This window comes from Pseudomonas oryzihabitans (assembly GCF_014522265.1).
Lineage (GTDB): Bacteria > Pseudomonadota > Gammaproteobacteria > Pseudomonadales > Pseudomonadaceae > Chryseomonas > Chryseomonas aestiva.
On the sequence record NZ_CP017024.1, the window covers coordinates 283,728 to 340,287 of the forward strand.

Consider the following 56,560-nt stretch of genomic DNA (forward strand, 5'->3'; position numbering starts at 1 on the left):
GCACCGACCCCAGCCAACAAGCTGATCCTCAACCTCCCGGCCACCATCGAGTGCGCCACGCCCAACAACTACGCCGACCAGATCGAGTGGTTCGGGCGCCACATCGACCGCCGCGACAGCGTGCTGATCAGCGTCCACACCCATAACGATCGCGGCACCGGCGTGGCCGCCTCGGAACTGGCGGTGATGGCCGGCGCCGATCGCGTCGAAGGCTGCCTGTTCGGCAACGGCGAGCGCACCGGCAACGTCTGCCTGGTGACCCTGGCGCTCAACCTCTACACCCAGGGCGTCGATCCCGAGCTGGACTTCTCCGACATCGACGCCGTGCGCAAGACCGTCGAGGAGTGCAACCAGCTGCCGGTGCACCCGCGTCACCCCTATGTCGGCGACCTGGTCCATACCGCCTTCTCCGGCTCCCACCAGGACGCCATCCGCAAGGGCTTCGCCCAGCAGAAGCCGGACGCCTTCTGGGAGGTCCCCTACCTGCCCATCGACCCGGCCGACATCGGCCGCGACTACGAGGCGGTCATCCGCGTCAACAGCCAGTCGGGCAAGGGCGGCATCGCCTTCCTGCTGGAGCAGGAATACGGCATCAGCCTGCCGCGTCGCATGCAGATCGAATTCAGCCAGGTGGTGCAGCGCGAGACCGATCGCCTGGGCCTGGAGATGAGCGCGGCGCAGATCCATGCCCTGCTCGAACAGGAATACCTGCAGGCCAAGAGCCCCTATGCCCTGGTCAGCCACAAGCTGCGCGAGGAAGATGGTACCTCCACCGTCGACATCAAGGTCGCCGTCGAGGGTCGTACCGAGCATTGGCACGGCACCGCCAAAGGCCCGCTGGAAGCCCTGGTCGCCAGCCTGCCCCAGGCGGTGGAGATCATGGACTACCACGAGCACTCCATCGGCGCCGGCGCCAACGCCAAGGCCGCCTCCTACATCGAGGTCCGCCTGGAAGGCCAGCGTCCGCTGCATGGCATCGGCATCGACGAGAACATCACCACCGCCAGCTTCCGCGCCCTGCTCAGCGCCCTGAACCGCGCGGTCACCCAGGCCCAGGCCAAGGCCGCCTGACGCTGACGTTGGTCAAGCCCAAGGGAATACCGACCGGTATTCCCTTTTTTTATGGCCAACCAGCGGAGATACTCCCCGCTTCCTCGGGATCGTCTCGTCTGCCCGGCACCTGCCGGCCGAGCAGTGTGTCTGGATAGGCAATGACTTCCACTCTGTCGCGAAATACCTCTCCGCTGCGTGACGCCACCGCGCTGGCACTGCTGTTCCTGCTCAGCTCGGTCCTGTGCATCCTCTTCACCCGCCAGGCGTCCACCACCGTGGCCACCCTCTGGCTGCCCAATGGCCTGGCGATCGCCTGGCTGCTGCGCTCGGCGCCCCGCCGCTGGCCGCTGCAACTGCTGGCGATCTGGCTGGCCGGCACCCTGGCCGAGCTGCCCTTCAGTGGCCAGCCGGCCATCGGCGCGCTCTATTCCCTACCCAATCTGGCCGAGATCCTGTTCGGCACCTGGCTGCTGCACGATCGCATCCTCCATCCCGAACGCAATGTCGCGGCCATGGGCCGCCTGCTGTTCTACGGGGTACTGGTGACACCCCTGGCCGGCACCGCCCTGGGAACGCTGATCGCCGCCCAGCAGGGCAATCCCGAGCTGCTGCGGGTCGCCTTGCACTGGTACCTCGGCGACGCCCTCGGCCTGCTGGTGGTGATGCCCCTGGCCTTTCTCCGCCGTCCGCTGCAGTGGCAGCAGTTCAGCCGCCAGGGCGCCCGCGAATTCGTCGTCCTGCTGCTGATCAGCCCCGGGCTGGTGCTCGCCCTGCTGGCCTACGTGCCCTATCCCTTCGTCTACGTCTCCACCCTGCTGCTGCTGATGACCCTGAGGCTCAGCGCCGCGGGTACCGCGGTGGTGGGCGGCCTGAACATCCTGATCTTCACCTACCTGGTGGCCCACGGTTATCTGCTCGGTGTCCACGGCGCCTCCCTGGTACAGGAAGCCCTGACCTACATTCCCGTGGCCCTGATGCAGATTCCACCGCTGCTGCTGGCCGCCGCAGTGCAGCAGAGCCGTCATCACAACCAGCGCCTGGCGCGCAACGAGGCGCGCTTTCGCCATGCCCTGAGCGCCGCGCCCTATGGCATGGCGCTGCTGTCGGTGGAGGGCCGCCTGAGCCAGGTGAACCTGGCCCTGGAGGCCATGCTCGGCTATCCGCGCCACAGTCTCGACGGCCGCTGGCTCAAGGAGTTGATCGCCGACGCCGAAGAGTCCCTGACGATCGAGGAAGGCGAACAGACCCGCCGTCTGCTGCACCGCGACGGCCAGGGGCTGTGGATGCAACTGGCACTGTCGCCCGACCATGACGACGGCGACCTGCTCACCGGCTATCTGCTGCAGGCCCGCGACATCGACGCCCAGCGCCGCGCAGAGGCGACCAACGCCAGGCTGCGCGAGCGGCTGCAACTGGCCATCCGTGCCAGCAACGTGGGGATCTGGGAATGGGACACCCGCAGTCCGGGCTTCAATGCCGACGCCCGGCTGCGCGATCTCTATGGCATCGCCCCCGACAATCTCAGCCGGGACATGGACTTCTGGCTCACCTTCATCCACCCGGACGACAAGGCGCGCTCGCTGGAGGTGTTCGAGAAGGTCGTCAGCGAGTCGATGTTCTACACCTTCAACTTCCGCATCAACCGTGGCGGTCCCGGCGGCGAGGTCCGCCATATCCGTTCCGAGTTGATCTCGGTGGTCGAGGCCGACGGTCATGTACGCCTGGTCGGCAGCAACCGCGACGTCACCGAGCACCACCAGCTGACCACGGCGCTCTACGAGGAAAAGGAACGGCTGCAGGTCACCCTGGCCTCCATCGCCGACGCCGTGCTGACCACCGACATGGACGGCCGCATCCTCTTTCTCAATCCGGTCGCCGAACAGCTGACCGGCTGGTCGCTGGCGGATGCCCAGGGTCGACCCCACGAAGAGGTCTTCCGTATCCACGACAGCCAGAGCGACGAGGTGCTGCCCAGTCCGGTGACCCGCTGCCTGCGCGAGCAGACCATCACCTCCCTGGACGAAGGCGCGGTGCTGCTCAGCCGCCAGGGCGAAAGACACGAGGTGCAGGACTCCGCCGCACCGGTACGCACGGTGGATGGCCACATCATCGGCGCGGTGCTGGTGTTCCAGAACGTCACCCATGCCCGCAACCTGCAGCGCGAGCTGAGCTACAACGCCTCCCACGACGCCCTTACCGGTCTCTACAACCGCCTGAAGTTCGAGCAGGAGCTGGACGCCGCCTGGCAGCAGGCCCAGGCCGGCACCACCCAGCATGCCCTGTGCTTCATCGACCTGGACCGCTTCAAGGTGGTCAATGACTCCGCCGGCCATGCCGCCGGCGACCTGCTGCTGCGCGAACTGGGCACCCTGCTGCGCGATTCCCTGCGTGGCTCGGACGCGGTGGCGCGCATCGGTGGCGACGAATTCGCGCTGCTGCTGCGCGACTGCGACCTGGTACAGGCCGAGGCCGTCGCCGAAAAACTCATCGCCAGCATAGGTGCCGTGCGCTTCAACTGGCAGAACCGGATCTACGACGTCGGCGCCAGTGCCGGCATCGTCGCCATCACCGCCGAGACCCGCAGCCCGGCCGAATTGATGAGCCAGGCCGACGTGGCCTGCTACACCGCCAAGCACGCCGGGCGCAATCGCGCGGCGCTCTATCGCGCCGGCAGCGAGGACGTGGAGCGCCAGCACCGCGAGATCCTCATGGCCAGCGGCCTGCGCGAGGCCCTGGAGCAGCACCGCTTCGAGCTCCACGCCCAGACCATCGTCCCCACTCGCGCCACCGGCAGCACCGCGCAGCACGTCGAGCTGCTGCTGCGCCTGCGCGATGTCCAGGGTCAGCTGATCTCGCCGGCCACCTTCATCCCGGCCGCCGAGCGCTTCGGCCTGATGAGCAGCATCGACCGCTGGGTGGTGCGTCAGGTGCTGGTCGAGCTGGTGCCCTGGCTGCAGGAACGACCCGAGCTGCACGTGGGCATCAACCTCTCGGGCAACAGCCTGAGCGATCCCGACTTTCTGCCCGAATTGCTGGAGCTGATCGCCGCCTCGCCGCTGGATCCGCAGCGCCTGCTCTTCGAGCTGACCGAGACCGCGGTGATCAACAAGCTCTCGGTGGCCTCCGCGCTCATCAGCCAGGTCCGCGAACGCGGCTGCCGCATCGCCCTGGACGACTTCGGCGCCGGCCTCAGCTCCTTCGCCTACCTCAAGCACTTCCGCGTCGACTACGTGAAGATCGACGGCAGCTTCATCCGCACCCTCGATCAGGATCCGCTGGATCGCGCCATCGTCGAGTCCATCAACCAGGTCGCCCATCACCTGGGCGCCGAGACCATCGCCGAATTCGTCGAATCCCAGGCCACCTTCGAATTGCTCGGCACCATCGGCGTCGACTACGCCCAGGGCTACGCCCTCGGCAAACCCCTCCCCTGCGGGAGTGGCCGGGGTCATCACGCCTCGAACCTTGAGCCGCGGCCATCGGTCGTAACCTGCATGACGCCCCCAACCGGATGAGGATTCCATGCACACACGTACCCTTGGCCACTCAGACCTCCAGGTGCCGCCACTCTGCTTCGGTGGCAACGTCTTCGGCTGGACGCTGGACGAAGCCCAGTCCTTTCGCATGCTGGACGCCCTGCTCGAGGCAGGCCTGACCTTCATCGACACCGCCGACGTCTATTCGCGCTGGGCACCGGGCAACAGCGGTGGCGAATCCGAGACCCTGCTGGGCAAATGGTTCGCCCGCAGCGGCAAGCGCGACCAGGTGATCCTGGCCACCAAGTTGGGCATGGACATGGGCGAAGGCCGCAAGGGCCTCAAGGCCAGCTATGTGCAGCAGGCGGTGGAGGCTTCGCTCAAGCGCCTGCAGACCGATCGCATCGATCTCTATCAGGCGCATTGCGATGACGAGGATACCCCGCTGGAGGAAACCCTGGGCGCCTTCGCCCGGCTGGTGGAGCAAGGCAAGGTACGGGTGATCGGCGCCTCCAACTACAGCAGCCAGCGCCTGCGCGAAGCGACCAGGATCGCCGAACGCCTGGGCGTGCCGGCGTACCAGAGCCTGCAGCCCCACTACAACCTGCATGCGCGCCAGGATTACGAGACCGACCTGGAACCGGTAGTCGAGGAACTCGGTCTGGGCGTGATCAGCTACTTCTCCCTGGCCAGCGGCTTCCTGACCGGCAAGTACCGCACCAAGGACGATCTGCAGGGTTCACGCGCGGAGATGGTCAAGCGCTACCTGGACGAACGCGGCATGGCCATCCTGGCCGGCCTCGACGAAATCGCCGAAAAGCACGACGCCACCCCGGCCCAGGTCGCCCTGGCCTGGCTGATCGCCCGCCCCAGCATCACCGCGCCCATCGCCAGCGCCACCTCCCAGGCCCAACTCGACGACCTGGTGGCCGCCACCCGGCTGCAGCTACCGGCCGATGACATCACCCTGCTGAATCAGGTCAGCGCCTATCGCTGAGGTGTCGCGACCACGGACGTGCACCGAGCAGCCCCCTCTCCCTTTGGGAGAGGGTTGGGGTGAGGGAGATCCCACGCAGCCGATATCAAGAGTGGAAAAGGCTGCGCCGTTTTCCACGCTACGCATCAGCCACCTCTGCAGCTGCTTGATTATCTACCTGGCCGCCAAAACCCAGTGCCCGCTCGGACAACCCCCTCTCTCTCCGGGAGAGGGCTGGGATGAGGGTGATCCCACGCAGCCGATATCAAGAGTGGAAAAGGCTGCGCCGTTTTCCACTCTACGCATCAGTCACCTCTGCAGCCGCTGATGATCTACCTGGCCGCCAAAGCCCAGCGCCCGCTCGGACAACCCCCTCTCCCTCCGGGAGAGGGCTGGGGTGAGGGTGATCCCACGCAGCCGATATCAAGAGTGGAAAAGGCTGCGCCGTTTTCCACGCTACGCATCAGCCACCTCTGCAGCTGCTTGATTATCTACCTGGCCGCCAAAACCCAGTGCCCGCTCGGACAACCCCCTCTCTCTCCGGGAGAGGGCTGGGATGAGGGTGATCCCACGCAGCCGATATCAAGAGTGGAAAAGGCTGCGCCGTTTTCCACGCTACGCATCAGTCACCTCTGCAGCCGCTGATGATCTACCTGGCCGCCAAAGCCCAGCGCCCGCTCGGACAACCCCCTCTCCCTCCGGGAGAGGGCTGGGGTGAGGGTGATCCCACGCAGCCGATATCAAGAGTGGAAAAGGCTGGGCCATTTTCCACGCTACGCATCAGTCACTTCTGCAGCTGCTTGATCATCTACCTGCCCGCCAAAACCCAGCGCCCGCTCGGACAACCCCCTCTCCCTCCGGGAGAGGGCTGGGGTGAGGGTGATCCCACGCAGCCAATGTCCCTGTGGAAAAGGCTGCGCGGTTTTCCACGCTACGGCCCTGCCCTACCGCACATAATCCAGTGGCAAGGCCGTGCTGTACTTGATCTGCTCCATGGCGAAGCTGGAGCTGACGTCCAGTAATCCCGGCACCTGGATCAGGCGCTTGTAGACGCCATCGTAGGCAGCGATGTCCGGGACCACGATACGCATCAGGTAGTCGGTGTCGCCGGCCATGCGATAGAGCTCGACCACCTCCGGAATGGCCGCCACCGCCTCGTGGAAGCGCTGCAGCCAGTCCATGGCGTGCTGGTTGGTGCGCACCGAGACGAACACCGTCACCCCCACGTTGAGCTGCCGGGGATCGAGCAGCGCCACCCGGGCGCGGATGACCCCCTGCTCCTCCAGCTTCTGGATCCGCCGCCAACAGGCGGTGGTGCCCAGGCCGATGCGCTCGGCGATATCGGCCACCGGTCGGGTGCTGTCCTGCTGCAAGATCTCGAGGATGGCGCGATCGAAGCGATCCATGAAATGGCTTTCTCCAGAAAAGCTATTTAAGAGAATTCTATTCTCCTGAAAAGGCCAATAAGAGATAAAAAAGCAAATTTCTTCACGAGCGTGAGCGTTAGCCTAGTTTCACTCAAACGCGCGAGGCCGCCATGGACGCTTATCCCCTGTATTTCGATTACGCCGCCACCACCCCTGTCGACGATGTCGTCATCGAAGCCATGCTGGGTTGCCTGGGTCGGCAGGGCGTCTTCGGCAATCCCGCCTCTCGCGGCCATGCCTTCGGCAACGACGCCCAGCGCGCCGTTGACACCGCTCGCCAGCAGGTGGCCGATCTGGTCGGCGCCCGGCCCGAGCAGCTGGTCTGGACCTCCGGTGCCACCGAGTCCAACAACCTCGCGCTGCTCGGCGTGGCTCGCCGTCGCGGGCGCGGCCATCTGATCACCAGTTGCCTGGAACACCGGGCGGTGCTCGATACCGCGGCCCAACTGGAAGCCGAGGGCTTCACCGTCACCTACCTGACGCCTGATGCGGCAGGTCTGATCACCCCCGCCGCCGTCGAGCAGGCCTGGCGGGCGGACACCTGCCTGGTCTCGCTGATGGTGGTGAACAACGAACTGGGCACCCTGACCGACATCGACGCCATCGGCCGGCTGGTCCGCGCCCGTGGCGCCCTCTTCCACGTGGACGCCGCCCAGGCCACCGGCAAGGTCGCCCTCGACCTGACCGGCCTGGAAGTCGATCTGATGTCCTTTTCCGCGCACAAGACCTATGGGCCCAAGGGCATCGGCGCCCTCTATGTGGGTCCGCGTGCCGAGGGTGCCCTGCAGGCGCAGATCCATGGCGGCGGCCACGAGCGCGGGCTGCGTTCCGGCACCCTGGCCACCCATCAGATCGTCGGCATGGGTACCGCCTTCGCCCTCGCCGGCCAGGCCATGGCGCGGGAGAACGAGCGACTCGGCCAGCTGCGCGAGCGGTTCCTGACCGGGGTGCAGACGCTGCCCGGCATGCAGCTCAATGGCTGTGCCCGTCAGCGCATTCCCCATACCCTGAATCTGACCTTCGCCACGCCGCTGGACACCGCGTCATTGCAGCGCCAGCTGGCCTTCTCGACCACCTCGGCCTGCAGTTCGGCCAAGGCGGCGCCCTCCCATGTACTGCTGGGTCTGGGGCTCACCCCTGAACAGGCCGCACGCAGTTACAGATTCAGCCTGGGCCGCTACACCACCGCGGCGGACGTGGACCGGGCCGTCACCCTGATCCACCAGCACGCCGCCCAGCCAGCGCCCTTCTGGGCCTGATCAGTCCAGGCGGAAGGCATCGGCATCGCGCTGCGCCGGAAAGCGCTCGCGATAGGCTGTGAGGGCGGCAGCCGAGAGCGTCGTGTGGAAGATGCCGGCTTCCGCGCCGGCCTCGATCAGGGGTTCACCCTGGAAGTCCAGCACCTGGCTGTCGCCCGCATAGGGATGGCCATTGCCGTCGCTGCCGAGGCGATTCACCGCGGCGACATAGCAGAGGTTCTCGATGGCCCGCGCCGGCAGCAGGCGATTCCAGTGCCCGCGCCGCGGCGCCGGCCAGTTGGCGACATAGAGCAGCAGGTCGGTATCGTCCTGGGCGCGACTCCACACCGGGAATCTCAGGTCGTAGCAGATCAGCGGGCGGATTCGCCAACCCTTGAGGGTCACCCGCAGCCGCTGCTCGCCCGGGGCATAGTGCTCGTGCTCGCCGGCCATGCGAAACAGATGGCGCTTGTCATAGTGCTGCAACTCGCCATCCGGCGTCGCCCACAGCAGGCGATTGCGGTGCTGCCCATCCGCGTCCCGCACGATCAGGCTGCCGGTGACCACCGCGCCGAGACGCTGCGCCTGTTCTCGCATCCAGACCGCTGTCGGCCCATCCGCGGGCTCGGCAAGGGCTGCCGATCCCATGGAAAAGCCGGTGGTGAACATCTCCGGCAGGATGATCAGATCGGTCTCGCCGACTTCCGTCAGCAGCGCCTCGAAATGGGCACGGTTGGCGGCCGGGTCGTGCCAGGCCAGTTCGCTCTGCACCAGCGCCAGGCGCAGGTCCCGGGTGGGTGTCAGATCGCGCATAGCCGCTCCGCTGCCTGCCGCAGGGTGTCTTCGCGCTTGGCGAAGCAGAAGCGCACCAGACGCAGGTCCGCAGGCGCCGTCTGATAGAACACCGACAGCGGAATGGCGGCGACGCCATGCTCGCGGGTCAACCACTCGGCCATGGCCACGTCGTCCAGATCCGGGCGAATGGCGGAATAGTCGACCACCTGGAAATAGGTGCCGGCGGCGCGCTGGAAGCTGAAGCGCGAGTTACCCAGCAGATCGCAGAAGAGATCGCGCTTGGCCTGATAGAAGGCCGGCAGCTCGCTGAGGTGTTCGGGATGGGCGGCCATGAAATCAGCCAGGGCGCCCTGGATCGGCGTCACCCCGCAAAAGCTCACGTACTGGTGCACCTTGCGCAACTCGGCCGACAGCGCCGGCGGCGCCACCACGTAGCCGGTCTTCCAGCCGGTGACGTGATAGGTCTTGCCGAAGGAGCTGACCACGAAGGCGCGGGCATAGAGTTCGTCGTGGGCGATGACGCTGGCATGGCGCTCGCCGTCATAGACCAGGTGCTCGTAGACCTCATCACTGACCAGGTAGAGATCGCGCCCGCGGATCAGCGCGGCCAGGCGGTCCAGGTCGGCGGCGCTGACCAGGGCCCCGCTGGGATTGTGCGGAGTATTGAGCACGATGGCGCGGGTGCGCGGACTCAGGGCGGCTTCCAGTGCCGTCCAGTCGATACCGAAGCCTGGCAGCGCCAGGGGCACGTGCACGCAGCGCCCGCCCGCCAGTTGCACCGAGGGTTCGTAGCTGTCGTAGCAGGGATCGAAGACGATCACCTCGTCGCCTGGTCGCACCAGGGTCTGGAGAGCGCAGAACAGGCCCTGGGTAGCCCCGGGCACGATGGTGACCTCGGCCTCGGCATCCACCGCTCGACCATAGAAGCGGGCGACCTTCGCCGCCACCTGCTGGCGCAGCGCCGGCAGTCCGGTCATGGGTGCGTACTGGTTGTGACCAGCCGCGACATGGCGACCGACCGCCGCGAGCAGCTCGGCCGGGCCGTCGAAATCGGGAAAGCCCTGGGACAGATTCAGCGCACCGGTCTGGGCGGCGAGCTGGGACATGCGGGTAAAGATGGTGACGGCGAGGTCGGGAAGCTTGCTCTGGATCATCGCGCGGGCATGGGTCTGGCTGGAAGGAGATCGGCAGACTGCGATTTTTTGCGCGAGAGGGCAAGTCTTGCCGGGCCAACGCCTGGGCGCAGCGGTCAATTCAGGCATCCCCTCGCCCTTGGGGAGAGCGCCAGGGTGAGGGCAAGCGCGTGGCCTTTTCCTTGAAGCGCCGGCGCGGGGCAGGCCCTCACCCCAACCCTCTCCCAGAGGGAGAGGGGGTCGGCCAGTGCCCAAGGAGGCCGCCGCGCCAAGCCGGGAGGCTACCCCGTAGCGTGGAAAACGGCGCAGCCTTTTCCACTGATGAATCCGCGGGGACGCCCTCACCCCAACCCTCTCCCAGAGGGAGAGGGGGCAGTTCGGTGCGCGAGGGGCACCTTCACCCCAACCCTCTACCAAAGAAAAAAGGGGGCTCCCCTGAGCCCCCTTTCCCTGCGCAACGTCCTGCCGGTCTACCGGCGCTTGTCCTTGCGCTTCTTCTCGGCCTTCTTGTGGTGGCTCATCAACCGGCGCTTCTTGTTGACCTGGCGCTCGGTCAGGGTGTTCTTCTTGCCCTCGAAGGGGTTCTCGCCACCGCGGTACTCGATACGGATCGGCGTACCCACCAGCTTGAGCACCCGGCGATAGGTCTTTTCCAGATAGCGGGTATAGGACTTGGGCACCGCATCGGTCTGGTTGCCGTGGATGACGATCAGCGGCGGGTTGGCACCGCCCAGGTGGGCATAGCGCAACTTGATGCGCCGGCCACTGACCATTGGCGGCTGGTGCTCCTGCACCGCGTCCTCGAGGATCTGGGTCAGGCGGCTGGTCGGCCAGCGGGTGGTGGCCGAGGCGAAGGACTGCTGCACCGACTTGTACAGATGGCCCACGCCGGTGCCATGCAGCGCCGAGATGAAGTGGATGTCGGCGAAGTCGACGAACAGCAGCCGGCGTTCCAGTTCGGTCTTGACGTAGTCGCGCTCGCCGGACTCCATGCCGTCCCATTTGTTGAGGGCGATCACCAGGGCACGCCCGGTCTCCAGCACGAAGCCGAGCAGGTTGAGGTCGTGCTCGACCACGCCTTCGCGGGCGTCCATGACGAAGATCACCACATTGGCGTCCTGGATCGCCTGCAGCGTCTTGACCACCGAGAACTTCTCGACCGCTTCGAAGACCTTGCCGCGGCGGCGCACGCCGGCGGTGTCGATCAGGGTGTAGCGTTCTTCGTTGCGCTCGAAGGGGATATAGATGCTGTCGCGCGTGGTGCCGGCCTGGTCATAGACGATCACCCGCTCTTCGCCGAGCATGCGGTTGACCAGCGTCGACTTGCCGACGTTGGGCCGGCCGATCACGGCGATCTTGATGCCGGTGGTCTCGTCGATGCCCTGCACGCGACGGAAGACGTCACCGCCCTCCTCCGCGGCCGCGCGCACCTGCTCCTCGGTGAGCTCCTCGACCTCGACCTCATCCTTGGGAAAGACGCCCAGGGCGTCTTCCAGCAGGTTGTTCACGCCGCGCCCGTGGGCCGCCGCGATGGGATAGGCGTCACCGATGGCCAGCGGGCTGAATTCCGCCCGGGCGATATCCGGGTCGACGGTATCGACCTTGTTGGCCACCAGGAAGGTGCGCTTGTTTCGCTTGCGCAGGTGCTCGGCGATCATCTGATCGGCGACGGTCATGCCTTCGCGGGAGTCCACCAGGAACAGCACCGCATCGGATTCTTCGATGGCCTGCAGCGACTGCTCGGCCATCTTCAGGTCGATACCTTCCTCGTCACCGGAGATACCGCCGGTGTCGACCACGATGTAGGTGCGTCCCTGCCACTTGGCTTCGCCGTACTTGCGATCGCGGGTCAGGCCGGCAAAGTCGGCGACGATGGCGTCCCGGGTCTTGGTCAGGCGGTTGAAAAGCGTGGATTTGCCGACGTTCGGCCGCCCCACCAGGGCAATTACGGGAACCATGCGGCTCTCCCAGAGCAGAAAACACGATGGCCGCTACCGAACTTCACGGTAGCGGCCATCGGTTGAGGATAATAGTTTCTAGCGCAGACGATAGGCGACGAGTTTACCGCCATTGCCGTAAACATAGAGCATGTCGCCGACGACCAGTGGCCGTACCCGGACGCCGTCACCGTCGACCTTGGTGCGACCGACGAAACGCCCATCGACCTGGCTCAGCAGGTGGATGTAGCCGGCGTAGTCGCCCACCACCACGTTGCTCGACCAGACCACCGGGCCGGTGAGCTGGCGACGGGCCAGATCGGCATTGGTCCAGAGCGAAGAAGTCGAGGATTCCTCGACGGCTTCCACGGTGCCGTTGTCCAGGCTCAGGTAGACGTTGCCGAAGCCTTCGGCCACGCCGTCGTAGCTGGAGGCGTCCCGCTGCCAGAGGATCTGGCCGTTGGCCGGATTGAGCGCGGCCACGCGGCCGTTGTAGCTGACCACATAGAGGGTGTCGCCCGACAGCGACAGACCACCGTCCACGTCAACGATCCGCTCCAGTTCGGAACGGCCCTTGGGCACGGCGATCTGCTGTTCCCACAGCGGCAGGCCGCGCTGCACGTCCAAGGCGACCACCTTGCCGCTGGCGAAACCGGCCATGACCACCTGGTTGGTGACCAGGGGCGCACCGGTACCGCGCAGACTCAGCACCGGCTGGGTGTCTTCGTAGATCCAGCGACGGGTACCACTGCCCAGCTCGAAGGCCTGCAGCTTGTCATCCTGGGACTGCACCACCACCACGTCGTTGTTGACCACCGGGGCGGACAGCACTTCGCTGGACGCCTGGGCGCGCCACTTCTCGTCGCCACTGGCACTGTCGAGGGCGATCACCTGGCCACGCAGGGTGCCGACCAGCACCAGGCCGGAGCCGACCCCCACCCCACCGGACACCGGCAGGTCCAGGTCCTTCTTCCACAGCACCTGGCCGGTCTCGCGATTCATCGCCATGACCCGGCCATCGGCATCGGCGGCGAAGATCGTCTGGCCGTCCACAGCCGGCACCAGGCGGTTGTATTCCTTGCCCTGGCCGTCGCCCACCGAGCGACTCCAGACTTCATCCAGCCGGACTTCGGCCTTGATGTCCTTCAGCTCGGCCGGCGGCAATTCCTTCTTGCCGGTGCTGCTGCACCCGACGACCGCAAGGGCGAGACCCAGTACCGCGATAGGCTTCCAGCGCAACATCAGGCGTCTCCTTTGGCGAGATCATCGAGTTTCATCTGCAGCACGCCTTCGGCTGCATCGTTGGGCAGCGCGGCGCGGGCTTTTTCATAGGCGGCGCGGGCCTCGGTCGGCTTCTTCAGCGCCACCAGCAGGTCGCCACGCAATTCTTCACGATTGGCGACATAGGCCTTGGGTGCCTCGCCATCCAGCAGCTTGAGGCCTTCTTCGGCCTTGCCCTGGGCCGCCAGCACCCGGGCCAGACGCTGACGCGCCAGCTCGCCGAGTTCGGCGTCGTGGGGCTTGTCCACCACGGCCTTGAGCTCGGCGGCGGCGTCGTCCAGGCGATTGTTCTCCACCGCCACCTTGGCGACGAAGAGACTGCCGTACTGGGCGTAGGCGGTACCGGAATAATCCTGCTTGAGCTTGCCGTAGGTATCGGTCACCCGTGCGGTGTCGACCTTGCCGCCGGGCGCCAGAGCGGCTTCCACCAGCTGCTGATAGAGCACCGAGGCGCCTTGCGCCTGGTTGTTCTGATAGCGCTGCCAGCCCTGCCAGCCCAGTACCGCCACCAGGGCGATGACGCCACCGGCCAGCAGCGGCTTGCCATTACGCTGCCACCAGGCCTTGGCGACCACCAGATTGTCGTCGTCGATGGAACTCAAATCCGTTCTCCTCAATTCCCGCGACCGGAACCGGCCGGGGGCAAAATCTCGTCCAGACGGGCGGCCAGGGCCGCGAAGTCGACCTTTTCCTGGGGCGCGTCGCCACGCAGCGGCTTGAGTGCCACCTGTTGCGTAGCCAATTCGTCGTCGCCCAGGATCATCGCCCAGAGCGCGCCGCTCTTGTCGGCCTTCTTGAACTGGCTCTTGAAACTGCCGGCGCCGGCGTTGACCAGCAGCCGCAGGTCGGGACGGGCGTCGCGCAGCTGCTCGGCCAGCTTGAGGCCGGCCAGTTCGGCCGCCTCGCCAAAGGCGCAGAGATAGAGATCGGCCGGGCGCTGCAGATCACCGGGCAGCCGCTCCAGGGTTTCCAGCAGCAGCACCAGGCGCTCGACGCCCATGGCGAAGCCGACCCCCGGGGTGGGCTTGCCACCGAACTGGGTGATCAGGCCGTCGTAGCGGCCACCGGCGCAGACGGTGCCTTGGGCACCCAGCTTGTCGGTGACCCACTCGAAGACGGTACGGCCGTAGTAGTCCAGGCCACGTACCAGCTTGGGATTGATCTGGTAGCGGATGCCGGCGGCGTCCAGGCGGGCTTTCAGGCCGTCGAAGTGGGCGCGGGATTCGTCGTTCAGATAATCCGCCAGGGTCGGGGCGTCCTGCAGCAGCGCCTGGGTCTGGGCGTTCTTGCTGTCGAGGATGCGCAGCGGATTGGTGGTCAGGCGGCGCTGGCTGTCTTCGTCGAGCTGCTCGTAGCGGTCCTGCAGATAGGCCACCAGGGCTTCGCGATAGCGCACGCGATCGGCACTGGAACCCAGGCTGTTGAGCTGCAGGGTGACGGCGTCGGTCAGACCCAGGCGCTGCCAGAGGCGCGCAGTGAGCACGATCAGCTCGGCGTCGATGTCCGGACCGGGCAGGTTGAAGACCTCGACGCCGATCTGGTGGAACTGGCGATAGCGGCCCTTCTGCGGCTTCTCGTAGCGGAACATCGGCCCGGCGTACCAGAGCTTCTGCACCTGGCCACCGCCGGTCATGCCGTGTTCGAGCACGGCCCGCACGCAACCCGCGGTGCCTTCCGGCCTCAGGGTCAGGGACTCCTCGTTGCGGTCGAGGAAGGTGTACATCTCCTTGTCGACCACGTCGGTGCCCTCGCCAATGCCGCGGGCGAAGAGTTCGGTGAACTCCATGATGGGCAGACGAATCTCGTGGTAGCCATAGCCGTCGAGCAGCGTCGCGAAGGTACGTTCCAGGTAGCGCCAGGCCGGAGTCTGCTCCGGCAGGATATCGTTCATGCCACGGATGGCTTGCAGGGACTTGCTCACGAAAGGGCCTTATTCCTTGATCTTTCAGCTGCGCGCGATGAGTGCGGCATCCGCTTCGGCCTTTTCGGCCGCCTTGCGGCGGATGAGCCCTTCCAGCTCGTCCACCAGATTGTCGTTGTTCAGCTTGGAAGCCGGCTTGCCGTCGATGTACACCAGGTTGTTCGGCGACCCCCCGGTCAGGCCGACATGCGCCTCCTTGGCTTCGCCGGGGCCGTTGACCACGCAGCCAATCACCGCGACGTCCAGGGGGACCAGCAGGTCCTCCAGGCGCCCTTCCAGCTCGTTCATGGTCTTGACCACATCGAAGTTCTGCCGCGAGCAGCTCGGGCAGGCGATGAAGTTGATGCCCCGCGAACGCAGGCGGAGGGATTTCAGGATGTCGAAACCGACCTTGATCTCCTCGACCGGATCGGCCGCGAGCGAGATGCGGATGGTGTCGCCGATGCCTTCGGCCAAGAGCATGCCCAGACCCACGGCGGACTTCACCGTACCCGAGCGCAGGCCACCGGCTTCGGTGATGCCCAGGTGCAGCGGCTGCTCGATGCGGGTGGCCAGCTGGCGATAGGCGGCCACGGCCATGAAGACGTCACTGGCCTTCACGCTCACCTTGAAGTCCGGATAGTCCAGCTTCTCCAGGTGGTCGACGTGGCGCATGGCCGACTCCACCAGGGCTTCCGGGGTGGGCTCGCCGTACTTCTTCTGCAGGTCCTTTTCCAGCGAACCGGCGTTGACGCCGATGCGGATCGGGATGCCGCGCTCGCGGGCCGCGTCGACCACCGCCCTGACCCGGTCTTCGCGACCGATGTTGCCCGGGTTGATGCGCAGGCAGTCCACACCCAGCTCGGCGACGCGCAGGGCGATCTTGTAGTCGAAGTGGATGTCGGCCACCAGCGGCAGGCTGACCCGCTGCTTGATGCGACCGAAGGCTTCGGCGGCGTCCATGTCGGGCACCGAGATGCGCACGATGTCGGCACCGGCGTCCTGCAGGCGCTGGACCTGGGCCACGGTGGCATCGACGTCGCAGGTTTCGGTGTTGGTCATGCTCTGCACGGCGATGGGGGCATCGCCGCCGACCGGCACCGAGCCGACCCAGATCTTGCGGGACAACCGACGTTTGATGGGCGATTCGCTATGCATGCTGGTTTCCCATGGGGTCGCCGGACGTCATTGTCCGGCCTGACCGAGTTTGATGCGGGCGGTCTCGCCCTTGGTGTAGGGCGCGAGGTCGACGACCTGGCCGTTGTAGGAGATCTGGGCACCGCGGGCGAAACCGAGACGGATGTTCACCGGTGCCTTGATCGAGGCGTAATCCAGGCTCTCGCCGCCCTTCTTCACGCCACTGAAGAGGATCTTGCCGGTACCGTCGCTGACCTGCGTCCAGCAACTGGCGGTGAACCGGATGTTCAGGCTGTCGCTGCCGGCGACGGGCGCCGCGGCAGGCGCGCTGGCCGGCGCGGCAGGGGCCGCAGCGGTGGGCGCCGTGGGAGCAGGCGTGGTCGAACCCGTTACCGGGGCCGGGGTGGGCGCTGCGGTAGGTGCCGTCATGGCGGCGACGGCATTGGCATCCGGCATCGGCGTGCCCACCGGGGAAGGCACGGTGGTCGCCGGCTGCTGGGCGGCGACCGGGGGCTGTTCTTCCGGCTCGTCGATGGGATGGATCTCGGTCTTGCCGTCGGCGCCCTCGACCTCGACATGCTCCATGCTCACGGCACTGGCGCTGGAGGCCTGGCGACTGCGCTCCTGCCACCAGAACAGGCCCATGGCGATGATCAGCACCACCAGGATGAAACTGACGAACCTCAGGACATTGCGCGACAGCCGCACCGGCTCGTCGAGACGCCCCAGGCTGTGCACGGTGCTGCCCTTGGCATCGGTGCCGGTATAGCCGTCGAAGGTACGCACCAGCTCGATCTGGTCCAGGCCGAGCAGCTTGCCATAGGCCTTGGTGTAGCCGCGGGCAAAGGTGTGCCCCGGCATCTGCTGATAGTTGCCGGACTCGAGCTGCTCGATGATGCGCTCGCTGAGATTGAGATTCTGAGCGACCTGGGCCTGGCTCCAGCCAAGCTCCAGCCGCTTCTGACGCAAGATCTCACCGGGATTGCCCCGTCCGGCGTGTACCGCTTCGGATTGCACTGCGGTCATTTCTGCTCCGACTGAAGTTGACGATATTCAGGTGAGTTCGGGTAGAGGCGCTTCAGCTGCAGGGCGTAACTCGCGGCGGTGTTGCGATCATTGAACACCTCGGCAAGACGGATCCCGAGCAGCAGGCTGCGGGCATCCTGGGGGCTTAGCTGGCTGAAGGCCTGGTAATAGCTCCGGGACGGCACGTAATCGCGCGTCTGGTAGGCCAATTGAGCCAATTCGAACAGGGCCCTGGGCTGATTGCGATCCAGCCGCAGGGATTTTTCCAGATTTTCCTTGCCCAAGTCGACCTGATTGAGTCGCAGGGCGGTCAGGCCGAGATTCTCGAACACCCGGGCGCGCTCCGGATAGAGGCTGTCCTCGGCGGCCTGGGTAAAGCGTTCGTAGGCATCCTTGTAGCGCCCCTGCTCATAGAGGAAGCTGCCGTAGTTGTTGAGGATGCGGGCATCGTGGGGCCGCTCGCGCAGGGCCAGGCGGTATTCCTGATCGGCCAGGTCGGTTTCGCCCTGGGCCTGGAACACCAGTCCGAGCGCGGCATGGGCGTCGGCGCTGGACGAATCCAGCTCCAGGGCCTTCTTCAGCGGCACCTTGGCCTGTTCGGTATTGCCCTGCTGGACATAGCCGAGGCCGAGCTGGATATAGGCATCACGGGCCTGCATCCGTCCCTGGCGGGTATCCATGGGGTTGCGATCACCCTCGGTCACGCAGCCGGCGAGGCCACCGACCAGCAGGGCGAGCGCGACAGCCGCAAAGCGCGTGATCGCCATGGTCGCGCCCTCAGCCCTGGAGCGGCGTTACGGTTTCGGCACCGTCGAGCTGGCGAACGGCGATATAGCGCTGGCTGCGGCGGGTGCGGTCCATGACCTGCCCCACCAGCTGGCCGCAGGCGGCATCGATGTCGTCACCGCGGGTGGTCCGCACCGTGACGTTGAAACCGGCCTGCACCAGCAGCTCCTGGAACCGGCGGGTGGCGTTCTTGCTCGGCCGCTCGTACCCGGAGTGCGGGAAGGGATTGAAGGGAATCAGGTTGATCTTGCAGGGCACGTTGCGCAGCAGCTCGATCATCTGCAGCGCGTGCTCGGGCAGGTCGTTGACGTCCTTGAGCAGGGTGTACTCGATGGTCAGGACGCGCTTCTCGCCCAGTTGCCGGATGTATCTCTGGCAGGCGTCGAGCAGCATGGCCAGCGGATACTTGCGGTTGATCGGCACCAGCTCGTTGCGCAACTCGTCGTTGGGCGCGTGCAGCGACAGCGCCAGGGAGACGTCGATGTGCTTGGCCAGCTCTTCGATCATCGGCACCACGCCCGAGGTCGACAGGGTGACCTTGCGCTTGGAGATGCCGTAGCCGAGGTCGTCCATCATGATGCGCATGGCGGCGACGACATTGTCGAAGTTCAGCAGCGGCTCGCCCATGCCCATCATCACCACGTTGGTGATGGCGCGGTCGATCTTGGCCGGTACGCTGCCAAAGGACTTGTTGGCGATCCACACCTGACCGATCACCTCGGCGGCGGTGAGGTTGCTGTTGAACCCCTGCTTGCCGGTGGAGCAGAAGCTGCAGTCCAGCGCGCAACCGGCCTGGGACGACACGCACAGGGTGCCGCGGCCATTCTGCGGGATGTAGACGGTCTCGACGCAGCTGCCGGAGGCGACGCGGATCACCCACTTGCGGGTGCCGTCGCGGGAGATGTCCTCGCTGACGATCTCGGGGCCACGGATTTCCGCGGCAGCCTTGAGCTTTTCCTTGAGCGCCTTGCCCAGGTTGCTCATGGCGTCGAAATCGTCGATGCCGAAGTGATGGATCCACTTCATGACCTGGCCGGCGCGAAAGCGCTTCTCCCGATGGACTCGAAGAACGACTCGAGTTGCGGCTGGGTCAGGCCCAGCAGATTGACCTTATCGGTGGCTGTGGTCATGGGATCACCTCGACGAAATCTGTTTGAAACCCGCGCAAGGCGCGGGCGGTGCCAGGAAGGCGGGCTGGCCGCTTCCCTGGCCGGCGCTCATCCTTAGCGGACGCGCTCGCAGACTTCGGTGGCTGCGAAGAAGTAGGAGATCTCGCGAGCGGCGGACGCTTCGGAGTCCGAACCGTGGACGGCGTTCTCGTCGATGGAGACGGCGAAGTCGGCGCGGATGGTACCGGCGTCGGCCTTCTTGGGATCGGTGGCGCCCATCAGCTCACGGTTCTTGACGATGGCGTTGTCGCCTTCCAGCACCTGGACCACGACCGGACCGGAGGTCATGAAGGAGACCAGATCCTTGAAGAAGGGACGCTCTTTGTGTTCGGCGTAGAAGCCACCGGCTTCGCGCTCGGACAGCTGGACCATCTTGGCAGCGACGACGCGCAGGCCAGCCTTCTCGAAGCGGGTGACGATCTCACCGACGACATTCTTGGCTACGGCATCGGGCTTGATGATCGACAGGGTACGTTGAACAGACATGTGAACTCCGAATGTGGGAATAGAGCAAAAACGAAACCCGCGGATTATACGCGGGTCCCGGTGAAAAGCGTAGCGCGGTACGGGCGATGCGTCAGGCGGACTCTTCGATCCAGGCGGCCTGGATGGCCTCCAGCACCTTCTCGCCACCCCGCTGGGGATCGTCGTCGAACTCCGGCAGCTCCACGACCCAGTTGCGCAACTTGACGAAATTCACGTAGCGCGGATCCACGTCGGGATGGGTGTCGTTGAGTTCGATGGCGATATCCAGCACATCGGTCCATTTCAGTGCCATGACAGCTGTCCTCAGTGACCTTCGGAAACCTGGTTGATGGTGTAGCGTGGAATCTCCACCACCAGGTCTTCGCTGCCTACTACCGCCTGGCAGGACAGGCGCGAACGCATCTCCAGACCCCAGGCCTTGTCCAGCATGTCGTCTTCGAGCTCATCGGAGGGCGCGAGGGAATCGAAGCCTTCCTGGACGACCACGTGGCAGGTGGTGCAGGCACAGGACATCTCGCAGGCGTGCTCGATGTCGATGCCGTTGCGCATGGCCGCGGCGATGATGGTTTCGCCTTCGCTGGCTTCGAAGACCGCCCCCTCGGGGCAGTGCTCGGCGTGGGGCAGCAGGGTGATCTGCGGCATGATGGAACTACTCCTCGATATCGTTGAGACGACGACCCGCCAGGGCCGCCTTGACCGAGGCGTTCATCCGCCGGGCGGCGAAGGCATCGGTTACGTGAGAAAGACGCTTGGTCTGGTCTTCGAGCGCCTGGAGGTCGGTGGCGTCCAGCAGCTCGGCCAACTGACCGATTTCCAGCTCGATCACCTGACGCTCCTCGGCGTCCAGCAGACGCTCGCCGTCGGCGGCCAGCGCGGCGGTGACCGCCTCGATCAGCCGCCGGGCCTCGACCTGCTGCTCGCGCAGCGCGCGGGCCTGCATGTCGTCACCGGCATGACGGAAGGAGTCCTGCAGCATGTTGGCGATCTCGCCATCGGTCAGGCCGTAGGACGGCTTGACCTGGACACTGGCTTCCACGCCACTGGACAGCTCGCGGGCGCTGACGCCGAGCAGGCCGTCGGCATCGACCTGGAAGGTGACGCGGATCTTGGCGGCACCGGCGACCATGGGCGGGAAACCGCGCAATTCGAAACGGGCCAGGGAGCGGGCGTCCTTGACCAGTTCGCGCTCGCCCTGCAGCACATGCACCAGCATGGCGGTCTGGCCGTCGCGATAGGTGGTGAAGTCCTGGCCCCGCGCCACCGGAATGGTGGTGTTGCGCGGAATGATCTTCTCCATCAGGCCGCCCATGGTCTCGAGTCCCAGGGACAGCGGGATGACGTCCAGCAGCAGCAATTCTTCGCCAGCGCGGTTGCCGGCCAGGGAATCGGCCTGCAGGGCGGCCCCGATGGCGACCACGCGATCCGGATCGATGTCGGTGAGCGGGGTGCAGTCGAACAGCTCGCCCACGGCTTCACGGACATAGGGCACGCGGGTGGAACCGCCGACCATGACCACGGCGGCGATGTCCGCCGGTTCCACTTCCGCATCGCGCAGGGCGCGGCGACAGGCCTTGAGGCTGCGCGCGACCAGCGGCGCGATGAGTTCCTGGAAGGTGCTGCGTTCCAGCACGCCCGACCAGTCGCCATGACCGACCTCGACGCGCTCGGCAGCGGACAGGGCTTCCTTGGCGGCGCAGGCACTCTGCAGCAGGCGCCGCTGGGTGCCCGGATCCAGATCGCTGGACAGCCCGGCCTGCTGGACGATCCAGCTGGCGATGGCGTGATCGAAGTCGTCACCGCCCAGGGCGCTGTCGCCACCGGTGGCCATGACCTCGAAGACACCGCGGGTCAGGCGCAGGATGGAGATATCGAAGGTACCGCCGCCCAGGTCGTAGATGGCGACCACGCCCTCCTCGCCCCGGTCCAGACCATAGGCCACGGCGGCCGCGGTAGGCTCGTTGAGCAGGCGCAGGACATTCAGGCCGGCAAAGCGGGCGGCGTCCTTGGTGGCCTGGCGCTGGGCATCGTCGAAATAGGCCGGCACGGTGATGACCGCACCGACCAGTTCGCCACCCAGGGTCGCCTCGGCCCGCTCGCGCAGCACCCGCAGGATGTCGGCGGAGACCTCCACCGGACTCTTGCGCCCGGCAGCGGTATCGATGAAGGGCATTTCCGATTCACCGGCGACGAAGCGATAGGGCAACTGCTCGCCCAGTTGCTTGACGTCGGCGATGCCACGCCCCATGAGGCGCTTGACGGAAAGGATAGTGTTGAAGGGATCCTGGGCGGCAGCGGCCTTGGCGCCCGCCCCCACTTCCACGCCAGCGGCGGTGTAGCGCACGGCGGACGGCAGGATCACCTCGCCCTGCAGATCGGGCAGGGTCTCGGCCACGCCACTGCGGACGGCGGCCACGAGGGAATTGGTGGTGCCCAGATCGATACCCACCGCCAGCTTGCGCTGGTGCGGCTTGGGCGCCATTCCGGGTTCGGCTATCTGCAATAGAGCCATTGGCTAGTCGGCTTATGGTTGTCGGTGCCTGAGCGACACCTGTGATTAATCGTCCAGACGCTCTTCGAGCTGGCGGATTTCGCTGGCCAGCTTGTCGAGAAACTGCATGCGACGGACCAGGCGCTCGGCAGGCTCACGCTGGGCGGGGTCCTGCCAGATCGCGGCGAAGGCCTGTTCGATGTCGCGCTGCGCATCCTTGAGCCGCTGGCGAAAGGCGGGGATGCCCGCGCTGTCGCCCGCGTCCTGCAGGTCCTCCAGTTCCTCGCGCCACTGCAATTGCTGCATGAGGAAGTCGGTGTCCTGGATGGTCGCTTCGAGCGGCATCTCGTGCCCTTCGAGCTCCAGCAGATAGCGCGCGCGGCGCGACGGGGCGCGCAGCACATGATAGGCCTCGTTGAGCTCGGCCGAGCGCTCCAGCGCCTGGCGACGCTCACGCTCCGGCGCATCGGCGAACCGATCCGGATGGACCGTGCGCGCCAGATCGCGGTAACGCGAGGCCAGGCCCGCCTGGTCGATCTCGAAGGCGGGCCTGATCTCGAACAGCGCGAAGTGACAGGGCTTACCCATGGCCGGCCTCAGATGTTGAAGCTTTCGCCGCAGCCACACTCGCCACGCACGTTGGGATTGTTGAACTTGAAGCCCTCGTTGAGGCCTTCACGCACGAAATCCAGCTCGGTGCCGTCCAGGTAGACCAGGCTCTTGGGGTCGATGATGACCTTGACGCCATGGCTCTCGAACACCTGGTCCTCGTGCGCGAATTCATCGACGAATTCGAGCACGTAGGCCAGTCCCGAGCAGCCCGTGGTACGAACGCCCAGGCGGATGCCCTCCCCCTTGCCGCGCCCCTCGAGGGAACGCTGCACGTGGCGGGCGGCGGACTCGGTCATGCTGATCGCCATGGTTCCTCCTTAGAGCAGGCCTTTCTTCTGCTTGTAGTCGCTGACCGCCGCCTTGATGGCGTCTTCGGCGAGTACCGAGCAGTGGATCTTCACCGGCGGCAGAGCCAGTTCTTCGGCGATCATGCTGTTCTTGATCGACGCCGCTTCCTCGATGCTCTTGCCCTTCATCCACTCGGTGGCCAGGGAGCTGGACGCGATGGCGGAGCCACAGCCATAGGTCTTGAACTTGGCGTCTTCGATGATGCCCTGCTCGTTGACCTTGATCTGCAAGCGCATCACGTCGCCGCAGGCCGGGGCGCCGACCATGCCGGTGCCGACATCGGGATCGGCCGCGTCGAACTTGCCGACGTTGCGCGGATTTTCGTAGTGGTCGATGACCTTTTCACTGTATGCCATGGTTCAATCCTCGCTTATCAGGGTGGGTCAGTGGGCTTGCCACTCGACCTGACTCAGGTCTACGCCTTCTTTGAACATGTCCCACAGCGGAGACAATTCGCGCAACTTGTTGACGGCTTCGGTGACCTTGCTAGCGGCGTAGTCAACGTCTTCTTCGGTGGTGAAGCGACCGAAGGTGAAGCGAATGGAGCTGTGCGCCAGCTCGTCGTTGCGGCCCAGGGCGCGCAGGACGTAGGACGGCTCCAGGGACGCCGAGGTACAGGCCGAACCGGACGAGACCGCCAGATCCTTGAGCGCCATGATCAGCGACTCGCCTTCGACGTAGTTGAAGCTCAGGTTCAGGTTGTGCGGCACACGATGGATCAGGCTGCCGTTCAGGTAGACCTCTTCCAGGCCTTCGAACTGCCGGTAGAAGCGATCGCTCAGGGCCTTGATGCGGGTATTTTCCTGGACCATCTCTTCCTTGGCGATGCGGAAGGCTTCGCCCATGCCGACGATCTGGTGGGTCGCCAGGGTGCCCGAACGCATGCCACGCTCATGGCCGCCACCGTGGGTCTGGGCCTCGATACGCACGCGCGGCTTGCGACGGACGTAGAGAGCGCCAATGCCCTTGGGACCATAGGTCTTGTGCGCCGAGAAGGACATCATGTCGACCTTGAGCTTTTCCAGATCGATCTCGACCTTGCCGGTGGACTGGGCCGCGTCGACGTGGAAGAGCACGCCACGGGAGCGGGTCAGCTCGCCGATGGCGGCGATGTCGTTGACGGTACCGATCTCGTTGTTGACGTGCATGATGGACACCAGGGTGGTGTCGTTACGCAGGGCCGCCTCGACCATGGCGGGGGTGATCAGGCCGTCTTCGCCCGGCTCGAGATAGGTGACCTCGAAGCCTTCGCGCTCGAGCTGGCGGGTGGTGTCCAACACCGCCTTGTGCTCGATCTTGGAGGTGATCAGGTGCTTGCCCTTGTTCTGGTAGAAGTGCGCGGCGCCCTTGATGGCGAGGTTGTCGGACTCGGTGGCACCGGAGGTCCAGACGATCTCGCGCGGGTCGGCGTTGACCAGTTCGGCCACCTGACGACGGGCGTTTTCCACGGCTTCCTCGGCCTTCCAGCCGAACAGGTGGGAGCGCGATGCGGGGTTGCCAAAGTTGCCGTCCACCAGCAGGCACTCGCTCATCTTCTGAGCGACGCGCGGATCGACGGGCGTGGTGGCGGAATAGTCTAGGTAGATCGGCAATTTCATCGGTTACTCCTAATCAGACGGGCGTCTCTGCTCAGTCGATGGTGGACGCTTCGATTTTTTCGACCGCTAAGGGCGATTGTTTGCTGGCACAGGCCTTGGTGTCCTGACGCTTGGCCACCTGCTGGATCTCGTTGCGGGCGACCAGGTCGGCCAGGGTGATACCACTCAAAAAGGTGTGGATCTGATCGCTCAGGTCGCACCAGAGGTGGTGGGTTAGGCAGGTATCACCCTGGTGACAGCCCCCACCGCCCTGGCAGCGGGTGGCATCCACGGATTCGTTGACGGCATCGATCACCTGGGCCACATGGATACCGCCCATGTCGCGCGCCAGCTGATAGCCGCCGCCGGGGCCGCGTACGCTATTGACCAGCGCACCGCGGCGCAGCCGGGCAAACAGCTGCTCCAGATAGGACAGCGAAATGCCCTGCCGCTCGGAAATGTCGGCCAGCGACACCGGGCCCCGCTGGGCGTGCAGCGCCAGGTCGAGCATGGCGGTTACGGCATAGCGGCCTTTGGTGGTCAGTCTCATGACGAACTCGAGCGGGTTGCATCGGATGACTTCGATTATCGGATTCCCGACAAAAAAGGTCAACTATAAAACCAACCAAATCACTCAGGCATTATCTATCGGCGGGATAGTCCGCGGGTGGGATTCGCCGCGGGCCGCCTTCTGGGTTTCGGTCAGGATGCCACGCAGGATGTTCATCTCCAGCTTGCTGATGCCGGCCCGGCCATAGAGGCGCCGCAAGCGACTCATCAGGTGGCGCGGCTTGGCCGGATCGAGGAAGCCGATCTCCACCAGGGTCTGCTCCAGGTGCTCGTAATAGAGCTCCAGCTCTTCCACCGTCACCGGCTGGGTGTTGAGCATGGCGGTGGCCTCGACCTTGTTCATCTTGGTCGGCTGGTTCTGCGCCGCCAGCCAGGCCATGCGCACCTCGTACACCAGCACCTGGACCGCCGCAGCGAGATTGAGGGAGCCGAACGCCGGATCGGAGGGGATGTGCACGTGGTAGTGGCAGCGCTGCAACTCTTCGTTGGTCAGGCCGGCATACTCGCGCCCGAATACCAGGGCCACCTCGCCGCCCCGCTCCACCTGGGCCAGGGAGGTGGTCGCGCATTCCCGCGGATCGAGCAGCGGCCAGGGGATGCGGCGGTCGCGGGCACTGGTGCCCAGCACCAGGCTGCAGCCGGTCAGGGCTTCTTCCAGGGTGTCGACCACAATGGCGGCGTCGAGCACGTCATTGGCCCCGGAGGCGCGGGCATTGGCCTCGCCACTGGGAAAGTCCTCGGGATCGACCAGATAGAGGCGCGACAGGCCCATGTTCTTCATTGCCCGGGCGGCACCGCCGATGTTGCCGGGATGGCTGGTATTGACCAGAACGACGCGGATGTTATTCAGCACGTGGCTATCCTCGAGCGGACGCGGGAAATCGGCGCCGTATACTACGCCCACACGCGCCCGCTGGCCACGAATACCCCTTCCAGCGCCGCGAAGTCTGCTATCATTGCCGGCTTTCCTTATACAACCCAGGTGATTTATCCATGCAGCCCATGCTGAACATCGCACTGCGCGCGGCCCGCAGCGCCGGTGAACTGATTTTCCGTTCGATTGAGCGCCTGGACGTGATCGCCGTCGATGAAAAAGGCGCCAACGACTTCGTCTCCGAAGTCGACCGAGCCGCCGAGCAGACCATCCTCGCCACCCTGCGCAAGGCCTACCCCACCCATGGTTTCTACGGTGAGGAATCCGGCTACCTGGCGGGCGAAGGCGAAGGCGCCGACTACGTCTGGGTCGTCGATCCGCTGGATGGCACCACCAACTTCCTCCGTGGCGTCCCGCACTTCTCGGTAAGCATCGCCTGCAAGTACAAGGGCCGCCTGGAACACGCCGTGGTGCTGGATCCGGTGCGCCAGGAAGAATTCACCGCCAGCCGTGGCCGCGGCGCCGCCCTGAACGGCCGGCGCATCCGTGTCACCAATCGACGCAGCCTGGAAGGCGCCCTGCTGGGTACCGGCTTCCCCTTCCGCGCCAATGACGTCGACCACCTGGACAACTACCTGGGCATGTTCCGCAGCCTGATCGGCCAGACCGCCGGCATCCGCCGCGCCGGTTCCGCCGCGCTGGACCTGGCCTATGTCGCCGCCGGTCGTTTCGACGCCTTCTGGGAAATGGGACTGTCGGAATGGGACATGGCCGCAGGCGCTCTGCTGGTCCAGGAAGCCGGTGGCCTGATCGGTGACTTCAATGGCGGCCACGACTTCCTCGAGAAGGGCCACATCGTCGCCGGCAACCCCAAGTGCTTCCGTGGCCTGCTGACGCAGATCCAGCCGCACCTGCCGGCCTCGCTCAAGCGCTGAGTTCACCTGGCTTACGAAAAAGCCCCTGCCGGCAGCGCCGACAGGGGCTTTTTCCTGCCTGCCGCAGCGAGACTCCGCGGCAGGCCGTCAGGGCTCACTTGACCACTTTCAGACTCGGCCGCGCCGGTGCCGGCTTGGGTGCCTCGGGCTTGCTGCCGCCGCTGTCGGGACCCTGGTCATCCGGCGGGGTGGGCTCGCTGTCGAAGACCATGCCCTGGCCGTTCTCGCGGGCATAGATAGCCAGGATGGCGCCGATCGGGACATAGAGGTTGTAGGCCACGCCGCCGAAGCGACCGTTGAAGCTCACGGCTTCGTTGTCCATGTGCAGGTCACGCACGGCACTGGGCGAGGCGTTCAGCACGATCTGGCCGTCGTTGGCATAGCCCGGCGGCACGCGCACCTCGGCGTAGTCGGCATTGACCAGCAGATGGGGCGTGCAGTCGTTGTCCACGATCCACTCGTAGAGCGCGCGGACCAGGTAGGGGCGACTGGAATTCATGGGGTTCTCCTCTAGCGCATCTCACGCTCGGTGACCGAAAGACTGGATCGGAAACTGTCGCGCGCGAACATGCGATCCATGTAGTCCTGCAGCGGCTTGGCGGCCCGGGGCAATTCGATGCCCAGGCGCGGCAGTCGCCACAGGAGGGGGAGCAGGCAACAGTCCACCAGGGAAAAGTCGTCGCTCAGGAAAAAGGGTTTTTCCGCGAAGATCGGCGCCACGCCGGTCAGGCTCTCGCGCAATTCCTTGCGCGCGGCTGCGAGGTCGGCGCCCGGCGCCGCCTGCAGGATGGCGTCCACCAGGGTGCACCAGTCGCGCCCGATGCGGTGCATCAGCAGCCGCGACTGACCGCGGGTGACCGGATAGGCCGGCAACAGCGGCGGGTGCGGATAGCGCTCCTCGAGATACTCCATGAGCACCTCGGTACCATAGAGCACCAGGTCGCGATCCATCAGCGTCGGCACGGTGCCATAGGGATTGTGCTCGGCCAGCTGCCGCGGGCATTCGCCACGACGTACGGCGATCAGCTCGCACTCGACGTTCTTTTCCGCCAGGATCAGGCGGATCCGGTGGCTGTAGTGATCCTCGGGATCATGGAAACAGGTCAGGCGGGTTATGGCGCCCATGGGTCCCTCCCCCGTTGGGGGCGAAGCTGCAAAGGCGGGATTATCTCGCACCTTGCCGCCCGAGACCTAGGCTTTGTCTAAAAACTGCCTGCACATCGGTGATGCTGCGTTAAAAATCAGCTCGGAATGCTCATTTACCCTTTGCAAACTCGAGCGCGAGCCCGGTCCGCTTCCTCGCTGATTTTTGCCCTGCCTCACCTTCGCTCGGCGACTTTTCAGACAAGCCTCCGTCTCATCGCTCACTGTCGGGCAATCGCCGCCAGAATTCGCGCTTAAGCCAGAAGGCCAGGACGGCGAACAGCAGCAGATAGCCCAGCACCCAGGGCGCGAGGCGCCAGGCCAGACTACGTTCCGGCGCCGCCGAATAGCCAAGGTAGGCAACCAGATCCTCGACGGTGCGGGCGAATTGTTCGGGCGTCTGGGCGCCACTGTCCGGCTCCAGACGCAGCACGCAACGTCCCGCGCTGCAGTCGCGCACCTGGCGGCCGCGCAAGGCGGCCAGAACATCGGGCATGCGGGTGCCGGGCGCCCTGAGGTTGTCGACCCCGAGTGGCCGCCCGGGCGCCACGTAGAACTCCTGCAGGAAGGCGCGCAGCCAGGCCTCGCCGCGCACCGCGGCGATCAGGGTGAGATCCGGCGGCACGCTGCCGAAGGCACGCCGGGCATCCTCGGGCTTGAGCAGGCCGAGCATGGGCGCGCTGGCGGTGCGTCCGGGCGCCCAGCTGGCGAGGTCCAGGTGGAGATCGGCGGCGACCCGGTCGAAGCGCTGGTATTCCTGGCCATGACAGGCCAGGCAATAGCGGCCGAAGCTGATGGCCCCAGCCCGGGGATCACCGTCGGCACCGATGGCCAGACCGCTGCACAGCAGAAGCAGGCCCAGCAGCAGCCCGCGACTCATGACCGGGACTCCACTGGCGCACGCGGACGACCCAGCCGGCTGTACCAGGGCATGCCCAGCAGGCCGATGAAATAGACACCCGCGGCCAGGCGCGCCAGCCACAGGCGCCCATCGGTCAGCGCGACCACGCCCAGTATTCCCAGGGCGACAAAGGCCAGGCAGACCAGGTACAGCCCCAGCCGCCCCGGCCAGGCCTTGTGGCGGATCGAGCGGGCCGCACTGCGATCCAGCCAGGGCAGCACGAACAGCAGGGCGATGGCCAGAGCCGCCAGGCCGAGGCCGCCGGCCTTGCTCGGCACCGCCCGCAGCAGCGCATAGAAGGGCGCCAGGTACCAGGGCGGGGCGATGTGCGCGGGGGTCACCAGCGGATCGGCCGGCTGCTGGTTGGCCGGCTCCAGCACCAGCCCGCCCAGGTCCGGCGCCAGCAGCACCACGGCGAGAAACACCAGCAGGAAGACTGCCAGACCACAGAGGTCCTTGAGCGTCAGATAGGGGTGGAAAGCCACCCCGGCTGCACCTCGGACATCGCGCTCGTCACCCTCGGGATTGTTCGAGCCGGTCTGGCGCAGGGCGACGACGTGCAGGCTCACCAGCGCAAGGATCAACAGCGGCAGCCCGACCACATGCAGGGCCTGGAAGCGCCGCAGGGTGGCGTCGGACAGCACCACCCCGCCGCGCAGCAGATCGGCCAGGCTCGGGCCTACCAGGGGCAGCGCCTCGACCGCGCTCAGAGACACCTGGGCGCCCCAGTAGGAGAGTTGCCCCCAGGGCAGCAGATAGCCAAAGAAGGCCTGGGCCAGCAGGAGCAGGTAGAGCAGCACGCCAAAGCTCCAGACCAGCTCGCGCGGCGCCCGATAGGAGCCATAGAGCAGGCCGCGCAGCATGTGCAGGTAGAGGCAGACGAACAGCGCCGAGGCGCCCACCGCGTGCAGGTAGCGGATCAGCCAGCCGAAGGGCACCTCGCGCATGAACAGCTGGACCGAGGCGAAGGCGCCCTTCACCGTCGGCTCATAGCCGAACAGCAGCCAGAGTCCGGTCAGCACCTGCAGCGCCAGGATGAAGAGCAGCAGCGAGCCGAACAGGTAGAAGACGTTGAGATTGCGCGGCACCCGGTAGTCACTGAAGTGCCGGCGCCAGAAGGCGCCCAGGGGCAGCCGTCGCTCCAGCCAGCCGGGCTCGTCGTTGCTCATGTCGCGCCCTCCCCGTCGCTGCCGATCACCAGCAGATTGTCGCCGCGAAAATGATGGGGCGGCACGGCCAGATTCAGCGGTGCCGGCTGGTCGCGATAGACCCGCCCGGCGAGATCGAAGTGGGAGCCATGGCAGGGACAGAGATAGCCCCCGTCCCGGTCCGCCGCGCCTGGTGCCAGGGAGGGAATGCAGCCCAGATGGGTGCAGATCGCGGTGACGACGAAGATGTCCGGCCGCCGCGATCTCAGGCGCGGATCGACATAGGGTGGCTGGCTGGATTCCCGGGAATCCGGGTCGGCCAGCCCTGCCTCGTCGGCCAGCAGGCGGGCCTGGTCCGCCGCGCTGCGGCGCAGGACGCAGACCGGCTGGCCGCGCCATTGCACCGTGAGTTGCTCGCCTTCGCGCAAGGCCTGGAGATCCACCTCGACCGGCGCCGCCGCCACCTCCGCCGACCGACTGGGCCGCAGGGCGCAGACGAAGGGCACGCTGCCCGCCACCAGGCCCAGACCGCCGACGGCGGAGGTGGTGGCGATCAGCAGACGACGGCGTTGGGCATCGGGGGCGTCAGCGGTCACGTCAGGCTTCCCGGCTCCATCTCCAGCGTCACGCCGAAGCGCTCGCGCACCGAGGCGCGGATGCGCTCGGCCAGGGCCAGGACGTCGCGACTGCGGGCGCCACCGAAGTTGACCAGCACCAGCGCCTGGGCGGCATGCACCCCCACGGCGCCGTCGCGATGGCCGCGCCAGCCGGCCTGATCGATCAGCCAGCCAGCGGCCAGCTTGACGCTGCCATCGGCCTGCGGATAGGTCGGCAGGCTCGGATAGCGCTCATGCAGAGCTGCGGCCTCGCCAGCGGTCACCACCGGATTCTTGAAGAAGCTGCCGGCATTGCCCAGCACCGCCGGGTCGGGCAGCTTGCTCTGGCGAATGCTGCAGATGGCCGCGCTGACGGCTTCGGGCGTTGGCTGCGTGACGCCCGCCGCGGTGAGCGCCTGGCGTACCGGACCATAGTCCAGCACCAGCTGCGGCTTGCGACTGAGCCGGAAGCGTACCCGCAGCACGATCCAGCGCCCGGCCTCGGCCTTGAAGCGACTCTCGCGATAGGCGAAGGCGCAATCGGCCGGGCCGAGGTCATGGAGCTCGCCGCTGTGGCGATCGAGTGCCGTGACCCCGGCGCATCTGTCCTTCAATTCGACGCCATAGGCGCCGATGTTCTGGATCGGTGAGGCGCCCACGGTGCCTGGGATCAGGCTGAGATTTTCCAGCCCGTACCAGCCATTGGCCAGGGTGGCCATGACGAAGGGATGCCAGGGCTCGCCGGCTTCGGCTTCCACCAGCAGGGCATCGCCCTCCTCCGCCAGCAGACGGATGCCGCGGGACGTCAACCGCAGCACCAGACCCTCGACCCGTTCGGGCAGGACCAGGTTGCTGCCACCGCCCAGCACCCGCAGGGGCACGTCCAGTTGCCGGGCCAACGCCAGGGCCGCGCGGACCTCGGCGTCGCTGGCGGCTTCCAGATAGCGATCGGCTTGCGCCACCAGGCCGAAGGTGTTGAGGCCTTGCAGGGGGACCTGCTGTTGCAGCTCAGCGACCATGACGGGCAGCCACCTCGGCGACCAGGCCATCGCAGGCGCTTTCCAGCAGGTCGAGGACCCGCTCGAAGCCGGCTGCGCCGCCGTAATAGGGATCCGGCACCTCGTCCACCGCCAGGCCCTGGCGCGCCAGGAAGAGTTCGGGCACGGCGCCCTCATCCGGGCGCAGCTGTTCCAGCCAGGCGAGGTTGTCCTGGTCCATGGCCAGGATCAGGTCGAAACGCTGGAAATCATCCTCGGCGACCTGACGCGCGCGCAGGTCACCGATGGCATAGCCGCGACCCGCCGCGGCCTGGATGGCACGGGGATCCGGGGCCTTGCCGACATGCCAGTCGCCGGTGCCGGCCGAATCCAGCTCCACCACCTCGGTCAGGCCGGCGGCGTCCAGCTTGGCCCTGAGGATGCCTTCGGCGGTGGGCGAACGGCAGATGTTGCCCATGCAGACGAACAGGATGCGCAGGGTCATCTAGGCTCCCAGCAGGCGTCTGACGCGCTCGAGATCTTCTCGGGTATCCACGCCGGCCTGGGGCGCTTCCAGGGCATCGGCGACATGGATACGCACGCCGTGCCAGAGGGCGCGCAATTGCTCCAGGGCTTCGGTCTCTTCCAGGGCGCAGGGACCCCAGCTGACGAAATCGGCGAGGAAGCCGGCGCGATAGGCGTAGATGCCGATGTGGCGACGGTAGGAAAAGCCCTGGGGCAGCTGCGCGCGATCAGCGGCGAAGGCATTGCGCGCCCAGGGCAGCGGCGCCCGGCTGAAGGTCAGCGCCAGGCCGTTCAGGTCGGTGCTCACCTTGACCACATTGGGATTGAACAGGCTGTCGACGTCCGCGATCGGCTCGGCCAGGGTGGCCACGCCGGCTTCGGGATGGGCAGCGAGATTATTGGCCACCTGGTCGATCACCGCCGGTGGTATCAGCGGCTCGTCGCCCTGGACGTTGACCACCAGGGCGTCAGCGGCCAGGCCGAGCAGCTCGGCCACCTCGGCCAGGCGATCGGTGCCCGAAGCATGATCGGCACGGGTCAGCAGGACACGCGCGCCAAAGCCTTCGCAGGCACGCAGGATGTCGTCGTGGTCGGTCGCCACCACCACCTGCTCGGCGCCACTGCGCCGGGCCTGCTCCCAGACGTGCTGGATCATCGGCTTGCCGGCGATGTCGAGCAGCGGCTTGTTGGGCAGTCGGGTGCTGGCGAGCCGCGCCGGGATGACGACGGTGAACGCGGTGCTCATTTGTCCAGACGCTCATCCGTGGTGATGATGCGCGCCTCGCTTTCCAGCATCACCGGGATGCCGTCGCGAATCGGGAAGGCCAGGCCGGCGGCCTTGCTGATGAGCTCGGTCTTGTCGTCGCTCAAGATCAGCGGGCTCTTGGTCAGGGGGCAGGCGAGGATGTCCAGCAGCTTGAGATCCATGGGCGAAGATTCCGTCAGTGAGAGTGTTCGGGCAGGAGCCGGTCGAGACGCCCATCCAGCCAGGCGACGAAAGCGGCCGAGGGCTGGGCGTCCACCGCCAGGTACCACCAGTCGGCGGCGGCGAAGGACCGGCACTTGACCGCGTCCTTCTCGGTCATCACCAGCGGCAGCGCCGGGGTGAAGGCCAGCTCTGCCGCGCTGTAGGTGGCGTGATCGGCGAAGGCATGGGGCAACGGCTGCCAGTGTAGTCCTTCGAGGGTGGCGAAGAAACGGCCGGGGTTGCCGATGCCGGCCAGGGCGTGCAGGCGCTGCCCCGGGGGAAAGAAATCCAGCGATCGCGTCTCGCCGCTGCGCAGATTGACCAGGGCGCTGGGCTGCAGGGTCAGGCCGTAGCCGTCGGCAGGATCGACAGTGGCGCCGTTGTGGATCACGGCGTCCACCTCGGCCAGCCGCTCCAGGGGTTCGCGCAGCGGCCCGGCCGGCAGGCAGCGGCCATTGCCGAAGCCGCGCGCCGCATCGACCATCACCAGTTCCAGGTCGCGGGCCAGGCGATAGTGCTGCAGGCCGTCGTCGCTGAGAATGATATCGAGCCGCTCCTCGGCGAGCAGGCGTTCGACGGCGCGCCCACGATCGGGATCCGTGACCAAGGCCACCCCGGTGCGCTGCACGATCAGCAGCGGCTCGTCGCCGGCGACGGCGGCGGTGTCGGTGGCCCGCACCCGCCAGGGTAGACTCGGCGGCGTGGCGCCATAGCCCCGGCTGACCACCCCGACCCTCAGCCCGCGCGCGCGCAGGTGGCCGATCAGCCAGAGGATCATGGGCGTCTTGCCGGTACCGCCGACGGTGAGATTGCCCACCACGATGACCGGCACCGGCGCGCGATGGATGCTGCCCTGCCCCGCCAGGAACCGCCGGCGCTTGCGCCGGGCGACCTGCCGATAGAGGGCTTCGAGCGGCGCCAGCAGGCTCAGGGCCGGATGCCCCTGGTACCAGGCGCGGACCAGGCGCTCACCCAGGCTCACGGACGCTTCGCCTGGGCCTCGAGGGTGGTGATGCGCAACTGGCTGAAACCCAGCTTGCCGGCAGCGTCCATGGCCATGACCACCGACTGGTGGGTGGCGCGGCCATCGGCGGTGATCACCAGCGGCAGGCTGTTGTCGCCGCCGGATTCACGCTGCAGCGCGGTGGTCAGGCCGGTCAGGTCGTTGCGCGCCAGGGTCTGGCCGTTGAGCGCCATCTGGCCTTCGGCGGTGATGCTGATTTCCAGGGTCTTGGCCTGGTTGGCGGCCGCTGCGGCGCTGTCGGCCTCGGGCAGTTCGATCTTCAGCTGGCTGGGCTTGCTGAAGGTCGCGGTCACCACGAAGAACAGCAGCAGGACGAAGATGACGTCGATGAAGGAGGCCAGGTTGATATAGATCTCTTCGCGGGCGGCGCCCCCGGCGCGGCGACGGAATTTCACGCCGGAGCCCCTTCGCGGACGTCCACCTCGCGATCGCCGTGGAGGATGTCCACCAGCTTGACCGCTTCCTGCTCCATTCCGACCACCAGCTCATCGACCCGGCGCAGCAGGTAGCGATGGAAGAACACCGCGGGAATCGCCACCAGCAGGCCGGTGGCGGTGGTGACCAGCGCCTTGGAGATGCCGCCGGCGAGGATGGGCGCATTGGCCATGCCGTCGTTCATGAAGGCGCTGAAGATGTCGATCATGCCGAACACCGTGCCGAGCAGGCCCATCAGGGGTGCCAGGGCGGCGATGCTGCCGAGGGTGTTGAGATAGCGTTCGAGGTCGTGCACCACGCGGCTGCCGGCTTCCTCGATGGCTTCCTTCATGATGTCGCGGCCATGACGGGAGTTGGTCAGGCCCGCGGCGAGGATGTCGCCCAGGGGCGATCCGGCGCGCAATTCGCGCAGCCGCTCGGCATTGAGCTGCTTGTCCTGGATCCAGCGCCAGACCTGGGCGAGCAGCGTCGGCGGTGCCACCCGGCTGCGTCTCAGGGTCCACAGCCGCTCGGCGATGATGGCCGTGGCCAGGATGGAACTGAGGATGATCGGCAGCATCATCCAGCCGCCAGCTTTGACCATTTCGAACACGAGAGCGTTACCCCTGCCGCAAAATGCGGCCACTCTAGCACGAACGCCTCAGGGTGTCGGCGGGCCTATCCGCCACCAATGCCGCACCTGGCGCTGCCCGTGCGGTACCTCCCAGCGACCCAGGGTCCAGCTCAGGGCGCCCAGCGCGGCGGTGTCGTAGGGCAGCACGCCGCGCTCGCGATAGCGCGCCAGCACCTGGGGATGGGGATGGCCATAGCGATTGTTCAGCCCCCGGGAGATCAGTACGCCGCGCGGCTGGACGGCGTCGATGAAGGCGGCGCTGGAACCGCTGCGACTGCCATGGTGCGGAGCGACCAGCCACTCGGCTGCCAGCGGCACCCCGCTGGCCACCAGCTCGGCTTCACGGCGGGCATCGATGTCGCCGGTCAGCAGCAGGCGCTCGCCCCTCGCGGCGACGCTGAGCACGCAGGAGGAGGCGTTGGAATCCGCCGCGGGGTGCCACCAGGTGGTGAAGACGACCTCGTTCCAGCGCCACTCGGCCCCATCCGTGCAATCCCGCGCGTGCAATTCCGGCTGGAGCCGACCCGCCTCGCCGCTGAGTACCTGTCCTGGCGGCAGTCCTCTGGCCACGGCCGGCGCACCGCCGGCGTGGTCGGCATCGGCATGACTGAGCAGCATGACGTCCAGGGTGTCGATGCCAAGGGCCTGCAGGTTGGGCAGGACGACCCGGGCGCCGCTGTCATAGCTGCCCTGGCGCGGCCCGGCGTCGTAGAGCAGCGCATGGTCGCGGGTGCGCACCAGCACCGCCAGGCCCTGCCCCACGTCCAGCACGGTGATCCGCGCCAGCCCCGCCGCGGGTACCGGCGACGGGGGAAACAGCCCCGGCAGCATCAGCAGCACGCCGAAGCCTCGTAGCGGCACACCCGCGGGCAGTAGCGCCAGCAGCGCCCCCAGCCCCGCCAGCCACAGCGCCCAGGCGGGCGCGAGGACCGGCTGCCAGGCTGCAGCCAGGTGCGCCAAGCCGCTCAGCAGCCAGAGCAGCCCCTGCAGCAGGCCACCCGCCAGCAGCAAGGCCGGCGTCCCCAGCGGCGACCAGAGCAGGGACAGCAGGGTCCCCGCCAGCGCCAGGGGCACGATGGCCAGGTCCATCAGCGGCACGGCCAGGGCATTGGCCAGCGGGCCGCTCGGACTCAGGGGCAGGCCCAGCGCCAGGAGCAGCGGCGCCAGGCCCACGGCCATGCACCACTGAGCGCGCCCGAGGGTGAGCCACCAGGGCAATCGGCCCAGGCGGCCGGCAAAGCTCCACAGCAGCAACAGCACGGCGCCAAAGGACAGCCAGAATCCGGGCAGCAGACTGACCAGCGGATTGGCGGCCAGCACCAGTGCCAGGGCCAGCAGGACCGCGTCCGCCAGCCGCACCTGCTGGCGCCCGAGTTGCCAGAGCAGGCCCAGGGTGACCATGACGCAGGCCCGCTGCACCGGCACCTCGAAGCCGGCCAGCAGTCCGTAGCCCAGTGCGGTGGCGATCGTCAGCACCGCCGCGGACAGACGCCAGGGCAGTTGACGCGGCCAGAGGCCACGGCGTGCCAGAAGGACCACCCCGGCATAAACGCCTAGGGCGATCAGGCCGATGTGCTGCCCGGAGATCACCATCAGGTGCACGGTGCCGGTGTCCTGGAACAGCTGCCACTGGGCAGTGGTGATACCCGAGCCGTCGCCCACCACCAGGGCGGCGAGCAGCCCACCCTGCCCCGCCGGATCCCGCGTCTGCAGGTATTGCCGGATGCCGTCGCGCCAGGTCGCCAGGCCACTGGCGGCGGCCAGGCGCTGGCCATCCTTGACGCTGCCGGTGGCGCCTATGCCCTGGGCCAGCAGCCAGGCTTCGCGATCCTGCCCGAGGGGGTTGACCAGACCCGCGGGGCCGCGCAGCTCCGCGGCCAGGCGCCAGCGTTCGCCGGCCAGTGGGCGCGGCCCGCCGTGCCAGCTCAGGCGGATCCGCGCCGGCAGCTTCAGCGCGCGGCGGCTGGTTGCCCCGGCGAGCACGAAACCCACCGAGTCGGCCTCCACCGTGGGCAGGCCGCTGATCTCGCCGTCGATCCACAGCACCCGCTGTTCCAGCGTCGGATCCAGGCGATCGTCCAGCGCCCAGTGACCATTGAGCAGCGCCCAGGCCAGGCCCAGCCCGAAGGCACCGAGCGCCAGGAAGCGGGTGAACAGGAGCACCAGGGCCACCGCCGCGAGGGCCGCCAGCAGGGATAGCGACGGCAGTGTGGCGAAGGCGCGCAGGAGCAGCACGCCCAGGGCGAAGGACAGCAGAGCGGCGCGCATCAGGACTCCATCCTTGGAGAGCCAAAAGAGCTTCGGAAGCGCGGATTAGAGCAGCTTGGACGCCGTAGGGCCAGGGGCGTAGCGCCGCCTGGCCCGGCAGGAGATCAGTCGTAGCGCAGGGCTTCGGCCGGTGAGGTGCGCGAGGCGCGCCAGGCGGGATAGAGGGTCGCCAGGAAACTCATGCTCAGGGCGGCCACGGCGATCAGCACCACGTCTTCCAGCTCCAGCCGCGACGGCAGGTTGCTGATGAAGTACATGTCACCACCAAACAGCTTGTGGCCGACCAGACGCTCCAGGGCGGCGATCCAGCTGCTGACGTTGAGTGCCGCGATGACGCCCAGCACGCCGCCGATCAGGGTACCGACCAGGCCGATCACCGTGCCCTGCACCATGAACACCGCCATGATCTGCCCGGGCGTGGCGCCCAGGGTGCGCAGGATGGCGATATCGGCCTTCTTGTCGGCCACCACCATGATGAGGGTGGCGATGATGTTGAAGGCGGCCACGGCGACGATCAGCAGGAGCAGCAGGCCGATCATGGTCTTTTCCATCTGCATGGCCTGGAACAGACTGCCCTGGGAGATCGTCCAGTCACGCGCCTGGTAGCCGTCGCCGAGGGCCTTGGCCACGTCGCGGGAGATGCGCGGCGCCTGGAACAGATCGTCCAGCGCCAGGCGGATGCTTTCCACCTGGCCCGGCTGCCAGCCCTTGAGCGGGGCGGCATCGGCGACGTTGATCAGGGCCAGGGAGGCATCCAGCTCGGCGCCGACCTTGAAGGTACCGACCACGGTGAAGCGCCGCAGCCGCGGGGTGATGCTGCCGGTGGCGCCGACCTCGGGGATGATCACCGTGACCTGGCTGCCCAGCTCCAGCTGGAAGCGTCGCGCGGCGATCTCGCCCAGCACGATGCCGAATTCACCGGGCTTGAGGGCGTCGAGACTGCCCTGGGTCATGCGTTCGCCGACGATGGACACGCGCTTTTCCTGGGCCGGATCGATGCCGTCCACCAGCAGCGGCTGCATGCGACCCCGTACCGAAAGCATGCCCTGCAACTGGGTATAGGGCACCGCCGCCAGCACATGGGGCTGCTGCTCGGCCTTGGCCGCCAGCGGGCGCCAGTCGTCCAGCGGCTGGGCACCACTGATGAAGGCATGGGGCACCATGCCGAGGATGCGGCCGCGCATTTCTTCCTGGAAGCCGTTCATCACCGACAGCACCAGGATCATGGCCAGCACGCCCAGCGCCAGGCCGAACATGGAAACCAGCGAGAAGAAGGAGATGAACGACTTGCGCCGCTTGGCGCGGGTGTATCTCAGGCCGATGAACAGCGAAAGCGGTCTGAACATGGCGACCTCAGACCTGCCGGGCCGGCGTGGCGTCGACCAGATGGCCTTCGTCCAGGCGCAGCATCCGATCCATCTGGCCAGCCAGCACCTGATCGTGGGTCACCACCAGGAAGGCGGTGCGCAGCGAGGTGGACAGTTCCAGCATCAGGTCCTGGATGCCATGGGCGGTGTGCTGATCGAGGTTGCCGGTGGGTTCGTCGAGCAGTACCAGCTTGGGCTGGTTGACCAGCGCCCGGGCGATGGCCACGCGCTGGCGCTCGCCACCGGACAGCTCGGCCGGCTTGTGGCCCAGGCGATGACCGAGACCGACCCGCTCCAGCAACTTGGCGGCGCGCTCGCGGGCTTCGCCGATGGAGGCCTTGCCGATCAGCAGCGGCATGCAGACGTTTTCCAGGGCGCTGAATTCGGGCAGCAGGTGGTGGAACTGGTAGACGAAGCCCATGGCGCGATTGCGCAAGAGGCCACGGGCCTTCTCGTTCAGCGCCGACAGCTCTTCGCCATCGAGCCAGACACTACCGCTGCTAGGGGTGTCGAGGCCGCCGAGCAGATTCAGCAGGGTGGTCTTGCCCGACCCCGAACTGCCGACGATGGACACCCGCTCGCCCGGTTGCAGGGTCAGCTGGACATTGCTCAGCACCTCGACGGTCTGGGGGCCTTCCTCGTAGCGCTTGCCCAGGTCCTGGCAACGCAAAACGGCTCGATCATTCATAACGCAGGGCCTCGGCGGGTTGGGTACGGGCGGCGCTCCAGGAGGGATAGAGCGTGGCCAGGAAGCTCAGGGCGAAGGACGCGCCGCAGACCAGCAGGACGTCGTGCAGCTGCAGCTGCGCCGGCAGGTAGTCGATGAAATACACCTCGGCGTTGAGGAACTGGTGCCCGGTGATCCGTTGCACCCAGGCCAGGGCGGCACTGACGTTGAGCGCGGCGAGCACGCCCAGCAGGCAGCCGATGGCGGTGCCGATGACGCCGATGAAGGTCCCCTGGACCATGAACACCGCCATGATCTGCCGGGGCGTGGCGCCCAGGGTGCGCAGGATGGCGATGTCGGATTTCTTGTCGGTCACCACCATCACCAGGGTGGAGACGATGTTGAAGGCGGCCACGGCGACGATCAGCAGCAGCAGCAGGCCGATCATGGTCTTTTCCATGCCGATGGCCTGATAGAGATTGCCGTGGGTACGGGTCCAGTCGCGGGCGTACCAGTCCTTGCCCGGCAGCTGGCGAGCGATGTTCCAGGACACGTCCGGCGCCTGGAACAGGTCGTGCAGCTTGAGGCGTACGCCCTGCACCGCGTTCGCCGGCCAGCGCTGCAGCCGCGCGGCGTCTTCGATGTCGATCAGGCCCACCGAGCCGTCCAGCTCGCCGGCGCCGACGCTGAAGATGCCCACCACGGTGAATCTCTTCATGCGCGGAAACATGCCGGCGGGGGTCACGGCCACTTCCGGGGCGATGTAGGTGAGCTTGTCGCCAACCTTCACGCCCAGTTTCTCGGCGGCCAGGGAACCGATGATGATGCCGAATTCACCCGGCTTGAGGTCGTCGAGCCGGCCCTCGCGCATGAAGCTGGGGATGATCGAGACCTTGGGTTCCTCGGCCGGATCGATGGCGTTGAGCAACACCGTCTGCACCGCCTTGTCGTGGGCCAGCATGCCCTGCAACTGGGTGAAGGGCGCCACCGCGGCCACCTGGCTGTTCTGCAGCGCCAGCTCGCGCACGCTGCGCCAGTCAGGCACCGGCTGGTAGGACTCCACCGTGGCATGGGGAATCATGCCGAGGACGCGATCGCGCATCTCGCGATCGAAGCCGTTCATGACCGACAGCACCACGATCATGACGACCACGCCGAGGGCCAGGCCGATCATGGAGGTGAGCGAGATGAAGGAGACGAAATGGTTGCGGCGCTTGGCGCGGACGTAACGCAGGCCAAGGTAGATCGGCAGGGGTCTGAACATAGGCTCGCTTGCACGGCGGAAAGACGTAGGCGCCCTGCGGGTTGGACGGCGACACCGTGCCGGCTCGCCGGCTACACTCGGGGCCATCACCCACGGAGCGGCCCGACATGACCACCCCAGACGCGCGTGAACGGCGGGAATACTATCGCATCACCGACCGTATCGCACTGCAAATCAGCCCTGCCGACGGGGTCCCCGGCGAGACCGCGCCCTTGTTCGCACTCCTGAGCGAACTGCATCAGCTGGAATTCGAATCCCGTCACCTGCTGCGCAATCTGGACGAGCGCGACCGCGCCGTTACCGCCTGCCTGCGCCTGGTGAACAAGCGCCTGGACCTGCTCGGCCAGGCCTTTACCTGGAATCTGCTGCACGACAGCGGCGCCACCCGCGACGTGGTGCTGTCCGAGGGCGGCCTGGCCTTCGTCGATGCCGAGCCCTACACCCTGGGCACCCGACTCGACCTGCGCATGGCATTGCCGCCCCAGGGCCTGGGCCTGCAGGTGCTGGCGGAGGTGACCGGTTGCCAGGCCGTGGCCGGCGGGTACGAGATCGGCACCAGCTTCATCGACCTGGAAGACGCCCAGCGCCAGTTGCTGGCGCGCCATGTCCTGCGTCAGCAGGCCCGGGTACGCCGCGCCGACCGTGGAGACGAGGCGTGAAACGCCCCTGGCTGGCGGCCCTGCTGCTCGGTACCGCCCTGCCCGGCTGGGCCGAGACCCTGCAGATCCCGCTGGGCCAGCAGGGCGATGGCAGTACCCCGCTGCCCCTGCGCGGCGACAGTTGCAGCCAGGTTCTGGAGCGCTTCGGCCTGCCCGACCAGGAGCATCCTCCGGTCGGACGCCCGGCGATTCGCCGCTGGGACTACAGAGATTTCAGCGTCTATTTCGAAAACGATCGGGTGCTGGACGCGGTCCGTGAACCGCGGCGCCCGGTCCCGTCACCCTAGGAGCCCCCATGACCCTCATTTACGGACACCGCGGTGCCCGCGGCGAAGCCCCGGAAAATACCCTGGCCGGTTTCGAGCTGTGCCTGGAGCTGGGCGTCCGGCGCTGCGAACTGGATCTGCACCTCTCCCGGGACGGCGAGCTGGTGGTGATTCATGACCCGACCCTGAAACGTACCACCGGGCGAGGCGGCAAGGTCAGCGAAAAGGCCGTCGCCGATCTGGTCGCCCTGGATGCCCGCCAGGGCGGCCCGGTCTGGCCACGCCCCTGCCCAATTCCGACCCTGCGCGAACTGTTCGAGAAGTGCGCCTTCGACCACTGGCAGCTGGAGGTGAAGAGCGCCTCGCGGGTGCGGGCGGCGCAGACCGTCAGGGCCATCGCCCAGCTGGTCGAGGAATTCGGCCTGCAGGACAGGATCACCGTGACCAGCGCCTCGCGCGAGGTCCTGCGCGCCCTGCAGCGCGATACGCCGCATCTGGCGCGTGGGCTGGTGGCAGAGTACGCCTGGCTGGATCCGCTCAAGGTGGCCGCTCACTACGACTGCCACCTGCTGGCGCTGAACTGGACGCTGTGCACCCCGGAGCGGCTGCTCAAGGCCCAGCGCCAGGGCTTGCATGTCTCGGTCTGGACGGTGAACGACGCCAGCCTGATGCGCCGCCTGGCCGACTTCGGCGCGGACAGCCTGATCACCGACTTCCCGAGCCTGGCGCGACGGACGTTGGGGTAGGCGCTGGCGCAGGTCGAAGCCCGGGACGTGTTGGGCTTCGCTGCGCTCAACCCAACCTACGAAAGCCAAATCTGGCCATCGCGGCCATGGGCCGCTCCTACAGGCACGAACGTTACCGTAGGAGCGGCCGCATCGGCGGACCGTCATGGCCGCGATATAAGCCGACGCAGAACCGTAGCGTGGAAAACGGCGCAGCCTTTTCCACTGGAGGCTGCTACGGGGGTACCCTCACCCCAGCCCTCTCCCGAGGGGAGAGGGGGCTAGCCGAGCGGACATTTGCCTCCGTCCGCCCAACCTAGGCCGACTCAGAACAGCCGATTCAACCCATCGAAGGCCGCCACCCGGTAGGCCTCGGCCATGGTCGGGTAGTTGAAGGTGGTGTTGACGAAATAGCGGATGCTGTTCGCCGCACCTTCCTGGTTCATGATCGCCTGGCCGATGTGCAGGATCTCCGACGCCTGGTCGCCGAAGCAGTGCACGCCCAGCACCTGCAGGGTCTCGCGGTGGAAAAGGATCTTCAGCATGCCCACCGGTTCGCCGGAGATCTGCGCCCGCGCCATGCTCTTGAAGAAGGCCTTGCCAACCTCGTAGGGCACCTTTTCCTGGGTCAGCTCGCGCTCGGTCTTGCCCAGCGAACTGATCTCGGGAATGGTGTAGATGCCGGTGGGGATGTCGTTGACCACCCGCCCATTGTTGTCGTGCAGGATGTTGTCCGACGCCGAACGCCCCTGGTCGTAGGCGGCACTGGCCAGACTCGGCCAGCCGATGACGTCGCCCGCCGCATAGATGTTGGCGACCGAGGTCCGGTAGTTCTCGTCGACGGTGACCTGGCCCCGGCTGTTGACCGAGATGCCCACGTTCTGCAAGCCCAGCTGGTCGGTGTTGCCGGTCCGGCCGTTACACCACAGCAGGGCATCGGCGCGCAGCTTCTTGCCGGACTTCAGATGCAGGACGACGCCGTTTTCCTGGCCTTCGATGCGCTCGTACTCCTCGTTGTGGCGAATGAGCACATTGTTGTTCTGCAGGTGATAACTCAGGGCGTCGGAGATTTCGTCGTCGAGGAAGCTGAGCAGCTGGTCGCGGTTGTCGATCAGGTCCACCAGCACGCCGAGGCCGCTGAAGATGGAGGCGTATTCGCTGCCGATCACCCCGGCGCCGTAGATGATCAGCCGGCGCGGGGTATGGGTCAGCGACAGGATGGTGTCGCTGTCGTAGATGCGCGGATGGCTGAAGTCCACGTCCACCGGGCGATAGGGACGCGAACCGGTGGCGATGACGACCTGCTTGGCCACCAGGCGCTCCAGGTCACCGCGCAGGTTGACGATCTCGATGGTGTTGTCGTCGGCGAAGCTGGCGGTGCCGAAGAACAGGTCGACCCGGTTGCGCGCGTAGTAGCCGGTACGAGACGACACCTGCCGGGCGATCACCCGCTCGGCGCTGCGCAGCACGTCGGGAAAGGAGAACCAGCGCGGCTCGCCGATGGAGCGGAACATCTCGTTGGTGTTGAACTGGATGATCTGCTTGACCGAATGGCGCAGGGCCTTGGAGGGAATGGTGCCCAGGTGGGTGCAGTTGCCGCCGACCACCTGGCGATTGTCCACCACCGCCACGCGGCGGCCATTCTTGGCGGCGTTCATCGCCGCGCCCTCGCCGGCCGGTCCCGAACCCAGTACCACCACGTCGTAGCTATAGACCGCCATGCTTTCTCCTCAGAAGGTTAGCCGTCCGCAGGCGACGGCTGGAGCCGGACCACCTCATGCGAGGCCGGATCCGACGCGAGATCGCCCCCAGGGGGCTGCGACCTCTTGTCACGGGCCGCTATTGTGGCGCAAAACCCGGTCAAAACGAAAACGGGAGCCGCGTGGGCTCCCGTTTTTTCTTGCAAGTCAGCCTCGCCTAGCGCGCAAGACTCAGGCCGGGAAGGCCGGCGGATTGACCCCCGCCATCTCTTCCAGCACCCGCACGACCTGGCAGCTGTAACCGAACTCGTTGTCGTACCAGACATAGAGGACGACACGGTTGTCGCTGACGATGGTGGCACCGGCATCGACCACGCCCGCATGACGGGAGCCGACGAAGTCGCTGGAGACCACTTCCGGCGAGTTCACGAAATCGATCTGCTTGTGCAGCGGCGAGTGCAGCGCCATTTCGCGCAGGTACTCGTTGATCTCGTCCTTGCTGGTGCCGTTTTCCAGGTTCAGGTTGAGGATCGCCATGGAAACGTTGGGCGTCGGCACGCGGATGGCGTTGCCGGTCAGCTTGCCAGCCAGTTCCGGCAGGGCCTTGGCCACGGCCTTGGCGGCGCCGGTCTCGGTGATCACCATGTTCAGCGCGGCGCTGCGGCCACGGCGATCGCCCTTGTGGAAGTTGTCGATCAGGTTCTGGTCGTTGGTGTACGAGTGCACGGTCTCGACGTGACCGTTGACGATGCCGTACTTGTCGTTGACCGCCTTCAGGATCGGCACGATGGCGTTGGTGGTGCAGGAGGCCGCGGTGACGATGGTGTCTTCGGCGGTGATGGTGTCATGGTTGATGCCATGCACGATGTTCTTCAAGCTGCCCTTGCCGGGTGCGGTCAGCACCACGCGGGAGACGCCCTTGCACTTGAGGTGCTGGCCCAGGCCTTCGGCATCGCGCCATCTGCCGGTGTTGTCGACCACGATGGCATCCTGGATGCCGTACGCGGTGTAGTCGACGGTGGTGGGATCGTTGGAGTAGATCACCTTGATCAGGGTGCCGTTGGCGCACAGGGTGCTGTTGGCTTCGTCGACGGTGATGGTGCCGTCGAAGGAACCGTGCACGGAATCGCGACGCAGCAGGCTGGCACGCTTGACCAGGTCGTTGTCGGCGCCCTTGCGCACGACGATGGCGCGCAGGCGCAGGCCGTCGCCGCTACCCTGGTGCTCGATGAGGATGCGCGCCAGCAGCCGGCCGATACGACCGAAGCCGTAGAGCACGACGTCCTTGCCCTTGCGCTGCTCGACGCCCTGCTTGCCGACCACGGCGGACAGCTCGCTGCGCAGGAAGTCCTTGAGGTCGCGACCGGCGGCTTCGGCCTTGAACTTCAGGCTCAGGCGGGCCAGGTCGATGGAGGCGGCGCCCAGTTCCAGCTCGCTCAGGGCCTTCACCAGCGGGTAGGTGTCCTGCACGGACAGCTCGACGTTGTCGATCTGGCGGGCGAACCGGTGGGCCTTGAGAATGGAGATCACCGAACGGTTGACCAAACCGCGACCGTAAATCGAGGTCACAACATTGTTGTTACGGTACAGCTGACCAATCAGGGGAATCATGGCCTCGGCGAGCGCTTCGCGATCGATCCATTCTTCAAGGCACTGCTCAGGCTTCTGACTCACGACAAATCCTTCCCTATGTAGGAGCTGAAAAAAGGAACTACATTATGACCGCGCTGCCTCTCCCAGGCAATCTACGCGCGTCGCTGCACTGACAGCGCGAAAGCCCGGTCGTTACAATCCCAACCCTCCCGAAATCCACCGGAGTTCCGCCCGCGTGTCAGTTTTGCGTACCCCGTCAATTCCTGAAACCGCCGGCCGCCAGCAGTGGGGCAATCTGCCCGGCGCCGCGCTAGCCCTCGCCATCGCTGAAGCCGCCAAGGCCGCGACTCGCCGCTTCACCCTGCTGATCACCCAGGACAGCCAGACCGCTGATCGCCTGGAGCAGGAACTGCGCTTCTTCGCCCCCCGGTTGCCGGTGCTGAATTTTCCCGATTGGGAGACGCTGCCCTACGATGTCTTCTCGCCGCATCAGGACATCATCTCCCAGCGCGTCGCGACTCTTTATAGGCTGCCGGAGCTCTCCCACGGTATTTTGGTAGTCCCTCTGGCGACCGCCCTACACCGCCTGGCACCCACCCGTTTCCTGCTCGGCAGCAGCCTGGTGCTGGACGTCGGCCAGCGGCTGGACGTGGAAGCCACCCGCGGACGGCTGGAAGCAGCCGGCTATAGATATGTGGATACGGTGTACGAACATGGCGAGTTCGCCGTGCGAGGCGCCCTGATCGATCTCTTCCCCATGGGCAGCAACCTGCCCTACCGCATCGACCTGTTCGACGACGAGATCGAGACGCTGCGCACCTTCGATCCGGAAACGCAGCGATCCATCGACAAGGTCGACAGCATCCGCCTGCTGCCGGCGCGGGAATTTCCGCTGCATAAAGAAGCCGTGACCGGCTTTCGCGCGCGATTCCGCGAGCGCTTCGACGTGGACTATCGCCGCTGTCCCATCTACCAGGACCTGGCCAGCGGCATCACGCCGGCGGGCATCGAGTACTACCTGCCGCTGTTCTTCGATGAAACCTCGACCCTCTTCGACTATCTGCCGGCCAACACCCAGGTGTTTTCCCTGCCCGGCATCGAGCAGGCCGCCGAGCAATTCTGGACCGATGTCCGCAATCGCTACGAAGACCGCCGGGTCGATCCGGAGCGGCCGCTGCTGCCGCCGGCCGATGTCTTCCTGCCGGTTGAAGACTGCTTCGCCCGCCTGAAGAACTGGCCGCGGGTGGTCATTGGCGCGGACGACCTGGAATCCGGCGTGGGCCGTGAGCGCTTCGCCGCCCGCGCCCTGCCGGACCTGGCCATCGACGCCAAGGCCAGCCAGCCGCTGGCGGCCCTGGAGCACTTCATCACCGACTTCCCCGGCCGGGTGCTGTTCACCGCGGAAAGCGCCGGCCGCCGCGAAGTGCTGCTGGAGTTGCTGGCCCGCCTGAATCTGCGCCCTGGCCAGGTCGAGGGCTGGGCGGCCTTCCAGGCCAGCGCCGAGCGCATTGCCATCGCCCTGGCGCCACTGGACGAGGGCCTGGTGCTGGATGACGCCGGCGTCGCCCTGATTCCGGAAAATCCGTTGTTCGGCCAGCGCATCATGCAGCGCCGCCGCCGCGAGAAGGGTCGCGATGCCGGCGAGAACGTCATCAAGAATCTCACCGAGTTGCGCGAAGGCGCGCCGGTAGTGCACATCGACCATGGCGTTGGCCGCTACATGGGCCTGATCACCCTGGAGCTGGACGACCAGCCTCAGGAATTCCTCCTGCTCGAATACGCCGACGACGCCAAGCTCTATGTGCCGGTGGCCAGCCTGCACCTGATCGCCCGCTATTCGGGCACCGACGATGCCCTGGCGCCCCTGCACAAGCTGGGTTCCGAGACCTGGCAGAAGGCCAAGCGCAAGGCCGCCGAGCAGGTACGCGACGTGGCCGCCGAACTGCTCGACATCTATGCCCGCCGCGCCGCGCGCAAGGGCTATGCCTTCAGGGACCCGGCCGTCGACTACGCCACCTTCTCCGCCGGCTTCCCCTTCGAGGAGACGCCGGACCAGCAGGCCGCCATCGAGGCGGTGCACAAGGACATGCTGGCGGGCACGCCCATGGACCGCCTGGTCTGCGGCGACGTGGGCTTCGGCAAGACCGAGGTGGCCATGCGCGCAGCCTTCATCGCCGTGCACGGCGGTCGCCAGGTGGCGGTGCTGGTCCCCACCACCCTCCTCGCCCAGCAGCACTACAACAGCTTCCGCGACCGCTTCGCCGACTGGCCGGTACGCGTCGAGGTGATGAGCCGCTTCAAGTCGGCCCAGGAAGTCGCCGCCGCCGCGCGGGAGCTGGCCGATGGCAAGATCGACATCATCATCGGCACCCACAAGCTGCTGCAGGGCGATGTGAAGTTCAAGGACCTGGGCCTGGCCATCATCGACGAGGAGCACCGCTTCGGGGTGCGTCAGAAGGAACAGCTGAAGTCGCTGCGCAGCGAGGTGGACATCCTCACCCTCACCGCCACGCCGATTCCGCGCACCCTGAACATGGCCGTGGCCGGCATGCGCGACCTGTCCATCATCGCCACGCCCCCAGCCCGCCGGCTTTCGGTGCGCACCTTCGTCATGGAGGAGCAGAACGCCGTGATCAAGGAAGCCCTGCTGCGCGAGCTCCTGCGCGGCGGCCAGGTGTACTTCCTGCACAACGAGGTCAAGACCATCGAGAAGCGCGCCCGCGAACTGGCCGAGCTGGTGCCCGAGGCCCGCGTCGGCATCGGCCACGGGCAGATGCGCGAACGCGATCTCGAACAGGTGATGAGCGACTTCTACCACAAGAGATTCAACGTGCTGGTGGCCTCGACCATCATCGAGACCGGCATCGACGTGCCCAATGCCAACACCATCATCATCGAGCGCGCCGACAAGTTCGGCCTGGCCCAGCTGCACCAGCTGCGCGGCCGGGTCGGGCGCAGTCACCACCAGGCCTACGCCTACCTGCTCACGCCGCCCCGCAAGGGCATGACGCCGGATGCCGAAAAGCGCCTGGAAGCCATTGCCGGCGCCCAGGACCTGGGGGCCGGCTTCATCCTGGCGACCCACGACCTGGAAATCCGTGGCGCCGGCGAGCTGCTCGGCGAAGGCCAGAGCGGACAGATCCAGGCGGTGGGTTTCACCCTCTACATGGAAATGCTGGAGCGCGCGGTCAAGGCCATCCGCAAGGGCGAGCAGCCCAACCTAGAAAAGCCCCTGGGGGCGGTCCGGACATCAACATGCGCGTCCCCGCGCTGATCCCGGAAGACTACCTGCCCGATGTGCATGCGCGGCTGATCCTCTACAAGCGCATCGCCTCGGCAGCGGACGAAGAGGCCCTCAAGGAACTACAGGTGGAGATGATCGACCGCTTCGGCCTCCTGCCGGAACCGACCAAGAATCTGGTGCGCCTGACGCTGCTCAAGCTGCGCGCGGAAGGCCTGGGCATCGTCAAGGTGGATGCGGGCCCCCAGGGCGGGCGGCTGGAATTCGCCGCCGATACCCAGGTGGATCCACTGGTGCTGGTGAAGATGATCCAGGCGCAGCCGAAGAAGTATCGGCTGGAGGGCGCGACCCTGTTCAAGTTCCAGGTACCGATGGAGCGGGCGGAAGAGCGCTTCAACGTCCTGGAAGCCCTGTTCGATCGCCTGACGCCCGCCGCCAGCTGATCGAAGAGCCGCTCGCCGGGTATCCCCGGGAGCGGCTCGGTCGCCATCAGCCCGTCAGCACCTCGGCCAGCACCTGCCGCACCTCGTCGATGCCGCTGGCCAGGACCGCTTCGATCTCGGCCATGGTGATTTCCCGCTGCACCTTGCCGGCCGCCGGATTCACTACCAGCGCCAGGCAGGCATAGGGCAGGCCCAGTTCGCGCGCCAGGGCCGCTTCCGGCATCCCGGTCATGCCGACGATGTCGCAGCCGTCGCGTTCCAGCCGGACGATCTCTCCTGCCGTTTCCAGGCGTGGCCCCTGGGTGGCGGCATAGACGCCATGGTCGCTGTGCGGCAGCTGCAGCTTGCGCAGCGCATTCAGCAGCTGCTGGCGCAGGGGCTCGTCGTAGGGAAAGCTGAAGTCGATGTGGGTGACATGCGCAAGGTCCGCGCCCTCGAAGAAGGTATGGCCGCGCCCCCAGGTGTAGTCCACCAGCTGGTGGGGCACGCACAGATGGCCACTGCCCATGGCGGCATGGATGCCACCCACGGCATTCACCGCGACGATGGCCTCGGCGCCGGCTTCCCTGAGCGCCCAGAGATTGGCGCGGTAGTTGACCTGGTGCGGCGGAATGCGGTGCGGATGGCCATGGCGGGCCAGGAACAGCACCGGTAGGCCGGCATAGTGGCCGCGCTGCACGGGCGCCGAGGGCGCACCCCAGGGCGTCTCGAAGGTCTGGGCCTGGTCCAGCTCCAGGCCGGCGAGCGCGGTGAGACCGGTGCCGCCGATGATGGCGTAGGTAGTCATGGAAACGTCCTTTAGATGAGTTCAGCCTGGCGCAACCGCCGCAGGGCAAGACTCCACTGCGGTTGCTGGCGGTAATCGAGATCGACGAGGCGGCGGGCTCTCATGCTGGCCAGTCGTGGCGCGGGCGAGACGCCCAGCTGCTGCACCCGGGTCAGGGCCAGCTCGGCCGCTGCGCGGTCATTGCACACCAGCCCCATGTCGCAGCCGGCGGTGAGCGCCGCCTCGACGCGCTGGCCGGCATCGCCCGCGACGTGGGCACCCGCCATCGACAGGTCGTCGCTGAAGATCACGCCCCGGTAATCCAGCTCGCCGCGCAGGATGTCCTGCAGCCAACGGCGGGAAAAGCCGGCCGGCTGGGGATCCACCGCTGGATAGATGACGTGAGCGGGCATCACCGCTCCCAAGGTCGGCAAGAGAGCCTGGAACGGGCGCAGATCGGTGCGCAACAGGGTGTCCAGATCGCGCTCGTCGGTGGGAATGGCATAGTGGGAGTCGGCTTCGGCCCAGCCGTGGCCGGGGAAGTGCTTGCCGGTGGCGGCCATACCGGCGTCGCCCATGCCCGCGATGAAGGCACTGCCCAGCTCGATCACCTGGTCGGCACTGCCAAAGGAACGGGCGCCGATGACCTGGCTGCGCCCATGGTCGACGTCCAGCACCGGGGCGAAACTGAAGTCCAGCCCTACCGCCAGGATCTCGGTCGCCATCAGCCAGCCGCAGAGGCGGGCGAGTTCCGCGCTGTCCGCGCGCCCGCCCAGCTGCCCCATGGCCGGCAACCGCACCACGTCGCGGCGCAGGCGCTGCACGCGACCGCCTTCCTGGTCCACGGCCAGCAGCAATTCTGGTCGCACCGCGCGAATGGCACGGCACAGTTCCCGTACCTGCCCCGGGGTTTCGATGTTGCGGGCGAACAGGATCAGCCCGCCCACCTCCGGCTGGCGCAGCAGCTGTCGATCCTCGGCGGTGAGCCAGGTGCCAGCGATATCGACCATCAGAGAGCCTTGCATGGGTACCTCGTCCGAATGCTCCGGCGCACGGCGCCGTGAAAGGGACGCAAGCTTACCCCAGGCACCGCCGGCCTCGCAGCCTAGTAGCTCTCGGCCGTCTCCGCGACCACCGGCCGCCGTGGCCGATACTGCGCCTGAGCCAGCTCCGGCGCGTGCATCGCCGTGGGGGCGCGCATTCCGCTGGCGAGGAAGGGCACCATGAGTCGCAGTACCTGATCGGTATGGGTATCGACGCCGAAATCGTTTTCGCCGATCGCCCGCAGCGCCTTGATGCCGGACATGCTGAACACCGCCGCGCCCAGCATGAAGTGGGCGCGCCAGAACAGCTCCAGCGGCGGGATCTCGGGCACGGCTCGATTCACCAGCAGCAGGAAGCGGCGGAAGGCGCGGCCGTAGGTCTGTTCCAGGTACTTGCGCAGGTGGCCCTGGCTCTGGCTGAAGGCCAGGCCCAGCAGACGCATGAACACCGAGAGGTCATTGCCATGCCGCGGCTTTATGGCCAGGGAGTGATCCACCAGCAGATTCAACAGCGCCTCCAGGCTCACGTCCTCGCCATGCTTCGGCTGCCACTGATCGAGGTCCCGCTCCAGGTTGAAGCAGAAGGGATCGAGGAAGCGCGAGAACACCGCCTGGATCAGGGCCTTCTTCGAGCCGAAGTGATAGTTGACCGCCGCCAGGTTGACCCCAGCTCGCGTGGTGATGAGTCGCAACGAGGTTTCGGCAAAGCCGCGCTCGGCGAACAGCTGCTCGGCCGCATCCAGAATGCGTTCAACGGTATCCGACTGCGCCATGACCTTCCCCGATAGATGAATTTCCGTTTGAAACATATGTTTCAAACGCTACCGAAGTCAATCGCGGGCTGGTCTGCGAACAGCCATGCGAAGCCCTGGAAGGTACGTCATTCCGTCATCTGAACGCTATCTACAGTGAATTCGGCCTGTCGTCCGAAGCCAGGGGCAGCGGCCTTGCCTAGCACCCGGAGTTACTGTATATAATCACAGCATCATTAGACGACGCGACGTGCATCATGCTGAAACTGACACCGCGACAAGCCGAGATCCTGGCCTTCATCAAGCGTTGCCTCGAAGCCAATGGCTTTCCGCCTACCCGCGCGGAGATCGCGCAGGAGCTTGGTTTCAAATCGCCGAACGCGGCCGAGGAACACCTCAAGGCCCTGGCACGCAAGGGCGCCATCGAGATGACGCCGGGCGCCTCTCGGGGTATCCGCATTCCGGGTCTGGATGCCACGCGCAAAGCCGACGAGAGCCTGCCGGTCATCGGTCGGGTTGCTGCGGGCGCGCCCATCCTGGCCGAACAGAACGTCGAAGAGAACTGCGCCATCAATCCGGCTTTCTTCCAGCCCCGTGCCGACTACCTGCTCAAGGTCAAGGGCATGAGCATGAGAGACGTCGGCATCCTCGATGGCGACCTCCTGGCCGTCCATGTGACCCGAGAGGTGCACAACGGCCAGATCGTCGTGGCCCGGGTGGGCGACGAGGTTACCGTGAAGAGATTCAAGCGCTCGGGCAACCAGGTCACTCTGCTGGCAGAGAATCCCGAGTTCGCCCCTATCGAAGTCGATCTTTCCACCCAGGAATTCGCCATCGAAGGGTTAAGCGTTGGCGTCATCCGCCGCTAACGTCTAAGGCTGGCCCTCGGGCCAGCTTTAATCACGCCTTTTGCCTTACGCCGAAGTCTTGATCGGGGATATCTGTTCGCGCTCCGGAAAGCGTTCAAGACCAGGCTGAGCACAGTGACGTCATGTATCCGTGGTACATGACCTCAAGTGGATTTGATCGAGTCGCCTCCAGGAGGTCGCCATGCAATTTCCCCTGATGTTCGATGCACCGCGCTCGTCCGTTCAAGAGCTGGATCTGGCACCCGAGCTCCTGCTGCAGGAGCTGACCGCCTTTCTGCCCAAGCCTGGCAGGCCGGCACGAGAGCTGCCGGCCGCCCCACTGCCGGACACTTTCAGCGAGATGTCCCTGCACGGTAGCCAGGAGCAATGCCTGCAATTGCTGGCTCCCATCCTGCGCCAGCTGAGCGACAAGGACGATGCCCGCTGGCTGACCCTGGTCACGCCACCGTCGCTGCTCAGCAACGCCTGGCTGCGCAGTACCCATCTGAATCCGGAGCGCGTGCTGCTGCTGCAGACGCCGAGCGCGGCCAAGACCCTGCAACTGGCCTGCGAGGTGTTGCGCAAGGGACAGAGTCATACGGTGATCAGTTGGCTGCACGACCTGAGCGATGCGGGCAAGCAGCAACTGGCACGCGCCGCGGCCCAGGGCAACAGCCAGAGTCTGAACGTCAGATTCGCGTAGGCAGCAGGCAGAAAGGGATGTAGCGGCGGCATTCCCGCGAGGAATGCCGGATCGGGCGGAGAGTCAGTGCAGGACGCGGGGTTGATCGTCACGCTGAAGACTGTCGCCTTCCGCCAGGCGACCCGCCATCTGCACGCCCAGGTTGAACATGGCCTTGGCCACCTCTATCTGCTGTCCATGCAGGAAATCCTTGGCATCGCTGGAAAACTCAAGGGTAACGAGGGCTTCCTCGTCGTCCGCACGGCGCAACACGATGCGACCATCGGAGAGTTCAACGATTTCCAGGTAGGCAGTAGTCATTCAGTATCTCCACAGCTAAGCGGATAGTGTAACAGCGTGGGGTCTGAGAGGCCGACTTGCCTGAGCCTTTTTCGACGGTCTGCAAGGCCAGCATCCTGACGGCCTTGGATGAGTTGCCAATGGAACGGGTCTACCACTCGGTCATGGCACCGCGGAATCTGAGCGCCGTCTGCTTGAGGCTTTCGCGCCAGGCTTCCACTTCTTCAAGACCCAGCTCCGGCTCGGCCGGTTCCAGGCTGACCGCCTCGATCAGGGCCAGCGTCGGGTCCTGCTTGGGCCGTCGTGGCGCCTGGGGCGGCTGCAGCAGCCGCTGGTATTCGGCGATCAGCCGTGCCAGCCAGGTCTCCGAATTGCCAGCCAGCTCCACCAGCTCACCCATTTCCGGGCTGGGCGCTTCGTTCAAGGCTTCGGGTGAGAGCAGGATGGCGAGCGATGTGGCCTCCATGGTGGGATGACGGTAGAAACCCGCCACTTCCTGACAGAGCGCCAGCAGGGCGCCATGCAGATGAAACAGGCAGGCCTCACGCTCGGCCATGATGCGGCCCTGGCTTTGCGCGGAAGGTGCCGCCTGAGCCGAGCGCCAGCTGTCCAGCGCCAGACCGGCGAAATAGAGCTTCTGGTTGGTGCGGGTGTAACGCTCGTTGGCCATGCCCTTCTCCTCGGGCCGGCTCACGCCGACCGCCTGTCTCGCGCCGAAGCCAGAGGCCCTAGCGCTTCTCTTCGACCTGCCACTTCTTGCCGTCGTAGAAGGCCTTCCAGCCGGTGGGCTTGCCCTCGACCTCGGTCTGCACGTACTGCTCCTTGGTCTTGCGGCTGAAGCGGATCACCGCCGGGCGACCCTCGCCATCCTTCACCGGAGCACTGAGCAGATAATGGTACTTGGGATCGATCTCGTCGCGATGGGGCAGCAATTCGCTGACCAACGGCGCACGGGTTTCGCGATTCTTCGGGAAGCCGCTGGCGGCCAGGAACAGACCCGAAGCGCCATCACGCAACACATAGGTGTCGTCGACCTTTTCGCAACGCAGCTCCGGCATGGGTACGGCGTCCATCTTCGGCGGCGCCGGCTCACCGTTCTTGAGCAGCTTGCGGGTGTTCTTGCAGGCCGGGTTGGTACAGCCGAAGAACTTGCCGAAGCGGCCGGTCTTGAGCTGCATCTCGCTGCCGCACTTGTCGCATTCCAGCGACGGGCCTTCGTAGCCCTTGATGCGATAGCTGCCTTCCTCGATCTCGTAGCCCGGGCAATCCGGGTTGTTGCCGCAGACGTGCAGCTTGCGATGCTCGTCGATCAGATAGGCATCCATCGCGGTGCTGCAGATGGGGCAGCGATGCTTGCCACGCAGGACCAGAGATTCGGATTCGCCCTCGTCGTCTTCGGCGATCTCGTCGCCGGGCACCAGGTTGATCGTGGCCTTGCAGCGTTCCTTGGGCGGCAGGGCGTAACCGGAGCAGCCCAGGAAGACGCCAGTGGAGGCGGTACGGATCATCATTGGCCGGCCGCAGAGCTGGCAGGGAATGTCCGTCAGGGTCGGCTGATTGGCGCGCATGCCCTTCTCGCCCGCTTCGGCGTATTCCAGCTTCTGCTTGAAATCCCCATAGAATTCGTCGAGCAGATTCTTCCAGTCCCGTTCGCCCTGGGCGACGTTGTCCAGATTGCCTTCCATGTTGGCGGTGAAGCTGAAATCCATCAGGTTGGCGAAGCTTTCGTTCAACCGGTCGGTAACGATGTCGCCCATCTTCTCGGCATAGAAACGGCGATTGTGCACCGTCACGTAGCCGCGATCCTGGATGGTGGAAATGATGGCGGCATAGGTCGAGGGCCGGCCGATGCCGCGCTTCTCCAGCTCCTTGACCAGGCTAGCTTCGGAGAAGCGGGCCGGCGGCTTGGTGAAGTGCTGGCTCGGATCGAGCTTGACCAGGCCGAGGTCCTCGCCCTGCTTCATCTCGGGCAGGACGTCATCGTCGCCCGGCTTGCTCTGCTGCGGCAGGACCCGGGTATAGCCGTCGAACTTGAGGATGCGGCCACGGGCACGCAGCTCGAAGTCACCCGCCGCGGCAGTCACGGTGGTGGACAGGTATTCGGCTGGGGGCATCTGGCAGGCCAGGAACTGGCGCCAGATCAGTTCGTACAGACGCTCGGCATCACGCTCCATGCCCGACAGGCTGTTGGGCTTGACGTTAATGTCGGATGGGCGGATGGCCTCGTGCGCTTCCTGGGCGCCTTCGCGGCTGCCGTAGACATTGGCTTTTTCCGGCAGGTACTGCTTGCCGAATTCGCTCTCGATGTAACCGCGGGCCATGGCGATGGCATCGCCCGACAGGTTGGTCGAGTCGGTACGCATGTAGGTGATGTAGCCGGCCTCATAGAGACGCTGGGCCATCATCATGGTCTTCTTCACCCC

General features: G+C 66.2%; 53 protein-coding genes and 3 pseudogenes (2 of these 56 only partly in view). 11 read left to right on the forward strand and 45 right to left on the reverse strand.

Annotation, left to right across the window (positions count from 1 at the left end; genetic code table 11):
* From leuA to BGI51_RS01365, 3 genes and pseudogenes are all read left to right on the forward strand, one after another.
* A pseudogene (leuA, locus tag BGI51_RS01355) lies at positions 1–1,071 on the forward strand (2-isopropylmalate synthase) (it extends 599 nt beyond the left edge of the window).
* 140 nt (positions 1,072–1,211) lie between these two features.
* Positions 1,212–4,568 (forward strand): EAL domain-containing protein, encoded by a 3,357-nt coding sequence (locus BGI51_RS01360; RefSeq protein WP_252977186.1) that lies wholly within the window; start codon positions 1,212–1,214, stop codon positions 4,566–4,568.
* Positions 4,569–4,575: 7 nt separating this feature from the next.
* Entirely contained in the window at positions 4,576–5,526 is a 951-nt protein-coding gene (locus tag BGI51_RS01365; RefSeq protein ID WP_187980090.1) for an aldo/keto reductase, read from the forward strand.
* A 923-nt stretch (positions 5,527–6,449) separates the two neighbouring features.
* Here BGI51_RS01365 and BGI51_RS01370 read toward each other — a convergent pair.
* Complete coding sequence (locus BGI51_RS01370) at positions 6,450–6,911, reverse strand: Lrp/AsnC family transcriptional regulator (RefSeq protein ID WP_133862755.1); 462 nt, start codon at positions 6,909–6,911, stop codon at positions 6,450–6,452.
* Between the two features lie 131 nt (positions 6,912–7,042).
* Here BGI51_RS01370 and BGI51_RS01375 point away from each other — a divergent pair, with 131 nt between their 5' ends.
* Positions 7,043–8,191 (forward strand): aminotransferase class V-fold PLP-dependent enzyme, encoded by a 1,149-nt coding sequence (locus BGI51_RS01375; RefSeq protein WP_187980091.1) that lies wholly within the window; start codon positions 7,043–7,045, stop codon positions 8,189–8,191.
* Here BGI51_RS01375 and BGI51_RS01380 read toward each other — a convergent pair whose 3' ends face one another.
* The 20 genes and pseudogenes from BGI51_RS01380 to trmJ all read right to left on the reverse strand — a co-directional run bounded on the left by BGI51_RS01380 (position 8,192) and on the right by trmJ (position 26,268).
* A complete protein-coding gene (locus BGI51_RS01380) occupies positions 8,192–8,983 on the reverse strand; it encodes an amidohydrolase (protein WP_187980092.1) in 792 nt (263 codons plus the stop codon). It lies immediately after the preceding gene.
* Positions 8,971–10,119 (reverse strand): pyridoxal phosphate-dependent aminotransferase, encoded by a 1,149-nt coding sequence (locus tag BGI51_RS01385; RefSeq protein ID WP_187980093.1) that lies wholly within the window; start codon positions 10,117–10,119, stop codon positions 8,971–8,973. Before BGI51_RS01385 ends, BGI51_RS01380 begins: the two co-directional genes overlap by 13 nt.
* A 449-nt stretch (positions 10,120–10,568) precedes the next feature.
* Positions 10,569–12,056 (reverse strand): ribosome biogenesis GTPase Der, encoded by a 1,488-nt coding sequence (der, locus tag BGI51_RS01390; RefSeq protein ID WP_158892845.1) that lies wholly within the window; start codon positions 12,054–12,056, stop codon positions 10,569–10,571.
* Between the two features lie 78 nt (positions 12,057–12,134).
* On the reverse strand, positions 12,135–13,277 hold the full coding sequence (gene bamB, locus BGI51_RS01395) for an outer membrane protein assembly factor BamB (protein WP_133862759.1): 1,143 nt from the start codon (positions 13,275–13,277) through the stop codon (positions 12,135–12,137).
* Positions 13,277–13,918: a tetratricopeptide repeat protein gene (locus BGI51_RS01400; protein ID WP_133862760.1), complete on the reverse strand. Its 642-nt coding sequence runs from the start codon at positions 13,916–13,918 to the stop codon at positions 13,277–13,279. The genes bamB and BGI51_RS01400 overlap by 1 nt, the downstream gene beginning before the upstream one ends.
* Positions 13,919–13,929: 11 nt before the next feature.
* Positions 13,930–15,237 (reverse strand): histidine--tRNA ligase, encoded by a 1,308-nt coding sequence (gene hisS, locus BGI51_RS01405; protein WP_187980094.1) that lies wholly within the window; start codon positions 15,235–15,237, stop codon positions 13,930–13,932.
* Positions 15,238–15,261: 24 nt separating this feature from the next.
* Positions 15,262–16,374, reverse strand: a complete 1,113-nt coding sequence (gene ispG, locus BGI51_RS01410; RefSeq protein WP_133862762.1) for a flavodoxin-dependent (E)-4-hydroxy-3-methylbut-2-enyl-diphosphate synthase — start codon at positions 16,372–16,374, stop codon at positions 15,262–15,264.
* 27 nt (positions 16,375–16,401) lie between these two features.
* Complete coding sequence (locus tag BGI51_RS01415) at positions 16,402–17,379, reverse strand: RodZ domain-containing protein (protein WP_133862763.1); 978 nt, start codon at positions 17,377–17,379, stop codon at positions 16,402–16,404.
* Positions 17,376–18,146 carry a type IV pilus biogenesis/stability protein PilW gene (gene pilW, locus BGI51_RS01420; RefSeq protein WP_133862764.1) on the reverse strand — a complete coding sequence of 257 codons (771 nt, stop codon included), beginning with the start codon at positions 18,144–18,146 and terminating at the stop codon, positions 17,376–17,378. Before pilW ends, BGI51_RS01415 begins: the two co-directional genes overlap by 4 nt.
* 10 nt (positions 18,147–18,156) lie before the next feature.
* Positions 18,157–19,295 (reverse strand): annotated as a pseudogene (gene rlmN / locus BGI51_RS01425) (23S rRNA (adenine(2503)-C(2))-methyltransferase RlmN).
* Positions 19,296–19,388: 93 nt separating this feature from the next.
* Positions 19,389–19,820 (reverse strand): nucleoside-diphosphate kinase, encoded by a 432-nt coding sequence (ndk, locus tag BGI51_RS01430; protein WP_187980095.1) that lies wholly within the window; start codon positions 19,818–19,820, stop codon positions 19,389–19,391.
* Positions 19,821–19,911: 91 nt separating this feature from the next.
* A complete protein-coding gene (gene iscX, locus BGI51_RS01435; RefSeq protein WP_133862767.1) occupies positions 19,912–20,112 on the reverse strand; it encodes a Fe-S cluster assembly protein IscX in 201 nt (66 codons plus the stop codon).
* An 11-nt stretch (positions 20,113–20,123) separates the two neighbouring features.
* The gene (fdx, locus tag BGI51_RS01440) at positions 20,124–20,462 is read right to left on the reverse strand and encodes an ISC system 2Fe-2S type ferredoxin (RefSeq protein WP_133862768.1); all 339 of its coding nucleotides are present in this window, start codon (positions 20,460–20,462) and stop codon (positions 20,124–20,126) included.
* A gap of 7 nt (positions 20,463–20,469) precedes the next feature.
* Positions 20,470–22,329, reverse strand: coding sequence for a Fe-S protein assembly chaperone HscA (hscA, locus tag BGI51_RS01445; RefSeq protein ID WP_187980096.1), 1,860 nt, complete (start codon positions 22,327–22,329; stop codon positions 20,470–20,472).
* Between the two features lie 45 nt (positions 22,330–22,374).
* Positions 22,375–22,896: a co-chaperone HscB gene (gene hscB / locus BGI51_RS01450; RefSeq protein ID WP_133862770.1), complete on the reverse strand. Its 522-nt coding sequence runs from the start codon at positions 22,894–22,896 to the stop codon at positions 22,375–22,377.
* A gap of 8 nt (positions 22,897–22,904) precedes the next feature.
* Positions 22,905–23,228: an iron-sulfur cluster assembly protein IscA gene (gene iscA, locus BGI51_RS01455; protein WP_133862771.1), complete on the reverse strand. Its 324-nt coding sequence runs from the start codon at positions 23,226–23,228 to the stop codon at positions 22,905–22,907.
* A gap of 9 nt (positions 23,229–23,237) precedes the next feature.
* Positions 23,238–23,624, reverse strand: coding sequence for a Fe-S cluster assembly scaffold IscU (gene iscU / locus BGI51_RS01460; protein ID WP_007162419.1), 387 nt, complete (start codon positions 23,622–23,624; stop codon positions 23,238–23,240).
* 27 nt (positions 23,625–23,651) lie between these two features.
* Positions 23,652–24,866, reverse strand: a complete 1,215-nt coding sequence (locus BGI51_RS01465; RefSeq protein ID WP_187980097.1) for an IscS subfamily cysteine desulfurase — start codon at positions 24,864–24,866, stop codon at positions 23,652–23,654.
* 31 nt (positions 24,867–24,897) lie between these two features.
* Positions 24,898–25,395, reverse strand: coding sequence for a Fe-S cluster assembly transcriptional regulator IscR (iscR, locus tag BGI51_RS01470; RefSeq protein WP_017639755.1), 498 nt, complete (start codon positions 25,393–25,395; stop codon positions 24,898–24,900).
* 84 nt (positions 25,396–25,479) lie between these two features.
* A complete protein-coding gene (trmJ, locus tag BGI51_RS01475) occupies positions 25,480–26,268 on the reverse strand; it encodes a tRNA (cytosine(32)/uridine(32)-2'-O)-methyltransferase TrmJ (protein ID WP_187980098.1) in 789 nt (262 codons plus the stop codon).
* A 140-nt stretch (positions 26,269–26,408) separates the two neighbouring features.
* Here trmJ and suhB point away from each other — a divergent pair, with 140 nt between their 5' ends.
* A complete protein-coding gene (suhB, locus tag BGI51_RS01480; protein WP_133862774.1) occupies positions 26,409–27,224 on the forward strand; it encodes a type III secretion system regulator SuhB in 816 nt (271 codons plus the stop codon).
* Positions 27,225–27,318: 94 nt separating this feature from the next.
* Here the strand turns inward: suhB and BGI51_RS01485 are convergent, their stop codons facing one another.
* From BGI51_RS01485 to BGI51_RS01560, 16 genes are all read right to left on the reverse strand, one after another.
* Entirely contained in the window at positions 27,319–27,723 is a 405-nt protein-coding gene (locus tag BGI51_RS01485) for a ClpXP protease specificity-enhancing factor (RefSeq protein WP_133862775.1), read from the reverse strand.
* Positions 27,724–27,734: 11 nt separating this feature from the next.
* Positions 27,735–28,349, reverse strand: a complete 615-nt coding sequence (locus BGI51_RS01490) for a glutathione S-transferase N-terminal domain-containing protein (protein WP_158892870.1) — start codon at positions 28,347–28,349, stop codon at positions 27,735–27,737.
* A 232-nt stretch (positions 28,350–28,581) separates the two neighbouring features.
* On the reverse strand, positions 28,582–29,247 hold the full coding sequence (locus tag BGI51_RS01495; protein ID WP_187980099.1) for a cytochrome c1: 666 nt from the start codon (positions 29,245–29,247) through the stop codon (positions 28,582–28,584).
* The gene (locus tag BGI51_RS01500; RefSeq protein ID WP_187980100.1) at positions 29,244–30,437 is read right to left on the reverse strand and encodes a cytochrome b; all 1,194 of its coding nucleotides are present in this window, start codon (positions 30,435–30,437) and stop codon (positions 29,244–29,246) included. The genes BGI51_RS01495 and BGI51_RS01500 overlap by 4 nt, the downstream gene beginning before the upstream one ends.
* Entirely contained in the window at positions 30,434–31,012 is a 579-nt protein-coding gene (gene petA / locus BGI51_RS01505) for a ubiquinol-cytochrome c reductase iron-sulfur subunit (protein ID WP_187980101.1), read from the reverse strand. Before petA ends, BGI51_RS01500 begins: the two co-directional genes overlap by 4 nt.
* Positions 31,009–32,031 (reverse strand): UDP-N-acetylmuramate dehydrogenase, encoded by a 1,023-nt coding sequence (murB, locus tag BGI51_RS01510; protein WP_187980102.1) that lies wholly within the window; start codon positions 32,029–32,031, stop codon positions 31,009–31,011. Before murB ends, petA begins: the two co-directional genes overlap by 4 nt.
* Positions 32,021–32,488 (reverse strand): low molecular weight protein-tyrosine-phosphatase, encoded by a 468-nt coding sequence (locus BGI51_RS01515; protein ID WP_187981249.1) that lies wholly within the window; start codon positions 32,486–32,488, stop codon positions 32,021–32,023. The genes murB and BGI51_RS01515 overlap by 11 nt, the downstream gene beginning before the upstream one ends.
* A gap of 6 nt (positions 32,489–32,494) precedes the next feature.
* Entirely contained in the window at positions 32,495–33,259 is a 765-nt protein-coding gene (gene kdsB / locus BGI51_RS01520) for a 3-deoxy-manno-octulosonate cytidylyltransferase (RefSeq protein ID WP_187980103.1), read from the reverse strand.
* Positions 33,256–33,441, reverse strand: coding sequence for a Trm112 family protein (locus BGI51_RS01525; protein ID WP_007162406.1), 186 nt, complete (start codon positions 33,439–33,441; stop codon positions 33,256–33,258). Before BGI51_RS01525 ends, kdsB begins: the two co-directional genes overlap by 4 nt.
* 14 nt (positions 33,442–33,455) lie before the next feature.
* Positions 33,456–34,463, reverse strand: coding sequence for a tetraacyldisaccharide 4'-kinase (gene lpxK, locus BGI51_RS01530; protein WP_187980104.1), 1,008 nt, complete (start codon positions 34,461–34,463; stop codon positions 33,456–33,458).
* Complete coding sequence (locus BGI51_RS01535) at positions 34,460–34,900, reverse strand: ExbD/TolR family protein (protein WP_187980105.1); 441 nt, start codon at positions 34,898–34,900, stop codon at positions 34,460–34,462. The genes lpxK and BGI51_RS01535 overlap by 4 nt, the downstream gene beginning before the upstream one ends.
* Positions 34,897–35,532: a MotA/TolQ/ExbB proton channel family protein gene (locus tag BGI51_RS01540; protein WP_059315847.1), complete on the reverse strand. Its 636-nt coding sequence runs from the start codon at positions 35,530–35,532 to the stop codon at positions 34,897–34,899. Before BGI51_RS01540 ends, BGI51_RS01535 begins: the two co-directional genes overlap by 4 nt.
* A 48-nt stretch (positions 35,533–35,580) precedes the next feature.
* Positions 35,581–37,821 carry a DNA internalization-related competence protein ComEC/Rec2 gene (locus BGI51_RS01545; protein ID WP_187980106.1) on the reverse strand — a complete coding sequence of 747 codons (2,241 nt, stop codon included), beginning with the start codon at positions 37,819–37,821 and terminating at the stop codon, positions 35,581–35,583.
* 104 nt (positions 37,822–37,925) lie between these two features.
* Complete coding sequence (locus BGI51_RS01550) at positions 37,926–39,167, reverse strand: lipoprotein-releasing ABC transporter permease subunit (protein ID WP_187980107.1); 1,242 nt, start codon at positions 39,165–39,167, stop codon at positions 37,926–37,928.
* Between the two features lie 7 nt (positions 39,168–39,174).
* Complete coding sequence (gene lolD / locus BGI51_RS01555; RefSeq protein WP_026083696.1) at positions 39,175–39,876, reverse strand: lipoprotein-releasing ABC transporter ATP-binding protein LolD; 702 nt, start codon at positions 39,874–39,876, stop codon at positions 39,175–39,177.
* Positions 39,869–41,119 carry a lipoprotein-releasing ABC transporter permease subunit gene (locus BGI51_RS01560; protein WP_133862787.1) on the reverse strand — a complete coding sequence of 417 codons (1,251 nt, stop codon included), beginning with the start codon at positions 41,117–41,119 and terminating at the stop codon, positions 39,869–39,871. Before BGI51_RS01560 ends, lolD begins: the two co-directional genes overlap by 8 nt.
* A gap of 107 nt (positions 41,120–41,226) precedes the next feature.
* On the opposite strand from BGI51_RS01560, the gene BGI51_RS01565 reads away from it, so the two are divergent.
* From BGI51_RS01565 to BGI51_RS01575, 3 genes are read left to right on the forward strand one after another with little or no spacing between them, the layout of a single operon-like run.
* Positions 41,227–41,778, forward strand: a complete 552-nt coding sequence (locus tag BGI51_RS01565; protein WP_133862788.1) for a PilZ domain-containing protein — start codon at positions 41,227–41,229, stop codon at positions 41,776–41,778.
* On the forward strand, positions 41,775–42,065 hold the full coding sequence (locus BGI51_RS01570) for a phosphodiesterase (RefSeq protein WP_187980108.1): 291 nt from the start codon (positions 41,775–41,777) through the stop codon (positions 42,063–42,065). The genes BGI51_RS01565 and BGI51_RS01570 overlap by 4 nt, the downstream gene beginning before the upstream one ends.
* Positions 42,066–42,073: 8 nt before the next feature.
* A complete protein-coding gene (locus BGI51_RS01575; RefSeq protein ID WP_187980109.1) occupies positions 42,074–42,790 on the forward strand; it encodes a glycerophosphodiester phosphodiesterase in 717 nt (238 codons plus the stop codon).
* Positions 42,791–43,095: 305 nt separating this feature from the next.
* Here BGI51_RS01575 and sthA read toward each other — a convergent pair whose 3' ends face one another.
* A complete protein-coding gene (sthA, locus tag BGI51_RS01580; protein WP_133862791.1) occupies positions 43,096–44,490 on the reverse strand; it encodes a Si-specific NAD(P)(+) transhydrogenase in 1,395 nt (464 codons plus the stop codon).
* Positions 44,491–44,700: 210 nt separating this feature from the next.
* Positions 44,701–46,143: a glyceraldehyde-3-phosphate dehydrogenase gene (locus tag BGI51_RS01585; RefSeq protein WP_158894588.1), complete on the reverse strand. Its 1,443-nt coding sequence runs from the start codon at positions 46,141–46,143 to the stop codon at positions 44,701–44,703.
* A 154-nt stretch (positions 46,144–46,297) separates the two neighbouring features.
* Between BGI51_RS01585 and mfd the strand changes: the two are divergent.
* Positions 46,298–49,746 (forward strand): annotated as a pseudogene (gene mfd, locus BGI51_RS01590) (transcription-repair coupling factor).
* Positions 49,747–49,792: 46 nt separating this feature from the next.
* Here mfd and BGI51_RS01595 read toward each other — a convergent pair.
* The 3 genes from BGI51_RS01595 to BGI51_RS01605 all read right to left on the reverse strand — a co-directional run bounded on the left by BGI51_RS01595 (position 49,793) and on the right by BGI51_RS01605 (position 52,328).
* Positions 49,793–50,533, reverse strand: a complete 741-nt coding sequence (locus BGI51_RS01595) for an S-methyl-5'-thioinosine phosphorylase (RefSeq protein ID WP_187980110.1) — start codon at positions 50,531–50,533, stop codon at positions 49,793–49,795.
* Between the two features lie 11 nt (positions 50,534–50,544).
* Positions 50,545–51,537 (reverse strand): beta-N-acetylhexosaminidase, encoded by a 993-nt coding sequence (gene nagZ / locus BGI51_RS01600; RefSeq protein WP_187980111.1) that lies wholly within the window; start codon positions 51,535–51,537, stop codon positions 50,545–50,547.
* An 80-nt stretch (positions 51,538–51,617) separates the two neighbouring features.
* Entirely contained in the window at positions 51,618–52,328 is a 711-nt protein-coding gene (locus BGI51_RS01605; RefSeq protein ID WP_133862796.1) for a TetR/AcrR family transcriptional regulator, read from the reverse strand.
* Between the two features lie 236 nt (positions 52,329–52,564).
* On the opposite strand from BGI51_RS01605, the gene lexA reads away from it, so the two are divergent.
* Both lexA and sulA read left to right on the forward strand, forming a co-directional pair.
* Positions 52,565–53,176 (forward strand): transcriptional repressor LexA, encoded by a 612-nt coding sequence (gene lexA, locus BGI51_RS01610; RefSeq protein ID WP_133862797.1) that lies wholly within the window; start codon positions 52,565–52,567, stop codon positions 53,174–53,176.
* A gap of 181 nt (positions 53,177–53,357) precedes the next feature.
* Positions 53,358–53,858, forward strand: coding sequence for an SOS-induced cell division inhibitor SulA (sulA, locus tag BGI51_RS01615; protein ID WP_158894147.1), 501 nt, complete (start codon positions 53,358–53,360; stop codon positions 53,856–53,858).
* Positions 53,859–53,921: 63 nt separating this feature from the next.
* On the opposite strand, the gene BGI51_RS01620 is transcribed toward sulA, so the two are convergent.
* The 3 genes from BGI51_RS01620 to topA all read right to left on the reverse strand — a co-directional run.
* On the reverse strand, positions 53,922–54,158 hold the full coding sequence (locus BGI51_RS01620; RefSeq protein ID WP_007162387.1) for a hypothetical protein: 237 nt from the start codon (positions 54,156–54,158) through the stop codon (positions 53,922–53,924).
* A gap of 130 nt (positions 54,159–54,288) precedes the next feature.
* Complete coding sequence (locus BGI51_RS01625) at positions 54,289–54,807, reverse strand: DUF6586 family protein (protein ID WP_187980112.1); 519 nt, start codon at positions 54,805–54,807, stop codon at positions 54,289–54,291.
* A 58-nt stretch (positions 54,808–54,865) separates the two neighbouring features.
* A protein-coding gene (topA, locus tag BGI51_RS01630; RefSeq protein ID WP_187980113.1) for a type I DNA topoisomerase crosses the window boundary here: on the reverse strand, positions 54,866–56,560 show its 3' portion. Its footprint extends 912 nt past the window's final position; only the last 1,695 of its 2,607 coding nucleotides appear in the window; the start codon falls outside the window, past its right edge; it ends in the stop codon at positions 54,866–54,868.

Coding starts and splice junctions, on each gene's coding strand:
- BGI51_RS01360 (WP_252977186.1), top strand. CDS start 1,212: ATGACTTCCACTCTGTCGCGAAATACCTCTCCGCTGCGTGACGCCACC.
- BGI51_RS01365 (WP_187980090.1), top strand. CDS start 4,576: ATGCACACACGTACCCTTGGCCACTCAGACCTCCAGGTGCCGCCACTC.
- BGI51_RS01370 (WP_133862755.1), bottom strand. CDS start 6,911: ATGGATCGCTTCGATCGCGCCATCCTCGAGATCTTGCAGCAGGACAGC.
- BGI51_RS01375 (WP_187980091.1), top strand. CDS start 7,043: ATGGACGCTTATCCCCTGTATTTCGATTACGCCGCCACCACCCCTGTC.
- BGI51_RS01380 (WP_187980092.1), bottom strand. CDS start 8,983: ATGCGCGATCTGACACCCACCCGGGACCTGCGCCTGGCGCTGGTGCAG.
- BGI51_RS01385 (WP_187980093.1), bottom strand. CDS start 10,119: ATGATCCAGAGCAAGCTTCCCGACCTCGCCGTCACCATCTTTACCCGC.
- der (WP_158892845.1), bottom strand. CDS start 12,056: ATGGTTCCCGTAATTGCCCTGGTGGGGCGGCCGAACGTCGGCAAATCC.
- bamB (WP_133862759.1), bottom strand. CDS start 13,277: ATGTTGCGCTGGAAGCCTATCGCGGTACTGGGTCTCGCCCTTGCGGTC.
- ispG (WP_133862762.1), bottom strand. CDS start 16,374: ATGCATAGCGAATCGCCCATCAAACGTCGGTTGTCCCGCAAGATCTGG.
- BGI51_RS01415 (WP_133862763.1), bottom strand. CDS start 17,379: ATGACCGCAGTGCAATCCGAAGCGGTACACGCCGGACGGGGCAATCCC.
- pilW (WP_133862764.1), bottom strand. CDS start 18,146: ATGGCGATCACGCGCTTTGCGGCTGTCGCGCTCGCCCTGCTGGTCGGT.
- ndk (WP_187980095.1), bottom strand. CDS start 19,820: ATGTCTGTTCAACGTACCCTGTCGATCATCAAGCCCGATGCCGTAGCC.
- iscX (WP_133862767.1), bottom strand. CDS start 20,112: ATGGCACTGAAATGGACCGATGTGCTGGATATCGCCATCGAACTCAAC.
- fdx (WP_133862768.1), bottom strand. CDS start 20,462: ATGCCGCAGATCACCCTGCTGCCCCACGCCGAGCACTGCCCCGAGGGG.
- hscA (WP_187980096.1), bottom strand. CDS start 22,329: ATGGCTCTATTGCAGATAGCCGAACCCGGAATGGCGCCCAAGCCGCAC.
- hscB (WP_133862770.1), bottom strand. CDS start 22,896: ATGGGTAAGCCCTGTCACTTCGCGCTGTTCGAGATCAGGCCCGCCTTC.
- iscA (WP_133862771.1), bottom strand. CDS start 23,228: ATGGCGATCAGCATGACCGAGTCCGCCGCCCGCCACGTGCAGCGTTCC.
- iscU (WP_007162419.1), bottom strand. CDS start 23,624: ATGGCATACAGTGAAAAGGTCATCGACCACTACGAAAATCCGCGCAAC.
- BGI51_RS01465 (WP_187980097.1), bottom strand. CDS start 24,866: ATGAAATTGCCGATCTACCTAGACTATTCCGCCACCACGCCCGTCGAT.
- iscR (WP_017639755.1), bottom strand. CDS start 25,395: ATGAGACTGACCACCAAAGGCCGCTATGCCGTAACCGCCATGCTCGAC.
- suhB (WP_133862774.1), top strand. CDS start 26,409: ATGCAGCCCATGCTGAACATCGCACTGCGCGCGGCCCGCAGCGCCGGT.
- BGI51_RS01485 (WP_133862775.1), bottom strand. CDS start 27,723: ATGAATTCCAGTCGCCCCTACCTGGTCCGCGCGCTCTACGAGTGGATC.
- BGI51_RS01490 (WP_158892870.1), bottom strand. CDS start 28,349: ATGGGCGCCATAACCCGCCTGACCTGTTTCCATGATCCCGAGGATCAC.
- BGI51_RS01495 (WP_187980099.1), bottom strand. CDS start 29,247: ATGAGTCGCGGGCTGCTGCTGGGCCTGCTTCTGCTGTGCAGCGGTCTG.
- BGI51_RS01500 (WP_187980100.1), bottom strand. CDS start 30,437: ATGAGCAACGACGAGCCCGGCTGGCTGGAGCGACGGCTGCCCCTGGGC.
- murB (WP_187980102.1), bottom strand. CDS start 32,031: ATGGTCGCTGAGCTGCAACAGCAGGTCCCCCTGCAAGGCCTCAACACC.
- kdsB (WP_187980103.1), bottom strand. CDS start 33,259: ATGAGCACCGCGTTCACCGTCGTCATCCCGGCGCGGCTCGCCAGCACC.
- BGI51_RS01525 (WP_007162406.1), bottom strand. CDS start 33,441: ATGGATCTCAAGCTGCTGGACATCCTCGCCTGCCCCCTGACCAAGAGC.
- BGI51_RS01545 (WP_187980106.1), bottom strand. CDS start 37,821: ATGCGCGCCGCTCTGCTGTCCTTCGCCCTGGGCGTGCTGCTCCTGCGC.
- BGI51_RS01550 (WP_187980107.1), bottom strand. CDS start 39,167: ATGTTCAGACCGCTTTCGCTGTTCATCGGCCTGAGATACACCCGCGCC.
- lolD (WP_026083696.1), bottom strand. CDS start 39,876: ATGAATGATCGAGCCGTTTTGCGTTGCCAGGACCTGGGCAAGCGCTAC.
- BGI51_RS01560 (WP_133862787.1), bottom strand. CDS start 41,119: ATGTTCAGACCCCTGCCGATCTACCTTGGCCTGCGTTACGTCCGCGCC.
- BGI51_RS01565 (WP_133862788.1), top strand. CDS start 41,227: ATGACCACCCCAGACGCGCGTGAACGGCGGGAATACTATCGCATCACC.
- BGI51_RS01575 (WP_187980109.1), top strand. CDS start 42,074: ATGACCCTCATTTACGGACACCGCGGTGCCCGCGGCGAAGCCCCGGAA.
- sthA (WP_133862791.1), bottom strand. CDS start 44,490: ATGGCGGTCTATAGCTACGACGTGGTGGTACTGGGTTCGGGACCGGCC.
- BGI51_RS01595 (WP_187980110.1), bottom strand. CDS start 50,533: ATGACTACCTACGCCATCATCGGCGGCACCGGTCTCACCGCGCTCGCC.
- nagZ (WP_187980111.1), bottom strand. CDS start 51,537: ATGCAAGGCTCTCTGATGGTCGATATCGCTGGCACCTGGCTCACCGCC.
- BGI51_RS01605 (WP_133862796.1), bottom strand. CDS start 52,328: ATGGCGCAGTCGGATACCGTTGAACGCATTCTGGATGCGGCCGAGCAG.
- lexA (WP_133862797.1), top strand. CDS start 52,565: ATGCTGAAACTGACACCGCGACAAGCCGAGATCCTGGCCTTCATCAAG.
- sulA (WP_158894147.1), top strand. CDS start 53,358: ATGCAATTTCCCCTGATGTTCGATGCACCGCGCTCGTCCGTTCAAGAG.
- BGI51_RS01620 (WP_007162387.1), bottom strand. CDS start 54,158: ATGACTACTGCCTACCTGGAAATCGTTGAACTCTCCGATGGTCGCATC.
- BGI51_RS01625 (WP_187980112.1), bottom strand. CDS start 54,807: ATGGCCAACGAGCGTTACACCCGCACCAACCAGAAGCTCTATTTCGCC.